This window comes from Rhodococcus sp. IEGM 1381 (assembly GCF_030056795.1).
GTDB lineage: Bacteria > Actinomycetota > Actinomycetes > Mycobacteriales > Mycobacteriaceae > Rhodococcoides.
On sequence record NZ_JASHKQ010000003.1, the window covers coordinates 229588 to 287258 of the forward strand.

At 63.4% G+C, this 57671-nt stretch carries 50 protein-coding genes and 2 tRNA genes (2 of these 52 only partly in view); 26 read left to right on the forward strand and 26 right to left on the reverse strand.

Annotation, left to right across the window (positions count from 1 at the left end):
• The 3 genes in view from QM797_RS13105 to QM797_RS13115 are tightly spaced (at most 9 nt apart) and all read left to right on the forward strand, a layout consistent with a single transcriptional unit that may run on beyond the window.
• On the forward strand, positions 1-304 hold the 3' end of the coding sequence (locus QM797_RS13105) for an alpha/beta hydrolase (RefSeq protein ID WP_283276041.1). The gene continues 668 nt to the left of window position 1, outside the view; 304 of the gene's 972 nt are visible here — the last part of the coding sequence; the start codon falls outside the window, past its left edge; it ends in the stop codon at positions 302-304.
• Between the two features lie 9 nt (positions 305-313).
• Positions 314-1363 (forward strand): helix-turn-helix domain-containing protein, encoded by a 1050-nt coding sequence (locus QM797_RS13110; protein ID WP_283276042.1) that lies wholly within the window; start codon positions 314-316, stop codon positions 1361-1363.
• 7 nt (positions 1364-1370) lie between these two features.
• Positions 1371-1859, forward strand: a complete 489-nt coding sequence (locus QM797_RS13115; RefSeq protein ID WP_283276043.1) for an SRPBCC family protein — start codon at positions 1371-1373, stop codon at positions 1857-1859.
• A 1-nt stretch (position 1860) separates the two neighbouring features.
• Here the strand turns inward: QM797_RS13115 and QM797_RS13120 are convergent, their stop codons facing one another.
• A complete protein-coding gene (locus tag QM797_RS13120) occupies positions 1861-2142 on the reverse strand; it encodes a DUF7218 family protein (protein WP_283276044.1) in 282 nt (93 codons plus the stop codon).
• 410 nt (positions 2143-2552) lie between these two features.
• On the opposite strand from QM797_RS13120, the gene QM797_RS13125 reads away from it, so the two are divergent.
• A complete protein-coding gene (locus tag QM797_RS13125; protein WP_283276045.1) occupies positions 2553-3260 on the forward strand; it encodes an enoyl-CoA hydratase-related protein in 708 nt (235 codons plus the stop codon).
• Positions 3261-3267: 7 nt separating this feature from the next.
• Here the strand turns inward: QM797_RS13125 and QM797_RS13130 are convergent, their stop codons facing one another.
• The 4 genes from QM797_RS13130 to QM797_RS13145 all read right to left on the reverse strand — a co-directional run bounded on the left by QM797_RS13130 (position 3268) and on the right by QM797_RS13145 (position 6479).
• Positions 3268-4296, reverse strand: coding sequence for an LLM class flavin-dependent oxidoreductase (locus tag QM797_RS13130; protein WP_283276046.1), 1029 nt, complete (start codon positions 4294-4296; stop codon positions 3268-3270).
• Positions 4297-4379: 83 nt separating this feature from the next.
• Complete coding sequence (locus QM797_RS13135; protein ID WP_283276047.1) at positions 4380-4589, reverse strand: hypothetical protein; 210 nt, start codon at positions 4587-4589, stop codon at positions 4380-4382.
• A 315-nt stretch (positions 4590-4904) separates the two neighbouring features.
• Positions 4905-6086: an alpha/beta fold hydrolase gene (locus QM797_RS13140; RefSeq protein ID WP_283276048.1), complete on the reverse strand. Its 1182-nt coding sequence runs from the start codon at positions 6084-6086 to the stop codon at positions 4905-4907.
• A 60-nt stretch (positions 6087-6146) separates the two neighbouring features.
• Positions 6147-6479: a putative quinol monooxygenase gene (locus tag QM797_RS13145; RefSeq protein WP_283276049.1), complete on the reverse strand. Its 333-nt coding sequence runs from the start codon at positions 6477-6479 to the stop codon at positions 6147-6149.
• Positions 6480-6597: 118 nt separating this feature from the next.
• On the opposite strand from QM797_RS13145, the gene QM797_RS13150 reads away from it, so the two are divergent.
• The 3 genes from QM797_RS13150 to QM797_RS13160 all read left to right on the forward strand — a co-directional run bounded on the left by QM797_RS13150 (position 6598) and on the right by QM797_RS13160 (position 9341).
• Positions 6598-7074: a hypothetical protein gene (locus QM797_RS13150; RefSeq protein WP_283276050.1), complete on the forward strand. Its 477-nt coding sequence runs from the start codon at positions 6598-6600 to the stop codon at positions 7072-7074.
• Positions 7075-7122: 48 nt separating this feature from the next.
• Positions 7123-8184 (forward strand): ABC-2 membrane transporter-related protein, encoded by a 1062-nt coding sequence (locus tag QM797_RS13155; protein ID WP_502942337.1) that lies wholly within the window; start codon positions 7123-7125, stop codon positions 8182-8184.
• 77 nt (positions 8185-8261) lie between these two features.
• A complete protein-coding gene (locus tag QM797_RS13160) occupies positions 8262-9341 on the forward strand; it encodes a hypothetical protein (protein ID WP_283276052.1) in 1080 nt (359 codons plus the stop codon).
• Positions 9342-9468: 127 nt separating this feature from the next.
• Here the strand turns inward: QM797_RS13160 and QM797_RS13165 are convergent, their stop codons facing one another.
• From QM797_RS13165 to QM797_RS13175, 3 genes are all read right to left on the reverse strand, one after another.
• Positions 9469-9951 carry a GNAT family N-acetyltransferase gene (locus tag QM797_RS13165; protein WP_283276053.1) on the reverse strand — a complete coding sequence of 161 codons (483 nt, stop codon included), beginning with the start codon at positions 9949-9951 and terminating at the stop codon, positions 9469-9471.
• A gap of 37 nt (positions 9952-9988) precedes the next feature.
• The gene (locus QM797_RS13170; RefSeq protein ID WP_283276055.1) at positions 9989-10762 is read right to left on the reverse strand and encodes a DUF6226 family protein; all 774 of its coding nucleotides are present in this window, start codon (positions 10760-10762) and stop codon (positions 9989-9991) included.
• A 68-nt stretch (positions 10763-10830) separates the two neighbouring features.
• The gene (locus tag QM797_RS13175; RefSeq protein ID WP_283276056.1) at positions 10831-11010 is read right to left on the reverse strand and encodes a hypothetical protein; all 180 of its coding nucleotides are present in this window, start codon (positions 11008-11010) and stop codon (positions 10831-10833) included.
• Positions 11011-11089: 79 nt separating this feature from the next.
• On the opposite strand from QM797_RS13175, the gene QM797_RS13180 reads away from it, so the two are divergent.
• On the forward strand, positions 11090-11569 hold the full coding sequence (locus QM797_RS13180) for a hypothetical protein (protein WP_283276057.1): 480 nt from the start codon (positions 11090-11092) through the stop codon (positions 11567-11569).
• 691 nt (positions 11570-12260) lie between these two features.
• Here QM797_RS13180 and QM797_RS13185 read toward each other — a convergent pair.
• Positions 12261-13256 carry a helix-turn-helix transcriptional regulator gene (locus QM797_RS13185; RefSeq protein WP_283276058.1) on the reverse strand — a complete coding sequence of 332 codons (996 nt, stop codon included), beginning with the start codon at positions 13254-13256 and terminating at the stop codon, positions 12261-12263.
• 104 nt (positions 13257-13360) lie between these two features.
• Here QM797_RS13185 and QM797_RS13190 point away from each other — a divergent pair, with 104 nt between their 5' ends.
• From QM797_RS13190 to QM797_RS13215, 6 genes are all read left to right on the forward strand, one after another.
• Positions 13361-13819, forward strand: a complete 459-nt coding sequence (locus tag QM797_RS13190; protein WP_283276060.1) for a VOC family protein — start codon at positions 13361-13363, stop codon at positions 13817-13819.
• Positions 13820-14876: 1057 nt separating this feature from the next.
• Complete coding sequence (locus QM797_RS13195) at positions 14877-15437, forward strand: hypothetical protein (protein WP_283276061.1); 561 nt, start codon at positions 14877-14879, stop codon at positions 15435-15437.
• Between the two features lie 561 nt (positions 15438-15998).
• Entirely contained in the window at positions 15999-17678 is a 1680-nt protein-coding gene (locus QM797_RS13200) for a KAP family P-loop NTPase fold protein (RefSeq protein WP_283276062.1), read from the forward strand.
• A 299-nt stretch (positions 17679-17977) separates the two neighbouring features.
• The gene (locus QM797_RS13205) at positions 17978-18469 is read left to right on the forward strand and encodes a hypothetical protein (RefSeq protein ID WP_283276063.1); all 492 of its coding nucleotides are present in this window, start codon (positions 17978-17980) and stop codon (positions 18467-18469) included.
• 17 nt (positions 18470-18486) lie between these two features.
• Complete coding sequence (locus QM797_RS13210) at positions 18487-19740, forward strand: queuosine biosynthesis protein queC (protein ID WP_283276064.1); 1254 nt, start codon at positions 18487-18489, stop codon at positions 19738-19740.
• The gene (locus tag QM797_RS13215) at positions 19727-20497 is read left to right on the forward strand and encodes a TatD family hydrolase (protein ID WP_283276065.1); all 771 of its coding nucleotides are present in this window, start codon (positions 19727-19729) and stop codon (positions 20495-20497) included. Before QM797_RS13210 ends, QM797_RS13215 begins: the two co-directional genes overlap by 14 nt.
• A gap of 361 nt (positions 20498-20858) precedes the next feature.
• On the opposite strand, the gene QM797_RS13220 is transcribed toward QM797_RS13215, so the two are convergent.
• On the reverse strand, positions 20859-23342 hold the full coding sequence (locus QM797_RS13220) for a hypothetical protein (protein WP_283276066.1): 2484 nt from the start codon (positions 23340-23342) through the stop codon (positions 20859-20861).
• Between the two features lie 393 nt (positions 23343-23735).
• Here QM797_RS13220 and QM797_RS26350 point away from each other — a divergent pair, with 393 nt between their 5' ends.
• Positions 23736-24491, forward strand: a complete 756-nt coding sequence (locus tag QM797_RS26350) for an HNH endonuclease (protein ID WP_502942338.1) — start codon at positions 23736-23738, stop codon at positions 24489-24491.
• A gap of 141 nt (positions 24492-24632) precedes the next feature.
• Complete coding sequence (locus QM797_RS13225; RefSeq protein WP_283276067.1) at positions 24633-24845, forward strand: hypothetical protein; 213 nt, start codon at positions 24633-24635, stop codon at positions 24843-24845.
• 644 nt (positions 24846-25489) lie between these two features.
• Here QM797_RS13225 and QM797_RS13230 read toward each other — a convergent pair.
• Together QM797_RS13230 and QM797_RS13235 are read right to left on the reverse strand one after the other, a co-directional pair.
• Positions 25490-25563: transfer RNA gene (locus QM797_RS13230), tRNA-Lys, on the reverse strand.
• 92 nt (positions 25564-25655) lie between these two features.
• Positions 25656-25877 (reverse strand): DUF3618 domain-containing protein, encoded by a 222-nt coding sequence (locus tag QM797_RS13235; protein ID WP_032375974.1) that lies wholly within the window; start codon positions 25875-25877, stop codon positions 25656-25658.
• Between the two features lie 77 nt (positions 25878-25954).
• Here QM797_RS13235 and bcp point away from each other — a divergent pair, with 77 nt between their 5' ends.
• The gene (gene bcp / locus QM797_RS13240) at positions 25955-26428 is read left to right on the forward strand and encodes a thioredoxin-dependent thiol peroxidase (RefSeq protein ID WP_283276068.1); all 474 of its coding nucleotides are present in this window, start codon (positions 25955-25957) and stop codon (positions 26426-26428) included.
• Here the strand turns inward: bcp and QM797_RS13245 are convergent.
• Complete coding sequence (locus QM797_RS13245; RefSeq protein WP_283276070.1) at positions 26417-27781, reverse strand: dipeptidase; 1365 nt, start codon at positions 27779-27781, stop codon at positions 26417-26419. The genes bcp and QM797_RS13245 overlap by 12 nt on opposite strands.
• Positions 27782-27855: 74 nt before the next feature.
• The gene (locus QM797_RS13250; RefSeq protein ID WP_283276071.1) at positions 27856-29172 is read right to left on the reverse strand and encodes a hypothetical protein; all 1317 of its coding nucleotides are present in this window, start codon (positions 29170-29172) and stop codon (positions 27856-27858) included.
• A gap of 349 nt (positions 29173-29521) precedes the next feature.
• Here QM797_RS13250 and QM797_RS13255 point away from each other — a divergent pair, with 349 nt between their 5' ends.
• Complete coding sequence (locus tag QM797_RS13255; protein WP_371833974.1) at positions 29522-30160, forward strand: TetR/AcrR family transcriptional regulator; 639 nt, start codon at positions 29522-29524, stop codon at positions 30158-30160.
• Positions 30161-30235: 75 nt separating this feature from the next.
• Here the strand turns inward: QM797_RS13255 and acpS are convergent, their stop codons facing one another.
• Both acpS and QM797_RS13265 read right to left on the reverse strand, forming a co-directional pair.
• Positions 30236-30628: a holo-ACP synthase AcpS gene (acpS, locus tag QM797_RS13260; protein WP_032375969.1), complete on the reverse strand. Its 393-nt coding sequence runs from the start codon at positions 30626-30628 to the stop codon at positions 30236-30238.
• Positions 30628-39924 carry a type I polyketide synthase gene (locus tag QM797_RS13265; RefSeq protein ID WP_283276073.1) on the reverse strand — a complete coding sequence of 3099 codons (9297 nt, stop codon included), beginning with the start codon at positions 39922-39924 and terminating at the stop codon, positions 30628-30630. The genes acpS and QM797_RS13265 overlap by 1 nt, the downstream gene beginning before the upstream one ends.
• Positions 39925-40360: 436 nt before the next feature.
• Here QM797_RS13265 and QM797_RS13270 point away from each other — a divergent pair, with 436 nt between their 5' ends.
• Entirely contained in the window at positions 40361-41092 is a 732-nt protein-coding gene (locus QM797_RS13270) for a DUF8548 family protein (RefSeq protein WP_283276074.1), read from the forward strand.
• Here the strand turns inward: QM797_RS13270 and QM797_RS13275 are convergent.
• Positions 41059-41847, reverse strand: a complete 789-nt coding sequence (locus QM797_RS13275; RefSeq protein WP_283276075.1) for a TetR/AcrR family transcriptional regulator — start codon at positions 41845-41847, stop codon at positions 41059-41061. The genes QM797_RS13270 and QM797_RS13275 overlap by 34 nt on opposite strands.
• Before the next feature lie 83 nt (positions 41848-41930).
• Between QM797_RS13275 and QM797_RS13280 the strand changes: the two genes are divergently transcribed.
• From QM797_RS13280 to QM797_RS13290, 3 genes are all read left to right on the forward strand, one after another.
• Positions 41931-42012 (forward strand) — tRNA-Leu (locus QM797_RS13280).
• A 190-nt stretch (positions 42013-42202) separates the two neighbouring features.
• Complete coding sequence (locus QM797_RS13285) at positions 42203-42604, forward strand: transcriptional regulator (protein WP_283276076.1); 402 nt, start codon at positions 42203-42205, stop codon at positions 42602-42604.
• A complete protein-coding gene (locus QM797_RS13290; protein ID WP_283276077.1) occupies positions 42601-42954 on the forward strand; it encodes a DUF3817 domain-containing protein in 354 nt (117 codons plus the stop codon). The genes QM797_RS13285 and QM797_RS13290 overlap by 4 nt, the downstream gene beginning before the upstream one ends.
• A gap of 2 nt (positions 42955-42956) precedes the next feature.
• Here QM797_RS13290 and QM797_RS13295 read toward each other — a convergent pair whose 3' ends face one another.
• The 8 genes from QM797_RS13295 to clpS form a co-directional block, all read right to left on the reverse strand.
• Positions 42957-43766, reverse strand: coding sequence for an esterase/lipase family protein (locus tag QM797_RS13295; protein WP_283276078.1), 810 nt, complete (start codon positions 43764-43766; stop codon positions 42957-42959).
• A gap of 3 nt (positions 43767-43769) precedes the next feature.
• Positions 43770-44384: an RdgB/HAM1 family non-canonical purine NTP pyrophosphatase gene (gene rdgB / locus QM797_RS13300; protein ID WP_283276079.1), complete on the reverse strand. Its 615-nt coding sequence runs from the start codon at positions 44382-44384 to the stop codon at positions 43770-43772.
• Complete coding sequence (gene rph / locus QM797_RS13305) at positions 44377-45162, reverse strand: ribonuclease PH (RefSeq protein WP_032375961.1); 786 nt, start codon at positions 45160-45162, stop codon at positions 44377-44379. Before rph ends, rdgB begins: the two co-directional genes overlap by 8 nt.
• A gap of 21 nt (positions 45163-45183) precedes the next feature.
• On the reverse strand, positions 45184-45942 hold the full coding sequence (locus QM797_RS13310; protein WP_283276080.1) for a cyclic nucleotide-degrading phosphodiesterase: 759 nt from the start codon (positions 45940-45942) through the stop codon (positions 45184-45186).
• A gap of 106 nt (positions 45943-46048) precedes the next feature.
• Positions 46049-46636 (reverse strand): rhomboid family intramembrane serine protease, encoded by a 588-nt coding sequence (locus tag QM797_RS13315; protein ID WP_502942339.1) that lies wholly within the window; start codon positions 46634-46636, stop codon positions 46049-46051.
• Between the two features lie 107 nt (positions 46637-46743).
• Positions 46744-47829 (reverse strand): P1 family peptidase, encoded by a 1086-nt coding sequence (locus QM797_RS13320; protein WP_283276082.1) that lies wholly within the window; start codon positions 47827-47829, stop codon positions 46744-46746.
• A gap of 9 nt (positions 47830-47838) precedes the next feature.
• On the reverse strand, positions 47839-48408 hold the full coding sequence (gene aosR, locus QM797_RS13325) for an oxidative stress transcriptional regulator AosR (protein ID WP_283276083.1): 570 nt from the start codon (positions 48406-48408) through the stop codon (positions 47839-47841).
• Between the two features lie 40 nt (positions 48409-48448).
• The gene (clpS, locus tag QM797_RS13330) at positions 48449-48808 is read right to left on the reverse strand and encodes an ATP-dependent Clp protease adapter ClpS (RefSeq protein WP_170944785.1); all 360 of its coding nucleotides are present in this window, start codon (positions 48806-48808) and stop codon (positions 48449-48451) included.
• A 150-nt stretch (positions 48809-48958) separates the two neighbouring features.
• Between clpS and QM797_RS13335 the strand changes: the two genes are divergently transcribed.
• Positions 48959-50215 (forward strand): nicotinate phosphoribosyltransferase, encoded by a 1257-nt coding sequence (locus QM797_RS13335; protein ID WP_283276112.1) that lies wholly within the window; start codon positions 48959-48961, stop codon positions 50213-50215.
• A gap of 50 nt (positions 50216-50265) precedes the next feature.
• Positions 50266-52314 (forward strand): ATP-dependent DNA helicase, encoded by a 2049-nt coding sequence (locus tag QM797_RS13340; RefSeq protein WP_283276084.1) that lies wholly within the window; start codon positions 50266-50268, stop codon positions 52312-52314.
• A gap of 11 nt (positions 52315-52325) precedes the next feature.
• On the opposite strand, the gene glgP is transcribed toward QM797_RS13340, so the two are convergent.
• Positions 52326-54848, reverse strand: a complete 2523-nt coding sequence (gene glgP / locus QM797_RS13345; RefSeq protein WP_283276085.1) for an alpha-glucan family phosphorylase — start codon at positions 54846-54848, stop codon at positions 52326-52328.
• 204 nt (positions 54849-55052) lie between these two features.
• Between glgP and QM797_RS13350 the strand changes: the two genes are divergently transcribed.
• A complete protein-coding gene (locus QM797_RS13350; RefSeq protein WP_283276086.1) occupies positions 55053-57059 on the forward strand; it encodes an alpha-1,4-glucan--maltose-1-phosphate maltosyltransferase in 2007 nt (668 codons plus the stop codon).
• An 11-nt stretch (positions 57060-57070) separates the two neighbouring features.
• Positions 57071-57671, forward strand: the 5' end (the start) of a protein-coding gene (glgB, locus tag QM797_RS13355) for a 1,4-alpha-glucan branching protein GlgB (RefSeq protein ID WP_283276087.1). It continues 1601 nt past the right edge of the window; 601 of the gene's 2202 nt are visible here — the first part of the coding sequence; its start codon is at positions 57071-57073; the stop codon falls past the right edge of the window.

Genomic DNA, 57671 nt, shown 5'->3' on the forward strand with positions numbered 1-57671 from the left:
CGAGTCCTACAGCGGACCGGACGACCCGAACGTCTCGATCTACGCCGCCCCGGCTCGCGCCACCGATCTGGCCGGTCTTCCTGCGACGTATGTCGCGACGATGGAGCTCGATCCGCTTCGTGACGAGGGCATCGACTACGCGGTGCGGTTGCTGCGGGCGGGTGTGAGCGTCGAATTGCATTCGTTCCCCGGCACATTTCACGGCTCCGCGCTGCTGGCAACCGCGGAGGTGAGCAAGCGCGGGCATGCGGAGGCGTTGGACGCCCTGCGTAGGGGCTTGCGCCTTCGTGTACCCGCCTCGTAGCGTCGGTTCATGCAAGGACTGATGTACCGGCTCGCGGAGCTCGATGCCGACTCCGCGGGCCTGGTGCGCGTCATCGATTACTTCGATGCCCTGATCAGGCACGGCGCGGATACCTCGGCGATGCTGCGCGCCAGCGCGGCGTTGGCCGACTGCGTCGTGGGAATCGACGTCGTCGGCGCGTCCGGCGGACACCGCCAGCATGCGCGGTGCGATCCGAAGGGCCGCTGGCTGACTCAGGCTGCGGGTCAGCGGTCGGCAAACAAGGACGTCGTCGTCGACGACGTCGTGATGGGCTCGGTGTGGATCGAGCGCGCAGGTCCCGCGCTCGCTCTCGACGAGATGCTCGTAGATCGAATGGCCCTGACCGCAGCCATCATTCTGGTGCCCCGGCACAGTCCGTCCGCCGCCGAACACACCCGAGCGATGTTGTTTCCGATGGACGACATCGCACTGCTGAGTTCGCTGACCGCGTTGCACATCGAGCCGACCACACGCCTACGGGTTGCCATCTGTACTGCCGACTCACCACCGACAACGCACGCGCCGACGGCCGGCCGATCGGCACCGGTCACTGTCGACAACCATGTGCTGTATCTCCTGCCGGGCGAACCGTCAGCTCCGTGGGTCGGTTCCGGCCGCGTGGGCGTCTCGTTGCCCTTGCCGGCGTCTGCCATCCACCGACATCTCGGAAATGCTCGGTTCGCACTGGCGCAGGCAAGCGAGTCCGAGCCCGTTGTGATTGCCGACCGACTCGGCGCACTGAATCTGCTGGAGGCGGGAAATGCCCTGGCAGCCAGCGATATACCCGATCTCGTACGCGTAGCCGAACTTCGCACGACCACTCATGGGATCGAGCTCATCAGCACTCTCCGCACCTATCTGGGTTCGGGTAGTTTGCGCGCGACAGCCGACCGGATGCATCTACACCACAGCAGCGTCGCGCATCGACTGGCCAAAATATCGGAGGCGGTCGGCTATCCAGTCGATTCCATCGAGCACCGTGCCCGCGCAACAGCAATGATGATGGTGCTCGACGGAAGTGGTGTGGGAGACGCATAATCACTCGATGGCACCGACACCCGTGAGCACATTGCGGAGCACCGACAGCGGCTTTGCCCTCGAATTGACCAGAACCATCTCAGCACCACGCGAGGACGTGTGGGCACGCCTCACCGAATCGTCCCGGACGGCGTTGTGGTTCGGTCCGTGGGAGCGCATCTCGAACAACACTATTCGCGTCACGATGGCATTCGAGGAGGGTGCGCCTGCGTCGGACATGATCATCGACGCGTGTGAGCCGCCGAGCCTCCTGGCAGTGCGGATGACCGGCGAGGGCCAATGGCCGCTCGAGGTCCGCCTGACCGAGAGAGGCTCTGCGACCGTTCTCGTGCTGGTGCACAGCTGCGAAAGCACGGACGGGCTGGGAGACATCGGACCGGGATGGGAGTACTACCTGGATATGTTCGTCGCGGCCGGAGACGGCACCCCACCGCCGACTTTCGACTCCTACTACCCAGCGCAGCAGGGGTACTACTCAACGCTGCGCCCGCAGTGAATCAGTGGTGTCGGAGCGCGTCGATGAGCTCCTCCTTGTTCAATTTCGAGTAACCCTCAAGGCCCAGTTCTTTGGCTCTGTCGGTCAATTCGTCCACGGTCCAGTCATCGTAGGGTCCGGACTTCCCGCCCTTCTCACCGATCTGCTCCCTGCCTTCCTTCGCGGCTGCGTTCGAGATGCGAGCAGCCTTCTCCTTCGAGTTGCCTTCTTCTCGAAGCTTCTCGTACAGGCCCTGATCCTTCAGTTGCGGCTGGTCCTCGGTTTCGTTTTTCTTCGCGGGCATCGGAAACTTCCTCTCGCTGGACTGGATCGACTATCAGGTGCGCTACCCGGTCTGCACGACGACAAACCCATCTCCGCGAGTAGCAGGAGTGGTGAGCGTCGGTTCCGCTCCCACCCACCGCGACCGGTGCGCTTTATTGTTCTCGGCGGCAGTGGTCATCTCACCGGACTTCCTGACCGGGCAGATCGGTCGTAACGCGGCCACGGGCGACTACTTCTCCCTCGGATGGCTTGCCCCTTCGCCTGGGTACGGTGGCAGGCGCAGTCGGCTCCTCCGTGGCGAATCGCGAGGATATTCTCGGTGCCACCTACGGCCACCACGAACTGATTCGTCGAGAGTCGGCTACCAAGTCCTCGTAGCAACCCTCGGCGTTGTGAGTGAGAACAACCAGATGTGGGTACGTTCGGCAAATGCCATTTCTCGAACGCGTTGCCGATGTATTCGTGCTGGACCTCGGAAGCCGAGGTGTCGACGACACCGAAAACCGCATCAGTCCGTCTTGGGTTGCCGAGATCAACACCTTGCTCGACGAGGTCCAGGCCAGTTCCGGTGCTGCTGCGCTCGTCACCACAGCGACAGGCAAGTACTTCTCCACCGGAGTGGACCTGTCGTGGGGTGCCGAGAACCTCGACCAGATAAACCGCTTCATCGGCACCGTGCAGGAGATGTTGGTGCGCTTTCTGACGCTTCCCATGCAGACAGTCGCGGCCATGCAGGGGCACACATTCGGCGGTGCCGCATTTTTCGTGATGGCGCACGACTACCGAATCATGCGATCCGATCGCGGCTTCCTCTGCTTCCCCGGCGTCAACATCGGCGCGACCTACAGCCCGGGAACCGTCGACATGGTGCGAGCGAGGCTGGCACCGCATGCTTTCCACGAGGCACTCACCACCGGGCGCCGCTACGGCGGAGGCGACGCCATGGCACTGGGACTGGTCGATGCCGTATCGGCCGCGGATTCACTACTCGACGACGCCATCGCGCGCGCCGGCGAACTGGCCGGAACGCGAGGCGACGTTCTGGGCGAGATAAAGCGAACGATGTACGCCAACGAGATTCGGTCTCTGCTCAACCCGGTTGCCGGCGTAGACGAGATGGAATGGGCCTCGAAATAGGTACGCCCTATTTTCCTGTCACGAGGGGCGCGACCTCGGTGCCGAGCAATTCGATGCCGCGGAGCAGATCGCTGTGCGAAAGCCGTGGATTGGTCATCTGAAGCGACAGTCGATCCACACCGCCCAGTTGCTTCCCGACTCGCAGAATCTTGTCTGCCACCGTCTTCGGATCGCCCATGAAGAACGCACCGTTCGGACCGGAGGTGGCGTCGAACTGCTGCCTGCTCGGCCGGGCGAATCCACGCTCCCTAGAAATCTTGGTGAACATCTCGTTCCAGCCGGGGTAGATGGTGTCGGCTGCGGCCGTAGTGGTCTCGGCGACGAAGCCGAACACGTGCAGACCCACCTTCAGCTGCTCGGGCGGGTGGCCTGCTTGGGCTCCGGCGCGCCGATACAGGTCGACGAGCGGAGCGAACTGGCGCGGTTCGCCGCCGATGATGGCGATCATCAGCGGGAGTCCCAGAAGTCCTGCTCGAGCGAAAGATTCGGGCGTGCCGCCGACACCGACCCAGATCGGCAACGGGTCCTGCAGTGGGCGCGGATAGATCCCCTGACGGTTGAGCGCAGGGCGGTGACGACCCGACCAGGTGACCTCCACGTTGTCGCGGATCTGCAGCAAGAGGTCCAGCTTTTCGGCGAAGAGCGAGTCGTAATCGGCCAGATCCAGGCCGAACAGAGGGAAAGATTCGGTGAAGGAACCGCGACCCACGACCAGGTCGATCCGTCCCTTCGAGATCAGGTCGAGGGTGGCGAACTCTTGGAACACCCGCACTGGATCGTCGGCACTGAGCACCTTGACGGCGCTACCGAGCCTGATGTTCTCGGTTCGTGCAGCCGCGGCGGCCAGGATGATCGACGGGGCCGAGTCGTAGTACTCACTGCGGTGATGCTCGCCGATGCCGAACGAGTAGAGCCCTACCTGATCGGCGAGTGCGATCTCCTCGAGCAGGTGACTCATCCGCTCCTCTGGAGCGATCACCCGACCGTCGGTCGGATCGGTCACGGAAGAGACGAAACTGTCTACGCCCAGATGCACGGTGGGACCTTTCGATTCGGGATGGTCGACTCCATCAGCATCGGTGAAACTTCAATTATTCCGGGTGAGACGAGCAGGGGCTTCTATTCTCCCCAGCGTTTCAACTCGTCCCCCGCGAAGTACATCTGTTGACCTCCGCCGAAGCGAACCAACAGTTGATGCTTCTCCTCGTAGAACCAGATCACGGTTCCGTAGACACCACTCATGGGCCCACTCAGCGGTGTGACACCGTCGCCTATCCCGAATCCGTCCATTCCTGCACCGTACCGATCGAGGGTGCCGAAATCGGACACCCAACGAACACTCGCCGCTGGGCTTATTGCCGTCCGCGTTTGCGTGCGCGCCGTTCATCCAGCTTTCGCTTGCCGTAGCCCCATGTGATGCGACCGAGACCCTCGAAGAGTCGGCTGGACAGACTCCTGCGGCCGCTCATACCGTGGCCTCGTTTCCAGTGGTGATCATGTTGTGTCGGTCCCTTTCTCGAAAGCAGCACGTCTATCCGGTACGCCATGTACCTGGTAGCTGCGCCGAGTAAGTCGAACCGAGAACGAGCAAGCACACATCGACTGCGTGTGATCTACATCACCGACTACGTGCTGGGTATCGAATTATGCCTGCGCGACAAGTCGATCGATCCACCCGATCACCTCGGGGTAGGCAACGGCATTGGCGGCCGGATGGTCGAATGCCGGGACCAGATCGGTTCCGAAGTCCAACTCACGCACAGTGATATCCGTGGCACCAGCGGCACGCCAGCGCTGTGCCAGGAGCCGGCTCTGCTCGATTCCTACGGAGCGGTCGTTGATGCCCTGCACGATCATCACGGGCAGGTCGGGTGCGGTGAACCCGATGGTGTTCGCCGCGGTCAGTGGCCCCAACACCGGCCCCGTCATCAGTGCGCTCAGCGTCGCGCCGTCGGCAGTCAAGTCCTCGGACCGCAATGATCCGTACGCGAGCGCGTCGGTGTTGCAGAAATCCAGTGCCGCATCCAGAGCCACCCGACCGCGTTCGTTGAAGAGGGCACGGATCTCGTCGGCGCGGTCGGGATGCGCTCCGATCAGGCCATCGATCGAGTACAGCATTGTTGCGGCCCACTCGGTTCCATCCTGGCCTTCGACACGCAGCACAGGATCGGTCGGTGCGGCACCGACGAAAGCACCGACCACGGACAGGTCGGGCGCGTAGGTGGAGGCGAGTTCTGCGGCGGCGGCCGAGGCAACGCCGCCCGCCGAGTATCCGTAGAGCACGACGGGCGCGTCGGTCTCACGTGCCGCGGCCCGGGCCGAGTCCAACAGGGCACGGGCGCTGGCGACCCGGCCCAGAAACTCATAGTCGCCAGGGGTTCCGAGCCCTTGGTAGTCCGTTGTGACCACCTGGTATCCCTGCGCCAACAACGGCAGCAGCGCCGGCATCGTCGTGGTCAGTCCCAGCTCGGACGAACCCGAGCAGCGGTCGGCGATCCCGTAACTGCCCGGCGCATAAGCGATCACAGGCCTGGGCCCGGGCCCCGACCACGCACGGGTGGGTGTGATCAGAAGCCCCGACACCGCCACCGCACGATCACGAGGGTCCGCTGATCGGTACAGAATGCGCTCGGTGTGCGACCCCAGTAGGTCGAGCTGCGGCACAGGCTCTCGACGCACGATGGCCCCGGGCTCGAAGGCCTCGAGGTCGGCGACGGGAGCACCGTAGAAATCGGCACTACCTGGTGCCGCCGAGACGGGTGCGGCCCACAGAACGAGGGACCCGACAAAGACGGAGAGCGCAAAGGTGACGGAAAGGAGTCTCATCTCGCGAGCAAGTATGCGGTCCCGAGTAATGATCCGCATTCGCTGTTCGCCGTTTTTCCGCTACTTCCCCGGCTTGATCCATGTCGGGACAAGGGTGCGTACCTGTGGTGCGCCGGCCAACAGCGGTGCCACTTCACGTTCGTACGCCCGATAGGCGGGATGCTGGAGAAATGTGACCGCATCCTCGGCGGTGCGGTAGTGCTGAAACGCAAAGATGCGATCGGGATCGTCGGAATCGAGACAGTAGTAGTAAGCGAGATGCCCGGGATTGTGGAGCACGGCCGGTGCCATGTGCTTTTCCCACAGGACTCGGACGGCGTCGCGTTGGTTCGGCAAGGTCGTGTGCGAGACGACGACGGTGACGCCGGAGCCAGCCTCGGGTTCGGTCGACATGGTGGTTCCTTTCGGCTGACGCATGCGATGCCCGCGATCATGCACCATGGGTCGGACATTCGACGGTGGTGCGTTGGTACCAGGAGCCGGATTTGTCCGGCCTGTAGTGTCGCCGATCATGATCAAGAGAGCTGTGGCGAGATTGGCGGTCGTCGCGGGTGCGGCCATCGCGTCGACGATCTGCGTTCCGGCGCTTGCACATGCGCACCACGCAGAATTGACGCCTCTCCCGGTGGCTTACTCACTGGGAGAGAACTTCTCGGTACCGTGCAGTGGACAATTGACAGGAACCGTCCACACACCGCACGACGGGCCGGGGCAGGTGACGGTGTCCGTATCGTGGCTGCCCTTCTTCACCGGCCAGTGTCACAACGCAATATTCGTGAACTACTGGCCGGCCGCCGAAGAGAACGGGCAGGGAAGCGGCAATCGATTGATTCTGTTGCCCTTCACTTCTCGGGCGTTCGAGCCGCTGACAGGAGACATCACCTTTCCGATGCCATCGGGTGGGGGTTCGATGACTGTCGCACCCAACGCGGTCAGCACGACATACCTCGATCCGTTGGCAAACACGGTGCGGTTCGCCGTTGCGTGACATACGCGCATCGGAGTCGACGCTCGCGATTCGGTGGTTACGGCCGTGATGTGGTCTACATGGCGACTGAACCGGACAGCTCTGCTGATCTCACTGAGCGCCATCGCGATCCTCATCACGGCAACCTTGACGGCAGGGTTGTACGTTCCACGCTATCCGCAAATATCGTGGTCGTTCTCGAGAATGTGTTCTCGATGGAACGATGTCGGGCCGTGCAGACCGGAGACCGCACTGACCTTGTCGACACTGTGCGCACTGCTTCTACCGTTGCTGCTCGGGATGTTCGTCGGAATCCCCGCATTCGCCCGTGAAGTGGACGCACGTAACCATGTATTGGCACTGACCCAGTCCACCAGTCGAATCCAGTGGTACCTCGCGCCCGTCATTGTTGTCTTCCTACCCATCTCGGCGGCCATGACGTGTCTCGGCTTGGCACTGCATTGGGCCACGGGCCTGTCTCGAAATTCCTCGAGCGCCCTATACGGACCGTCCGTCAGTTTCTCGTGGTTCGACTTCCCTCACTTCGAAACGGCCGGCGTCGTTCTGGGTGCTTACACGTTGCTGATGCTGCTCGTCGGCAGCACCTTGGTGCTGATGTTCCGCAGCGGAGTCATGTCCATACTCGCCACCCTCTTCATCTTTCTCTTCATCGTTCCGGTGGCGTTCACGTGGATCGCACGCGAGCACTACGGATCGCCCACCGTCGAAAGTGAGCCGATCAACGGCTTGTATCGCGAATCGGAATATCCCCCGAACCCCTACTACACCACCGATGGAACGTGGGTCGTTCACGCCGGGTATGTCGACAGCAGCGGGGCGGGTGTCAGACCTCGAACAGATCGTTGCCATCAGCCGTACCCGGACGACTACTGGGATCCACGTGCCTGGGAGACGGACGAAGAGCGTTCGGAGCGCACTCGACTCGAAACCCTGGATCGCGCGGCACGATTCGACGACTGTCTACGCGACCAAGGCGTCGACCGCTTCGACATCCGCTACTACACCGAGGACAAATTCTGGCGTTTCCAAGCCATCGAAACCGGCCTCATGCTCACATTCGCCCTCGTTGCAGGTGGGGTGGGAATGTGGAGGGCCCGGCGACTCACCTGAGAACCACTGTCGAACGCTAGAGCCGGAAATGGACTTGCGCAGCACATGACAATTGTCTGCAAGAGTTCTCGACGAGCGTGAAAACCACCGACCTCGACGCGGAGGTAGGCGTAGAAAGATCGGACACGACATTGGACTACGCGACGCTTGTTCTGGCGTCCCCGCGGGGACGCTTTTTCTGCGCGAATCTCGGGTACCTGTGCAGCGCGGACGAACGCGCTGCGAATCCGTACCGTCCGTACACACTCGCGGACGCCGTCGAAGTGCTGCAGGGTGTCGATGTTGCTGCGCTCGCCGAGCTATCGGAATCGGAGGTTCTCGACCCTTTGGGATTTGCAACGGACTGGGCACGCTACTGGCAGCCGCCCGACGAGGAAGATATCTGGTTGGCCACACCGCAAGCTGTTGCGGCACTGCGACCGATAGCGTCTGCGATGTGGGCATCCGCTGCCACTCAGTGGTGGTCCGACGGGGTCGATACCAGCTGCCAGCGCATGGTGGCGCATCCATACAGTGCCGATGAGTTCCCCGAATCGGCCCTTCCCTACAGAAGCGAAAGTGCCGGGCTCGACCTGTGGCGTGCCCACGTCCTCGAAGATGAAGAGCGCTATCGCGCGTGGCGAATCGAGCGCCCGGACAATCGAATAGGCGGAGAATGGTGGTCAATTCCCTCGCCGAGCTCAGCTCTGGAGACCACCCGCGCGCGTGAGCGCCTGGGGGCGTTGGAGTTACTGTTGGAGGAGGATTCGTCCGGCTGCGGTGAAGCACGCGTGTGGCCGGTGACCGTCCGAGGCAACCCTCGTGTGTACGAGATCAGGACCCCCGCCGACTGGGCTCGCCTGGTCGATACGTACCCGTTGGCGGTGCCGGAGTCCAAGCGTTCGGATTGGTTCGAGACAACGGGTGAATATCGCGACTGGTTCATTCCCGATTGGGTGGCGGTGGCCAACGACTTCGACGCCGTACACCTCACCATGCTCGGCTACCTGACGACACCAGGAATCGTAATACCGCTGACCCACAACAGGGGTGCGACGGTATTGGCCGGTTGGAATCCGGACACGACGTGGTGGTTGAACACTGATTGCGTCTATGCCGAAGACGAACCTGTTCTATGGCGACGGGACGACGAACACTGGACCACAGCACCGAGTTGAAGTGGGCGACTTTCATTGCTGGGTGTGCCCAGTCATGCCCACGATCACTACTCGGATATCGGGCCGCGTCTCCGCTTCGTCGCTACACCGCCAGTGCCACGTCGTCGAACCGGCATCGGAACGCCGATCACCGGCGCTTTGGAACGGCTTCAGTGAGTTGGTTCGAGTGCGGATCCACTCGGTAGATTCGCTCGACCGGTCTACGACCGTCTGTCATGATCCAGTCTGCCGGACGCGTGTCGACCAGCGTCCAGCCGGTGCGTTCGTACAGTTCGATCGCCTTGCTGGAGCGCTCGATGACGTCGAGCATCGACGCACCTCCAATTCGCGCCTGCCGCAACAGCGAATCTCCGACGAGCGAGCCCCGGTATCCCGGTCGCACGAAGAGTCGGGACACCCAGAGGACACCGGACTTGTCGACGATGACGACGTGTCCGACGATGCAATTCTCATGCTCGGCAACCCACGCGGCCGCCATGTTCTCGGGCGTCAACCAGCCAGCCGGATCTGGTGGCCAACGATGCGGATAGTCGTCGGATTCGTGGACCTCGCTCAGCGCCTCGACACACCGCGGCAAGTAAACTGCATTCCTCGGTCGTACGAGCGCCATCGATCGAGTGTCCCGCAACGACATTCGTCGACGCTGATCAGGTCTCGGACACCAGCGATCGCGCACTCCAGTTCTGCGGCCATGGTGCAGCGGTGAATGACGTGGACCGGTCGAGGTTTTGGACGGTTCCGCTCTGACAGTGGAACGATGTGCGGCACGAATAGTGCTCGAACGAAGCAGCCACGGCGAGTGATCCGTCGACGACGGAAAGGATCCACGTGTCGATTTCTTCGATCAATGCTGCGGATCCGCTGTCGCATCCGTCGCATGCGCAGTCCGGAATAGACGCCAGGCTGACCGCTGGGTCGCCGGCGGCTATCGAGATGTTGACAGGGTGCTCTGTCGTGGACGGTTGGTGCGTGGTCAATACCAATGGAACGGCGCCGTCAGCTAGCGGTGCGAGCACCACATCCGCTCCCCCGCACTCGAGCGGGCGAAGTGCCCAGTCCAAGTCGGAAGTAACGGTGGCCCAACCCCGTTCGAGTAGCACCGACACCCATGCCTGCGCACGGATCGCGACGAGCAAGAACCTGCTCGGATCGGGGCAGCGTCCGAATTCCGACTCGTCCACGTACGTGCCATCCGCGTGCGGGTTCGGCCAAACGCCAGAGTCCCCACCTTCGGCCACAAACTCAGCGTCCACTTCTGCGAGCAAAACGCAAATTTCGGGCGAGAGTAACGACGAGTTCTCTCCCCAACCGGATTCGATCACACCATGGATGTCGTCGTTGTATCGGACCCACCAGGGCTCTTCGAGTTCTGAGGCCACTCGACTCCCATTCGTTTCGAAGAGATGAGCGCAGACATGCATCCCGGAGGTACCGGAATACGGGATCTTTCTGGGTAGAAACTATCGTCCGGGGAAGGCACGTGAGGACGTTACGACACCGAATTCATCGTGATCTCCCAGTAGGTACCACCCCCGAAGATGTAGACGATCCTCGCGAACATCACGCTCAGCGGTTCAGTGTCCGGATCGGCCCGCGCACGATGATACGAACGGCGCAATTCGGTGAGCTTGATCGCATCCCACGCCAGTCCCCGACTCGACTCGGACAACCGCTGATCGAAAAAACCCCTGTGCCAGTGCGTCGTCCGATCGTCCTGACAGCCCGTTGGGGTATAAAATGCGAAAGCCATGGACGACGCATTGACCGAGATCGGGATGAGTGCACACGACGCACGCTTCCACATGCTCCTCAACTCGTCGGTGTGTGGGTTCATGGTGATCTTTCTTGTTGTCAACCGGACGTGGACATGGGTTCCCACCTGGATGCTTGTTTTCTTCGTCGTCGTCATCGCGGGTTCGCTGTGGCAGGTGTTCAGGGCGCCGTTCGAGAGAACAGCGGTCTACCCGGACCGGTTGGAAACCCGTCGTCGAAGCGGAGTGGTTGCAGTACTTGCCCGCGAGGAAATCGAGTCGTTCCGCACCAAGGGAGGCGGGGATGATGGGCCGTCCATTACGGCGGTCGGGGTCGACGGGAAAAAGACGAAACTGTTGGGCACAGATCGCGTGAAAACCACCGGGTGGGCGAACATGTTCCGCAGTCGCAGACGCGATGCTCAGGACCTCGAGATCCAATTGGAGAACTGGAAGCTGTACGGCAGCTGGGAGTAGCGAACCCGGCAGTCCTTTCCCCAGGCGGGCACGGTTCGGCATCGGCGTGGTCGACGGCGGCGGTGATCGCCGCGCTGGGCACGCCGACTACGTCCCCAACCCCACGTCCGGGACGGTCTCGGTCATCGCCACCGCGACCAACGCCGTCGAATCAACAGTGTCTGCCGGGAAGAACCCCGTTCTGACAACAGTGCTCGATGGCACCGTCTACGTGACCAACGCAGGACCGGGCACTGTGTCTGCGGTCGATTCCGCCACCGACACTGCCACCGCCTACGTCATCAACGGTGACGACGCCTCGGTCAGCATGCTGACCACTGCCGCGCAGCCATCCATTGGGATCATGTGCACACCGTCAATCAGGTTTGACGGTTTTCGGCGCGTAGGGTCAGACGGGAGATGGCTGTTCGAATTGCCCAGACAAATTTCATGTCGACGCACATCGCCGAGAGCCGCGGCTGTTCGATGCCAGTCCGACACGCTTGTCACTAGACGCTCACTGAAACCATCACCGATTGTCGCCGGATGCGACGCACCCCCAAGGTCGCCCAACAGTGTAGTGCGCTTTGCAACTGCGGACATCGAGGCTGTGGATTTTCGTAGTCGACGAGCGAAACATACCCGATCGAGGAATGCATGCGGCTGGTTGAACCGATGCACCCACGACAGGGCTTCCCGTTCGACCTCGGCCCTAGCCGGTTAGCTTGTCGCCTCGTGCCGTTGCCCGGTTACGCGAGGCGAGTTGTGCGAATGCTCGGGTCAGTTCCGGTGGGCCGACGACCTCGATGTCGGTGTCGAAACGGTTGAGGGCTGCGGCAAGAGCGACCCAGGACCACGAGCCGACTTCAAGGCTGCATCGTCCGGAACCGAGGTCCTCGACGATTCCGTCGCCCGCGAATGGGAGGACGTAGCTGGCGGGGCGGCCGAGGATGACTTTCCCGGTGCAGGGCCACTGATTGGTGCGTTCGGAGCCTTTGAAGCGGGCGGAGACGAACTCGGATACGTCGCCACCGGGTACTTCGCGAGGGGCGAATCTCGGTCCAGTGGGAATGCGGGGTGTGATGCGGTGGGCGCTGAAGATGCGCCAGTCATCGTGCTCGAGGTCCCAGGCAACGAGGTACCAGCGGCCGTGCGAGATCACCACGTGGTGTGGTTCGACCCGAAGCGGTAGTGCGGCGCCGGACGCGGCATCGGGGCGTCGTCCGGCGTAGTCGAACCGCAGCACCTCCGAGGCTCGCGCTGCCGTCGACAGCGCGATGAGTACCTCGGGAGAAACCGACGCGGGTGCTCCTTCTCCGGGGTGGCTCGAGATTGTCGTGAACTCGAGTGCGTTCAGGCGATGTCGCAGTCGGGATGGCATGACCTGCCGCACGGTGGTCAGCGCTCGGAGGGCGGCTTCTTCGATGCCGACGCCGGTCACGGTCGCTACCTGCAGGGAGACGGCAAGTGCGACTGCCTGGTCGTCGTCGAACAACAGCGGGGGCAATTCGCTGCCGGCATCGAGCCGGTAGCCGCCATCGGCGCCCATCGTCGCCTGGATGCTGTAGCCCATCTCGCGAAGACGGTCGACATCGCGGCGCACCGTGCGGTGACTGATGTTCAGCCGCTCGGCGAGCACAGAGCCCGGCCAGTCGCGTCGAGTCTGCAGGAGCGACAGCAGATTCAACAGTCGGGAGGTCGTTGTCATTTCCCCAGATTACGCCTGGATATAGGACAGAAGCTGCCCTATACGGCTGTGAGGATCGATGTTGTCGGGGAAACACCCCGCCGCCGTTCTCACCAGGAGCAGAAATGACCATTCAGACCACCACCCACCTCAACTTCCGTGGCGACGCCCGAGCAGCACTGGAGTTCTACCAGTCCGTGTTCGGCGGGCACGCCGTGATCAACACTTACTCGGACTTCGGTATGCCGGCCGATCTACCCGGTGCCGACAAGGTCGTCTTCGGTCTCGTAGCCGCGGAGAACGGCTTCCGGGTGATGGGTTACGACATCCCTGGCCACACCGAGGGCTCGATCGCCGGCGGTGGCTCGACCCGCCGTGAGAACGGCACCACAGTTACCGACCAAGCCCTGTTCGTCTCGATCGGTTCCGACACCCTCGAAGAGCTCACGGGCTATTGGGAGGCACTGGCCGTCGACGCCGTCGTCATCGAGCCGCTGGCTGCCTCTGCATGGAGCGCTGGATTCGGGATGCTCACCGACCGATTCGGCGTCACCTGGAGCATCAACGTCACCCCGGCCCAGTAGTAACCCACCCGATGCGGCGCGGACGTCGGGCACGCCCGCGCCGCATCACGATGGGTTGCGGTGCGCCGGCCGGGCAATCTGAATCGCTCAGCCCGTGGCGGTTACGCCGTCACGCCCAAACGCGCCTGTGAATCGGCAAGACCTGCTCGAACTTCACCGCCGATCAGCGGGCCCGAACCTAGGCATCAGCGGCTCAAAGTGATGAGTAGACCTAACACCCCAAGGCAAAAAGATGACCCCCTGACCTGCATTTCTGCTGGTCAAGGGGTCATTTTGTGCGCCATCAGGGATTCGAACCCCGGACCCGCTGTACGAGAGATAACAATTCAAGTGGATGCACCCGCGTCCACCATTGGCCCGCTGAGCTGGGTGTTCGGCGAATCGAGTGACCATCGGCGTCCGCGTGAATCCACCCGGGTGCGCCGCAAAGTGATGAGTAAACGATGACCTCAGTCGACCCGCTCCCGGTCCAACTGAGTCCCGCATGGTCCGTCATCGTCTAAACGGACCGCCGTGGACTTTCGACTCCACCTCATTTGAAAGTGATGACCTGAAGACACAAACCATCCGCCGGTTAAGAACGTCTCGATTATGTCCAATATCGACGACTTTCCGCCACCCCGCTCCCCAGCTATTCCGGACACCACATTGGGTCCGGCCGCTGCAACGGACACCGCGAGCGCTATTCGATTCGCAAAGCCCCGCGGGACCCAGGCGGTGCTGCTCTCTGGACGATCTGGGTACGTCATTACTGATCGACCTCGATTCTGCTGCGCTCACAACGCAAATACCATCACACGCATCCGACCCTCTGAACCCCGTGGATAGCGCCAAGGTAGCTACGACTATGCGGAGCTGTACGCGGGGACACAGCCTCGGATGGGAGAAACGAACCCGACAAAGTTGCACCTTGTCCGGACGACACGGCAGACCGGGCGCTATGCGGCACGACCGCGACGGGATGAGAGAACATCAGCTTATGACGGACGATACATATCGAGTTCACCGAAAGTTGCTCAACGAGGCAGACGCGAATCGGGTTGGAAAGTGGGCCTCCTTGTGGGCGGATCTGATCCACGTCGACATGGTCCTGCTCGCGAGGGTTGAAATCTCCGATATCGCGGCCAATGCGTTTCACCGCCGCGCTCTGTGGGAGTCCGCGATCGTCAGTTACGGCCGTATGGCTGTCAGCGACAGACGCCGCAAGCTTGACCATGATGACCTGTTACGCGAGGCCCGCGGCGCACGGGGCGTCGAGTTCAACGACATTCTGATGAACTGGCGAAATAGTCACGTCGCGCATCGGCTGTCTCAAGACATTGAGTCAGTCACCGTGTTTGCGGACTATCTCCACGATGCGCCTGACGTCCTCGATTCAATCGGAGTCTCGGTGTCCGCTGCCGGTGGTCCGTCAAACGACTCCCCGATGGTGGTCGAGTTCACCGAACACGTCAAGGCCCTGCGAGACACGCTGTGGAGCTCATACCTGGCCCCACCGGCCGAACTGATCGCAACTCGCGGACCGCAAGGGGTCATGAACCCGGCCGTAGACGAACCGGCTGATCGAATGACACTTCACTTAACGCTGTGGTCTCGGGTGAACGGCACAGGAATGTGAAAATGGAGTCAACCAAATTTGCGTCATGCAACGAGATAGGACTCGAAACACATGGTGGTACAAGCAATTACTGTTTATGTTTCACAGCCAACCTAAATAATGTTGCTCTCCGGAGTATGCAGACATCGGGGAACGGCAGCAGAAGGCGCGAACCCACCGACCAAGGGTACGGCAGCTTTCGTCGCGCTACATGGGTCCGACGGATCCAACGTCCAGGTCTGTTCGTTCGAGTTGAGCCGCCGAGGACTGAGCTTGTTAAGCGGCACAGTCAGCGGGCAAGACACAGTTACCGGTTAACAGAACGGCGGTCGGTGGCTAATCGATCGGCCCTACGGCGAGGTGTTCCACTTGCGGAAATTCTTTTTTTGCAGGGGCTTAGTCCAAGCAACTGATCGAGAACCTCCGCACAGACAACGCTTCGTCCTGTTTCGGCGTCAGTAAAAATGCGAGGCGGTACGTTCTTCATGCGCGCGAATGTTGTCCGGAACTGTAGACAGAGGTGAGAGAACGATGCCTGCTGAGAAGCTCCGCCTGTGGGACGACAACCCGACCGACGTCGACATGCTGGGTTTCGGGCATGTCGTAGAATCGGTAGTTTCCGCAGCGTCATCCCCGGATCTGGACCCTGTCACGGTCGCCTTGCAGTCGTCGTGGGGTGGTGGGAAGTCGTCGGCCCTCAAACTCATCGCCAAGCAGTTGGAAGACCAAAACGACTTCGTTGTGGTTCGGTGCGATCCGTGGGAGTACGACGACCTGCCCAAGGCTGAGGTCCGAGCCTTGCTCATCTCACAGGTACTACAAAAATTGACAACGAAAAAGGGCTTTGTTGGCGACACTAAGCGGCTGCTGAAAAGGATCCAATGGGTCAAAGCTGGTGCGACGCTTACCAACATGGTCCTCGCGCGCGCCCTCGACGCGAAGGATTTGATCGAAGCATTCTCTCCCGGCGCCGACGAACCCACCTCTATGGCGGGCTTTCGAGACGAATTCGAGGCCTTGATGAGAGACGCCACCGGGATACGCAAGGTCATGGTTCTGGTCGATGATCTCGACCGCTGCAGTCCCGACTCCGTCGTGGCTATTCTTGAGGCAATCAAAGTGTTCCTGTCCGTGCCCAAGATGGCCTTCGTTCTCGCGGCCGAAGAAGCCCTGATTCGTTTCGCGATCGAGCGCAGCACCAACTCGGGAGCCCGAAACACCTACTCGGACAGATACCTCGAAAAGATTGTGCAGCTACCCATACGGTTGCCCACGTTGTCGCGCGACGACGCAGAAACTTACATCGCATTGCTCCTTGCACATCGACGTGACGAGGATCCTGCACGTACCCAGGCACTGGTTGACCATGTATCGCAGCGCCGATCAGAAGGGAAGAAGCCTTACCTCAGCGGACCTTACGAAGATCATGTCCAAAAGCCACATCCGGAAGACCTGGCGCTCGCAGCACAGATCGCCCGCGTCCTGAGCATCGACACCTGGAGTAGTCCACGAGCCATCAAGCGCTTCCTCAACGCATGGGGTGTCAGAGTCTCGATCGCCGGTGACCGCGGGGCGTCCCTCGATCTGGGAGTGATGCTCAAGCTGTACCTACTCGAGGATCGTTTCCCCACTTCTTTTGCAATGCTGGTCGAGACGCCGCCGGAGCAGCGTGGATCGCTGCTAGATGATTGGGAGGCCTGGGGTAGATCCGAACTAAATGATTCGACATATACGAGACCGGAGGGAGTCGACGACGAAACAAGAGCGTGGGCGTCGGCCGATCCGCGGCTGGCGTCGGTGGCGGGAAGAATCGACGCCTACCTCACTGTCGCAGCCACGTTCACATCCGCCAGTGCTGGCGAGGGGCTATCCACCGATGCCCTGGCCTTGATGGACGACCTGCTCGCCATATCGGACACCGCGCGACGTACGGCGCTAGAAGATGTCGGCGTGCTACCCGTCGAGGAACGCAATGCCGTCATAGTCCGGCTAATACAACGCGCAGGCGCGGTCGATACGAACATTGCTGTCTCGTCCGCCGCTGAGCTCGCCAAAAGCGACCCCGGCCTGGCTGCAGTCTTTCATCGCGCCGTCAAGGAACATGCCTTGCGGCTGCTGACCCCGTCGGCAGTCGTCGACATTGCCAGCGTTCCCGGCGCAAGGGACACTCTCGCACTACTAATCAACGATGCGAACATCGAAGACGACGTACGGAACCTCGCAGGTGAAGAACTACGCAGCCTCGACAACGGCCAGAGCTGATGGGGACCCAGCTCGCGTACGGGGGCAGTGGTTCCGCGCCGTGGGACAGCGCTGCAGACGATGCGGTTGGAGTCGACGCCGGCGCAGCCAGCTTGGGTGCTGCCGCTGTTGATTCGCTCATCGACAATGTCGCCAGCGCTATCATGGCGCACGAGTCGCGGCCGATTCCGGGGGCGTCTACGACGTACACACCCTCCTCGGTACGTCCGTCCCCGTACGTTCCAGGCGGGTCGAGCGTTCGAAGCCGCACTGCCAAATTCGTCAGCACGCCGCGCTCAGGACGCAGCGCACGCCAATCGGTGGCGCGAGGGTCGGCAGCGGTCGCCGCTGGCGCGGCTTACTCTCGCAGCGACCGCGCCGCGCTCGCCGAGCTGGGACTGGATCTGGACCGTCTGCGCGCACTGACCGCACGGGAACGACAGCAGACGATCCTCGACGAAATCCTCGGCGCTCCCGGCCATCCCGACGACGAAGCATTACGTCGAGCCGCTCACGAAACACTGAAGGCACAAGCAGAAGACCCCGCCATGACTCAAGACGCCCAAATCGACTTTCTTCTGGCCTCTTACGTCTATCAACAGGCGCTGGTCGAGCTCACATCGCAAACCGCGCGCCGGGAGCTGAGCCGAGACGCCGTCAGACGGTTCGAGGAACGAATTAAACCCGTCATCTTCAAGAAAGCAAAGGGAATGGCCTCAGGCAATAGTCGATTTCTTTCACCAGCACTCTTCATCGAAAAAGCAACAGGTCTCGTAGAAACGATATTCAGAGTGATGAGGACAACCCGTTGATCGATACTGTAGAAGTGATGGCCGCCGATGACACTCCAACTCGGTCCGACGCGACTGCGCTTCGAGTTCCCACCCTCACCCACCCATCAGATACCGTTACCACCGATCTTGAATGGACGTTCTCCGCTCTCGGCAACGTAACCGCCCCTGCACGAGACCTCGCCAGGATCGCGGTCGCTGCCTATCTCGCCGACCGCACGATAGCGCGGTCGTCAGCCTACTTCTCCCGGCGAATGGAGGTGATCGTGCACCTGGATGACCCCGATCGCTTTCTCAGCCCTACCGGTCAGCAGCTCGTCAACCTGCTCAGCTGGCTGACCGGTGACGCGTGGACACTCACGCCCGTTTCCAACCAGTCGACCGCCACACCCCCCTCCGAAGTCGCCGAAATCCGCGACGAAGTAATGCTGCTGTCAGGCGGTCTCGATTCTTTCTGCGGGACAGTGGCATCATTCGACGGACAGTCTTCTCGTCTCCATCTCGGACACCGGGACCACAGCCGTGCAATCGTGCACGCACAAGATGAACTCAATACCGCCCTGAGGCAATGGGATCCGACTTTCGCATGGAAACGGGTGCGAATTGCACCGAAAACCACCCGAGAAAACTCGACTCGTACTCGATCGCTGATGTTCATGACTCTCGCGACCGCCGCTGCCACCGCAATCAGCGCATCACGGGTCACCGTCCCCGAGAACGGCTTCACCAGCCTGAACCCGCCTATGCTGCCCAGTAGGGGCGGGGCACTGTCCACTAAGTCCACGCACCCGTGGACGTTCCAACAGGCAAATGGCATTCTCCAGGACCTGACGATCCCGGTCACACTGGTCAATCCCTACGCCATGTCCACAAAGAGCGCTATGCTCCGCGCCGCCGTCGACAACCGCGGCGATAAAGTGCTAGCTCTGGCCTCACAAACCATTTCGTGTAGCAAACTCGACGGTGGCCTGGGATACGAAGGTGGCAGTCCGAATGTCAACTGCGGCCTATGTATTGCATGCCTGGTCAGAAAAGGAGCGTTCCTCGGAGCCGGTCTCCCCGACGCGACTGATTACCTACTGGATCGCATCACCCCTGCTGCTCGCGCCAAACTCATCGACGCTCGGCACGCGGACATTTGGGCTGTCCGGACGTGGGCTATGCGTGACCCCGTCGTTGATGATTTGATCGTTTCCGCACCGTGGCCACCCGGCACCGACTACGACGCGATGCTTGCCATGGTCAACGCAGGACGAATCGAACTGATGGAAGCACTCGATGCATCACTCTGACCTTCCCCCACTTGACGTACACGCTCACATCGCAGCCGATGTGAGCACTAAACAACTCGACCAACTGAACGACGCTGTCGTCTTCGCCATGACACGCTCGGTAAACGAAGCCCGATATACACTCCGCCCCCATGCTGCAACCAGTAAACGCGTCGTGTGGGCTCTCGGCTCGCACCCCGGCGTTCCACGCACGATCGAACAGTTCGACGGTGACGCCTTCGAACTATCAATCGCAGACTTCGCGATTATCGGAGAAATCGGACTCGATCGACGCGGCGACCCCAACGCGCAGAACGCCATGTTCGGGCGCATCCTCGCCGCCGCATCCGGCCAGCCGGTCCTGCTCAGCGTGCATAGCACCGGACGGTGCGCTGCAGTGCTCGATGAAATAGAGCGCGCACCGCATCCAGGGATCATTCTGCACTGGTTCAACGGCACAGCACGGGACATTGCACGAGCAATCGACCTGGACTGCTACTTCTCGGTCAACGCAGCAATGAACCACGCTCATCTGCAACAGATCCCGAAAGATCGAGTGTTAACAGAAACCGACTTCCCGGCCTCGCGCTCCCGAACCAGAGCGACCCGCCCTGGTGACACGAACGCCATCGAAGACATACTCAGCGAGCAATACAACGCCGACGCCCGACTTCTCGTGTGGCGCAACCTCCACACAATCGCCCATCGAACCGGCGCAGAAGAGAAACTGCCCCTGCTGGTACGCGATCTTATTGCAGGATCAGTAATCGCCGAATGAATGTACGTTAAAGTGGCAGGGTAGCAACGTCGTCACCAGGACTGGTGTGCCTAAATTTTATTCAGAGCTAACGGTGGCAAACTGTCTGAGGGCGGTATCAACGTCTTCGGCCCAGAAGTGGACTCCGACTCGTACTGTGTCCGCGCTCTTCAACAGATGGACTTGCAAAGTTCCCGATAATGTTCGGTTCGGTTTCAGACTATTCAGCGGCAATGGCAATGGCTGTGACCGAATGCTGTGGCCTGACTATTGGGGACCTGGCACCATCGACGGTCGACGCTGACGACGATCGATGTGCGATAGTGGGTCTGCCGACCGGTTCCGACCCATAAGTGCGCAGACACAAGGTTGGAGTATCTGACTAATCGATGTACCTATCAGATGCACCAGCGGTCCCCAAACCCACTATTTCCCGGATACGCGGGCGCCGCGAATTCCTCCAGTTATGCTGTTCCACGGCCACATTGATCGCCTCGATGCTTGACGGTTTCCACGAATTCTTCGTAGTAGCAAGCACAATCTCGTCGGCACCGAAAATCTCGGAAAGCAATGCCCTCTTCTTGGCTGCTTTCTTCTGATTTGAGCCCGAGTCCAGTTCGTCGGTTGACTTCGCCTCAGCAACGACGACACTGCCATCCACGTACGCCAGCAGATCCGCTTCCGCAACTTTCTTGCCCGACAAGTCAGACACCTCAAGCTCTGAACAGTCGACGTAGTGATTGCGATGATTAACCGTTGACCGAAGGTAGGCGGCGAGAAGGAGAGGTACGTCGCCATTCTGACTCATGAGAGAGGTTGCGACAGGATGCAGATCATAAAACCAGTGCGGCTCGTCATGGGGCTGTTTCCATCGAGCAACCGAAAGCTGACTCGCATGCCCGCACCGGAGACAAGTGTTCGTTTGTTGCAACCTTCCGATCGACACGAAGTCTAGAGTTCCGCACATCACGCAGTCCAACAAGAGCCCTCTGGTTAGGATCGTTTCAGCGAGGAGTAGATCGCATTGCTCTCGGGCCGCCTCAACAGACAATTTGGAAAGATTTACAATTCCGTCAAAATTTAGGTACACCGTGTCGCGAATTACGCAGCCTTCGCCGCCAGGAAACTGCTCGTGCGTGGTCTTTGCGCGGGGGACATAGCTGCGCAAGACTGATAGCAAGTCACTGGAAACGACGTCAAGCAATCTCGACCTCGAACCCAGCATCGCCTCAAGCACGTCACCATGTCTACCAGCAGGGGATAAAGATGCTTTAAAACCGCTCTGAGCTGCCATTGCCCGAGCCCACTTCTGCATACCGGGCTTACTAATTCTCGGTTTTGCCAGCCGTTGATCTGCGGCTGAGCCAGCTGGTACGAAACCGTAAGCAAGTGACTCGTAGGACAACCCGTCGCGCGCTACGCGAATCCAAGTGTCGTGTGGATTTTCGTCCCGATGCAAGAGCACGTCACTCGGCATGTATCTGGCCGGCGGAATCGGCGTATCAGCCACATCCAAGTTGATCTGCACAGATAAATCAGAAACAAGCTGTAGGCGATCGTCCTGAACAATGGGAAGCGGCGGTGTGGCCGCGATCGTGGTTGTCCCGTGAATATCGCGAATAACAGGCATCACGGTGGTCGAGCTGAATTGCTCGTGCACTCCGAGGTGGCGCATTCCATAGCGGTCAAACTCAAGAATTTTATCGAGCCCTACCACGGGGAGGATTTTCCATGGAAGCCCATCTGCTGCATCCGACAACGAGAAACTAGACGAAACGCGCAGTACTTCATCCCGAAAGTCAGCAACTTCTTCAATATCGTACGAGATGGAGGTCACCATCGCCCCTCGTCCGCTACTACTGAGGGGCGGCGTGATGGAATCTCTCAGCAAACGGAGTATAAGGTCATGGTCACCGCCGTCGAGCATCGATTTCGGGATCCATTTTCCGCCTCCATACAATCTGTCCCAAATCATTGCTAAAGCGAAATCAGACGGGGAATCGCCGACAACGCAGAGGTTTCGGATACGACGGCTCGAACCACGACCGACAGTTTTGAGCCCAGTTGAAGTGGCGTCCCACGCGCTCGGTAGGCCATTCGCAATTCCGCGCCCCGGGTCAAGAGCAGCGTCTGGAACCACAGATGGGTGCCTGCCCTCTGCACGAAAGAGCCACCGCAAGATCGCGGTTCTCTCCTTTTCACCAAGCGGTGACAGTCCCTTCTTCGGCGTCTCTAGTTGACCAAGACGCATTGCGACCGCAACTCCAAGATCACCCTCCAAGAACGGCGACGCGGCCATGGGCATGGGGTCTGACGGCCTACGTACTTCATTCATCGAGGTTAATGCGCTCGACCGACTACTCAAGACGGAAGATTCTATGGTCGGTAAAACACGTTCGCGCTCATGCCAGGGTCGTTCGTGGCTGGACTCGCTCCCGCTCGACATCCTGTACGAGGAGCACTGGTCTACAAGCCAGTCGCGAGTTTCCGAGAGAATCGCATCGTCAACAATCTCTACTCGAAGGTCCCCCGCCAGCCGTGACCGGTCCTCGGCCTCGACGATGCCCTGTTCGTCGAGTATTCGTGCAATTGTCCCTGGCGTCAGGTTGTCGACGTCCCCGACGGTATAACCAGACACCACTACATAGTCAGGGTCGTAAGCAACGAGGGCATCACGAAGTCGCCCGTCAAGCGGGCCGGCGACGGCAGGCACCAGGACGAATCCGGCACCGCCCCACGTGTTATTAGCAGAACGCATCGCCATCCGGGCGAAGTACTCCCAGTCCGACTCACTTCGAAAAATGACGGCCACACGAGGTGCTCTCAATCCCATTGTGACCGTTGCATATTCGATATTTGACGACACGCTCCGCAACCTCCCTCTCAGGCGGCCATCGAGATTCCGCCGACGAACAGTAAAGATACTGGTTGGGGCGGTCCGAACCTAAATCCAAGGGCAACACGTTGTGGCCGCGTCCATTCATGGTCGTCTTTAAATTTCCCATCAGCTCTCCGACGACCACGGGGCCGGCTACCTGGACCTGCGCGGCCGGACTGTGCTAAACACCTCCCACGGCCGTGTACGAAGCCCGGGCCGTCTCCAACGACCCAGCACCCTGACCGGACCCCGATTCGACCATCTCCGGCTGATGGCCATTGGACCCACTGTTCCGAAGTGACGACTTAGCAGTAATGAGCGACCAGGAGAGAAATGACGATCAAGGCCCGTGATCGAAAGTTACTGTGGGGACGCTCGGGCATGTTGTGTGCCTTGTGTAAGAGGCCGTTGAGCCGGCGGTCAGCCTCGAACCGCGACCACGATGTTCTTATCGGCGAAGAAGCCCATATCGTGGGGCAAGGAGCGCGTGGGCCACGAGCGGGGTCAATACGTGAATCCGAGATCGACGGATACGACAACCTGATCCTGCTCTGCGCCAATGACCACACCATGATCGACAAGCACACCGGGTCCTATCCGACCGAACGCCTCTTGCAGATCAAGTCTGCACACGAGACGTGGGTGACTGAACGGCTCGACAGAAGAGAAGGTGCCTCGGCTCGAACGGAACCAATACGGCTCCGAGCGGTCAAACCCGGGCACCCCATTCCCCTGCCGCGCTTGGAGTCCGGCCGAGAAGCTTGGAACGTTGTCGTCGGATCCATGTCCTATCGATTCGAGTCACCTGAAGAGGGACCGGCTTCGGTGTTAGCTTGCGACACAGCAGACGAATTTCTACAAGAAATGAGCGATTGTGGTGAAATAAGCGAACACATCGTCGACGCTGGACGGCGTGCGATTCGCGACGCGGAGAGATCACTCGCATCTAGCCTATCCAGGCTCAAAGAACAGGGACTCTGTGCATTCGGAGCGCAACGTTCGATGCTTCTGTCCGGCGGAGGGGAACTACCGAGTGCATGGCGTGAAGCAATTGTCATTGTGCGTCTCGCATCTGAAGTCGCAGACGTGGACCCACTGATCGCAGTCGTCGCCGACGAAATATTCCGTCCAGTCTAAACCTGCAGTCGCGAGCCGATATCGGAATCATGACACCGGCGGCTGCCCAATTGATCCGACACCTTGAAGTAAGTGCCACGCATCTGATTGATGCTGGACTATCTTCGGCGGCAAGGGTCGAGCTCCCCACGAAGAAAACCGATGCCGACTTCCTACCTCACCGCCACTCTCCGCGACACGGTCGGCGAACCGGAGGAGTTGCTCTACGGTGGCCGCAAGATGCACCGCCACCTGCGCAGGAATGGCCAGCACGCGGCTGCCCGCACATTCGACCGCCTCATGGGCGACGAAGGAAGGTCCAGCGCCGTCCAAGGCAAACGGCACCGCACCACGATCCACGGCGGCAAGAACTAACTCCAAACGAGCCCTGACCTGCGCACTGACCCAGGACGTCGGCGGCTACCGCGCTGCTCAATCTACGACGCCCAGTGCCTGGTGTCGGTTCTCGCGGCAACACCTGTCGACATGTAGCTCGTCGAGCCGTCGTCCGAGCGGTGCAGCCAACGTTTCCACGTGATGACTGCGGACCGGACAAAACCGTCGAACTCGCCACGATCCTCGAACTCCCCGAGGTGGGCACCACCGAGCACCAGGTCCGTCTCGACACCGCAGGAATTGCCTGTTTCTTCTCATGCTCGGCCGTCGTTTGAATGCCGATACTGCTCAAGCAACTGCCGCGGAATGCCCGCGGATACTGGCCGCGTTCGGTTGCAGAAGCTCAAAAAGATGAGTAAGTGATGACTGGAGCATCCACAGACGTCCATCAGCTACCCGGCGGTGCGAATCCGGCACACAACTCGCAGGTCAGCGGCATAGCAGCCGGAACCTGACTCCCAGTATTTGCGATTAAGAGTCAAGTCTCCGAAACGCCCTCCGGCACTTGCGAACCCGCAGGTCACAGAATTGTCCATTCTTGCCAAGCTAGCGGTCGCCTAGTCGTACCTAGACAACGAAAAGTGCCCCTGACCAGCGAATATGCTGCTCAGGGGCACTTCTTGTGCGCCATCAGGGATTCGAACCCCGGACCCGCTGATTAAGAGTCAGCTGCTCTAACCAACTGAGCTAATGGCGCCGATCCGCACCGCGTGTTCTCTGCGGTGCGGGAGAAACATTAACAGCAGATGCCGCCAGATGTGAAATCGGCTGGTCGGAGCACCTGCTGCGTCAGTTGAAGATCCTGCGAACCACGAGAACTGCCACCACTGCGCCCACTCCGAGGAGGGTGAACTTCACTGCCGGCTCGTTGAGCTTGGCCACGACGGACTGCTTGGTGTTGGCGACGATGTTCTTGGGGCTGGCACGGACGCTCAGCTCGTCCAGGGTGCTGGCGAGCTGATTGCGAGCGGCCTCGATCTCGCGCTCGATTCGGTCGGTGTCCTTGGCCACGTGTCCTCCAACTTGTTGCAAATAGTCTCGGTCGCAGTCGAGCCTAGAGCACGACGATATTTCGATAGTCTCGTGCGGTGACCGAATACAGCAAGCTCGAGCCGGGCGACACCGCTCCGGCGTTCACCCTGCCCGATGCCGACGGCAAAGACGTCTCTCTCGCCGACTACGCAGGCAAGAAGGTGATCGTGTACTTCTACCCCGCCGCGAGCACCCCGGGCTGCACCAAGCAGGCCTGCGACTTCCGCGACAGCCTCGCCGAGTTGAACGGCGAAGGCCTCGAGGTCATCGGCATCTCCCCCGACAAGCCCGCCAAGCTCGCGAAGTTCCGCGACAAGGAAGAGCTGACGTTCCCGCTGCTCTCCGACGAGGAGAAGACGACGCTGCAGGCGTGGGGCGCATTCGGGGAGAAGAAGAACTACGGCAAGGTTTACGAGGGCGTCATTCGCTCCACGTTCCTCGTGGACGAGGCCGGCAAGATCGAGGTGGCGCAGTACAACGTTCGCGCCACCGGCCACGTCGCCAAACTCCGCCGCGATCTAGCCGTCTGACCCGGCGAGCCGCTGCAGGAACAACGCTTCGGCGACGGCCATCTTCTCGATCTCCGTCGGGTCCACGCTCTCGTTGGGAGCGTGGATCCGGCACCGAGGTTCCTCGACGCCCATCAGCACGATCTCGGCGTCCGGCAGCACCTGAGCCAACGCGTTGCACAGCGGAATGGACCCGCCCTGCCCGGCGGTCCCCATCGGATGCCCGAATGCCTCTTCCAGCGCCTCGGACAGTGCCGCGTAGCCCGGTCCGTCGGTCCTGGCCCGGAAGGGCGATCCGACAGCCTCACGCTCGACGGTGACGCGCGCATTCCACGGCGTTCGCGCCTGAAGATGAGCCACCAGAGCATCCTGAGCCGTCCGGGGATCCATTCCCGGCGGCACGCGCAGATTGAGCCGCGCGGACGCACGCGGTGAGATCGCCGCCGCAGACCCCACGACGGGCGGGCAGTCGATCCCCAGAATGGTCAGAGCGGGCCGCGCCCACACTGCATCGGCCACAGTGCCCGAGCCAGCCAGCCCGACGCCGTCGAGCACCCCGGCATCGGAGCGGAACTGCTCAGTCTCGTACGCGACTCCGTCCCACGTCTGCACTCCGTCGAGACCGTCGACCACGGTGTCGCCCTGCTCGTTGCGCAGCGTGGAAAGCACCTGCACCAACGCGGCGAGAGCATCGGGAGCTGGACCGCCGTACATGCCGGAATGAACCTCTCCTGCAAGTGTTTCCACGTGTACCACCACGTTGGCTATACCGCGAAGCGTGGTCGTCACCGTCGGCAGGCCCACTCGCGCGTTCCCGGTGTCGCCGATGACGACCACGTCGGCGGCGAACAGTTCCGGTCGCTGCTCCACGAGCGCTTCGAGCCCTCCCGTGCCCGTCTCTTCCGAACCCTCACAGACGATCCGAACGCCGACGCCGATCGACTCCCCCAGCGCCCGCAGCGCCAACAGGTGCATGATCACGTTGCCCTTGCAGTCGGCCGATCCTCGCCCGTACCACCGACCGTCTCGTTCGGTCAGCTCGAAAGGTTCACTGTCCCAGAGATTCTGCTCTCCCGGAGGCTGAACGTCGTAGTGCGAGTAGAGCAGAACGGTCGGCGCTCCCGCGGGTGCCGGACGCGAGCCGACAACGGCCAGTGAGCCGTCGACCGTCTCGATCAGCTGGACGTCCGGAACACCCGCATCCAGGAAAGCCTGTTGCACCCAGTGCGCCGCACCGATGCATTCCTCGACCGGAAACTGCCGGGGATCGTGTACCGACGTGAACCGAACCAGCTCTGCCAACTCCGCTTTCGCTCGGGGCATCGCTGCTTCGATGTGAGATCGAACGTCCACGGGTGGTGCGTCGGCAGGCATGAGTCCTCCAAACGAGAAAATGACAGACGGGCTCTCGCCAGTCTGTCATCACTCGTAACGCGGAGCGCCCGCTGTCAGCCCCCGGCCAACTCCTGGTGAATCCACTCACCGGTTTGCTGCCAGTGTCGATCCCACGCTTCTTGCTCCAGTTGCTCCTGAGACTTTCCCGGCTCCGGCACAACCGACGGAACGGTGAACTGCGGAGGGTCGACCTTCGTCGGAGCGGGAGCCGGCTGCGGAGCGACCACGGCCGGCGGCGCATCCTGCGTGGCCCACGCGCCCGTTGTCGGTGTGGCAACGGTTGCCGAATCCTCGGGCGGAGGAATCGTCTCGGGTGGCGGCGCAATGGCAGGTGCCGGTGCGGCCAGGGCAGCCGGGTCGGTCGTCGTCATCGGGTCCACGTAACGGGTTGCCCCGGCCAGATCGGCACCGGCATCACGCTGGGCGGCGCTCTGCTCCGCGGTCGATTCCGAGTCACCCGGCAACGTCGCAGCAACCGCGACACCTGCCGACAGCACGCCCGCCAGCAGGACGGCCGCGAAAACGAGCTTGCGACCGGATCTCCCGGCCTGTAATGGCTTCGAGTCGGCAACCGTCGGCACTGCGGACGCAGAAACAGCGGTCACGAGTAGTGGCGTCGCGACGGTGTTCTGAGCGTCGGCCTCTTCGGGTTCGGCAGCCTGCTCCGGCTCCGAATCGGCGGACAACGGCTCCACCGGCGCTGCGACTGCCTCTTCCACTGGGGCGGGCCCGTCCGCGAGCGCCAGTAGCGCAGCCCCTCGTGCGGCGATCTGATCGGCGTCTCCCACTCGCACCACGGGAACGCCGAGTCCGAGAGCCAGGATGTCCACGAGGTCGCGATTGCTCGACGAGTCGCCGAACAGGGCCACGAACTCGGGCTTCTTCCCGGAGTGATCCACTACGTCCCACGCCAGCGGAATGGTGCTGCCGATGCGTTCAGGCGACATCGAATCCAGCTCGGCGGTTCTTGTGGGAGTGAACGATGCCTCTGCTGCGTCCGCAAGAGAGATGGAGACGCCTGCCTCACCCATGTAATACAGGAGCACCGTCTTCGCGTCGGCGAGTTCATTCGATTGACCCAGCCAGGTCAGGAACGACTCGGTCGCCGAACACAGCGTCACGGGTTCGTCGCCGAGAGCACCGCTGAATTCAGCGCGTTCCGCCTCGGATCGATAGACCACGCCTATTGCGTCGACGTCGGTATCGAGGGTCGCGGCCTCGGCGCGCATGGTCGCGATCGCTTCGGTCAGTACGGTGGCCGCGTCGGGGTGCAGTGGCGTCGTCCGATCGGCGAGTACCTCGCCTGAGGTCGGCTCGACCAGAATTGTCTGCATCGAGCCAGATTCGATCGCTATACCAATGGTTGCCATTGCAGTCTCCCTGTGCTCAGGGTGGAGGCACCCGACCATGAACGTCATCCAGCGGATCCGAACGACGATCACCCTGCACGGAAATTGATTCTGTTCCCTGAACCATACCTGTTGACGGTTAAATTGGTCCAGATCAGTCTTGGAGTTTGTCACATGAGTAGCAACCGGCCGTTGTCGCCGACCCCAGGTTCGTTCGAGACTCTCGGCCGCCGACCCGCAGGTAACGGACCAGGTGTGGCTACCGGGCACGTCCGCCGGATAGCCTGACCGGGTGGAATCCTCTGCTCGTGCTCAGTCCTCGCGCCGTCTCGACGCCGCGCTCGAGTCGACGGCACAGACGCAGGAACTGATGCCGCGCCGCCGACCCACCCAGGAACGCAGTCAACGCAAATTCGACGCCCTGCTGCAGGCCTCGCGTGAGTTGCTCAGCGACGTGGGGTTCGAGTCGTTCACCTGCGAGGAAGTTGCTTCGCGCGCCGAACTGCCGATCGGCACGCTGTACCAGTTCTTCGCCAACAAGTACGTCATCGTCTGCGAGCTCAATCGCCAGGACCTCGTCGGAGTACAACAGGAGCTCGCCGAATTCGACGGCGAGGTCCCGTCGCTGGACTGGGTGCGGTTCCTCAACAACTTCGTCGACCACATGGCGGGCATGTGGATGACCGACCCATCGCGCCGTGAGGTGTGGCTTGCCATGCAGTCGACGCCGTCGACTCGTGCGACCGGAGTCATCCACGAGCGAGAGTTCGCCGATCAGGTCTCGCGCATGCTCGGGCCGTTGACTCCGCGCACACCGCGTCACCGTCGCAACCTCATGGCTCAGGTGCTGGTGCACATCGTCTACTCGATGCTGAATTTCTCGGTGCAGGACGGCCAGAGCCACGAGGACGCCGTAGCCGAACTCAAGCGAATCATGATGGCGTATCTGCTCGTCGCGGAGAAAGAGAGCAGGCGCTCCGGCGGATCGACCGTCGACAGCGATTCCTGAGTCGGCCGAGACCGCACGAAAGAAGGCCCGCCCGATCTCGTGGATCGGACGGGCCTTACTCGTTTCAGGACGGACTCACTCCTCCAGGATCGCCACTGCGGCAGCGATATCGCCGTCGTGTGTCAGCGACAGGTGAATCTTGACCGTCGGCAGGAACTCCTGCGCGATGCCGTGCAGCTTGATGGACGGACGGCCCCACGCATCGTTGACGACCTCGATCAACGGGTACGGGTTGTCACCGATCTGCGGCGGACGCGCGAATCGTGAAGTCGCCCATGCCTTCAGAACTGCTTCCTTGGCGGCCCACCGAGCTGCGTAATGGCGGGTCGGATCGGAACTCTTCGTCGCTGCATGTCGACGCTCACCCGCGGTGAAGCTGTCGCGAATCATCGTCGTGCCGACCTTTTCCATCTGCTCGGCGAAGTCGGACACCGTCACCAGGTCGAAACCCACTCCCAGAATCGCCATCAGATGGCACCCGGCAGACCGGAAGAGTAGACATCGTCCTCGCCGAGGCGAGCGGACTCGTTGAGCAACACGTTTGCCTCCAGTTCGCGTGACGCCTTGGCCGGCGTCCCGTCATGTCCCAGCCGTCGATCGTCGGGCCGCTCGTACAGGGAGTCGCCTCCCACCATCGCGGAGATAAGCCTGCGCTGTCCGGCGATGCGACGCTCGTTCGCCTTGGCTACGTACTCGGCGCGCCGATCTGCCGGAACGGCCTCGATGAACGCCTGCGGGTGCACCAGCGCGATGAGTCCGGACACGTGCCCGAAGCCGAGCGAGGTGAGCAGACCCGCCTTGAGCGGAACCGAGTCGCCGAAGCGCAGCGGCTCCCGTGCCCACACCAGATGCTCGAATCCGGTCATCTTGTCGTCGACGCAGTCGAGGCTGCGGTTCGGCGGGATGACGCCGTTGGCCAGCACCTGGCACAGGCCGATCAACTGCCAGGCAGCCGCTCCACCCTTCGAGTGTCCGGTGAGGCTCTTCTGCGAGACGACGAACAGCGGAGCGCCGTCCGAGCGGCCGATGGCCTTGGCGAGGCGGGTGTGCAGTTCCGCCTCGTTCGGGTCGTTGGCTGCGGTGGACGTGTCGTGCTTCGAGATCACGGCCACGTCGTCTGCGCTGACGCCGAGTGCGTTGAGCGAGAGCGCAAGTGCCGAATCCTTGCCGCCGCGACCGGCACTGAGTGCGCCGAGTCCCGGAGCCGGGATGGAGGTGTGCACTCCGTCGCCGTACGACTGTGCGTAGGCCACCACTCCGAGAACCGGCAGGCCCATCTCGAGTGCCAGATCGCCGCGGGCGAGCAGAATCGTTCCGCCGCCGTGCGATTCGACGAATCCGCCGCGCCTGCGATCGTTGGCCCGGGAGAAGCGTCGATCGCTGATTCCCTTGGCGGACATCGCCGCCGAGTCCGCGGTGGCCGACATGTCGCCGAAGCCGATGATGCCTTCGGTGCTCAGGTCGTCGAATCCGCCGGCGACCACCAGCTGAGCCTTGCCCAGCTTGATCTTGTCGACGCCTTCCTCGACCGAAACTGCCGCGGTGGCACAGGCGGCAACGGGGTGAACCATCGCGCCGTAGCTACCGATGTACGACTGAACCACGTGCGCGGCAACGACGTTCGGCAGAGCCTCCTGCAGGATGTCGTTCGCACGAGCATCACCGAGCAGGGTGTCGATGTACAGCGAGCGCATGGACTCCATGCCGCCCATGCCGGTGCCCTGCGTGTTGGCGACCAGCGTCGGGTGCACCCAGCGCATCAGTTCCGACGGGTTGAAGCCCGAGGAGATGAACGCGTCGACCGTGGTGACGATGTTCCACAGTGCAACTCGGTCGACCGAGCTGACCATGTCGGGCGAGATGCCCCACTTGGTGGGATCGAATCCGGTCGGAATCTGTCCACCCACGGTGCGGGTGAGCTTCATCTTGCGCGGAACGCGAATCTCGGTGCCCGCCTTGCGGGTGACCTGCCAGTCGCTCGAATCCGGGACCGGCGTGATCAGCGTGTGCTCGGGATCCGCTGCCGCGAACGACCGGGCATCGATCTCGGTTCCGACCACGAACGTGAGGTCGTTGTCGAGGAAGATCGAGGTCATCAGCGGAGCGGTGTTGCCGACCATCGCGCCGTCGTCGCCGTAGGTGCGGATACCGCACTTCTCGACCACGATGTCGTGGTACTTGTCGGCGATATCCTCCTCGGGCACCAGGTCACCGGACTCGATGTCGTACCAACCCGGCTTGGGATCGTTCTCCCAGGCGATCAGGCCGGTGTTCCATGCGAGTTCGAGCACGCCTGCGGCAGAGAGCTGCTCGTCGACCTCCATCTCGAACCGGGTACGCGCCGAACCGTACGGTCCGAGCTCACCTGCACCGACGATGACGATCAGGTCCTTCGGATCGACGTCCAGTGTCGGCCACGCCGGAGCGGTGGTCGACGTCGACAGCCGCGGCGGTGCAGGCAGTGCCGCGATCACCGAGTTGTCCACTGCCTCTTCGGTCTTCTCGGCCGCGGCCGCAGCTGCATCCCGAGCAAGCTCGACGAGGTTGAGCTTGGTGTTGGCCAAGCCGCCCGTGAGATCGGCGACGATCGGCTCCTGCGCAGCCTGACGGCGAGCGGCAGGTGTGCAGAGTTCGAGCAGCTCGGTCGCCATTTCCTCGGTCGACCAGGTGCGCACACCCTCGGCCTCGACGGCCTCGACGATGGGATCGTTGCCACCCATCAGGCCGGTGCCGCGCACCCACCCGATGTGAGCATGGGCGATGGACACCCGCTCGGCCCAGTTCTTCTCCGAGCCCCACTTGGCGACAACCGCATCGAGTGCAGCCTTCGATTCGCCGTAAGCACCGTCGCCACCGAACATTCCGCGGTTCGGCGATCCCGGAAGCACCACGTGCAGGTGGGTGTCGATGTCGGTGTCGTAGCCGACCTTCGCCAGTCCGGTGATCAGACGCTCGACCGACCAGAGCAGCACGCGCATTTCCATCTCGGCGCGAGCACCGGCGTCGGACATCTCGCCCATGACCCGGGGTGCGGCGAACGGGAACAGCATCGTCGGTGTCGTGGCGGCCTTGACCAGAGTCTTTGCGCCACCGGCAGTGTCGATGAAGTCGCTGCCGATCCACTCGATGAGAGCATCGACGTCGGTGTACGACGCGATGTTGGCCGGAACCACCCACAGCGACGCTCCGCTGCGTGCGTTGTCGCGGTAGAGCGAGCGGTAGAAGCCGAGCCGCTCGTCATCGAGCCTGGAAGTGGTGACGAAGACCGTCGCTCCCCCGGCCAGCAGCTTGGCGGTCACCGCTGCTGCGATGGATCCCTTGCTGCCACCGGTGACGACCGCGACCTCGTCGGCCCACTGGCCCTTGTCCTCGGATGCGACCGCGATGTCCGCGATGCGTCCGAAAGTCTCGGCGAGCACGGTCTTGTTCTCGTAGTCGGCCTTGGCCTTCCACCACTGTGCTTGAGCTGCAACGGCATTGCCGGCACCGGCGAAGGACTCGACCGCGACATCGCCTGCGGTACCGAGCCACAACCGGGCCAGATCCTCACGGGCAGTTGCCCACCGGTCGTCGATCAGCACAGCGCGCTTGGCGTCGAACGCGGGAGCGACCAGGCGAGGCCAGTCCGATCCGAGTTCGGCCGAAACAAGCTCGACCAGAGCGGCATCGGGATCCTCGGCCAGCAGTGCATTGGGAGCTTCCGCCAGCCCGAGCTGTTCGAGCACCAGCCGAGCTGCAGAGGCGAGAACGCCGTCGCGACCGGTGATGTGCTCGGTGAACTCACCCAGAGCAGCAGCGTCGACGGTTCCGCCGGCTCCACCTCCTGCTTGCGGCATCGACACTGCGACGCCGCGACGTGCGGCCACTGCTGCTACTGCCGAATCGATGACGTTGTCGACAGCAGTGCCGTCGGCGAGTGCGCCGTCGGCCAGGCCGCCGAGCGCACCGCCGCGGACCGAGGCACCGTCACGGGTACCGAGTGCGACCTCGGCAGTGACGTGATGCGCCCAGCCGTCGCCCAGTTCCCAGGTCTTCTTGACGCGATCGGCGATCGAGGCCGGGCGTCGTCCCGAAGGACCGAAGACCTTGCGAAGGTGATCGTTGATGGAGTCGCTGAGCACCGGCCCGAAGGGCTTGTAAGTGCGGGCCAGCTTGTTCACCGTGCCGGAAAGTGCGCCCATGTCAGCGTCGGCGGCACCGTCGATGGCACCGAGCGAGAGCTCGGAACCGAGGTCGACGAGCAGCTGGTTACGACGCGAGGACACACCGTCGCACAGTGCCTCGATGGTGTCGGCGGGCCCGATCTGATCGAGCTGCAGTTTGGTCCACAGGCCGATCAGGATCTTGGTCGCATCGGCGGCTACGAACGCGATGTCGTCGGGGCGCGGTCCGCCCGACGGTGCAGCGGCCGGAGCGGGTGCTGCAGCCGGAGCAGCCGCAGCTACAGGAGCAGCGGTCTCGGGAGCGGGAGTTGCCTCGTCCTCGTCGGCCGGAGCCGGATCGGTGTCGGTGCCGTAGACGATCGCGGCTTCACGTTCGAGGTTGAGCACCTCGACCGGGTGACCGAAGCGGCCGGGCAGCTTGAGGGTCTGCGAGGCGAGGTTGGCCACGGTCGGCGTTGCACCGAGACCGATCTCGACGAAGCGCTCGACGCCCATGCCACCGTCGGACTCGTCCGCGAACAGCAGGTCCTGCGTCTCGATCCACCGAACCGGGCTGGCGAACTGCCATGCCAGCAGCTCGGTCAGGATCACGCGGCACAGATCACTCGGCCGTGCGGCCCACGAATCGAAGTCCGCGAGAACGGTGTTCAGCGGCTCGGACGGCACCAAATCGGCGATCTCCTGCGCGAATTCGCGCTTCAGCGAGAACGGCTTGGGCACCAGGTTCGGGATGTAGCGCCCCACCAGGATCGCCGGATCCAGCTGCTCGGGCAGCAAGGTCTGCAGGCGGTTGCGGAAGTCGTCGACTCCGCCGCGCAGCACGGTCGAGTGGAACGGCACGTCGATGCCCGGAACCATGATGTAAGCGGCCTTGCCACCGAATTCTGCCCGGCGAACCGCGATCTTCTTCTCGAGCTCGCCGAGGCCGGCGACCGTGCCTGCAATGGCGTACTGCGAACCGCGCAGGTTGAGGTTGACGATCTCGAGGAACTCACCGGACTCTGCTGCGACACCGGCGACGAAGCCCTGCACGTCCTCGTCGGCGAGGCCGATCTGAGACGGACGAATGGCTGCCATGCGGTAGTCGCTTCGGCCGTTCTCGTCACGAGGAACGAGTGCGTGCATGGCCGAGCCACGCTGGAAGACGACCTCGAGGACGGCTTCGAGCGGAAGCACACCGGCGACGGCGGCGAGTGCGTTGTACTCACCCACCGAGTGGCCGGCGAGGATGGAGTTCTCCACGAACGCACCGGATTCACGCAGCTCGGCAACCTGTGCGACACCGAGAACGGCCATCGCAACCTGGGTGAACTGCGTCAGGTGCAGCACACCGTCGGGATGCTTGTGCGTGACGCCGCGCGCCTTGAGAGTTGTCGGGTTGTCGCGCACCACAGCGAGAATCGAGAATCCGAGCGCGCTGCGGGTGTGCTTGTCGGCACGCTCCCACACTTCACGTGCGGCCTTCGACCGAGCCCGTGCGTCCAGTCCCATACCCGGGCGCTGGATGCCCTGGCCGGGGAAGGCGTAGACGGTCTTCGGCGCAGCGGTGCGAGCAGTGGCGACCATGACGAGTTCGCCTGCGACACGGCAGGACACCTCGACGAGCTCTGCACCCTGGTCGAATCCGGTGCGGTCGACGCGAACGTCGATCTCGGCTCCGGGGCGAACCATGCCGAGGAAGCGTGCAGTCCATGCGGTGAGACGACGCGGCGGAGTCTTGGTGTCCGCGTGATCGACTGCGGTGACCGTCTGCTGGGCAGCCGCCGAGAGCCACATGCCGTGCACGATCGGGCTGCCGAGTCCGGCGAGCAATGCTGCGGCGTCCGAGGTGTGAATCGGGTTGTGGTCACCCGAGACCTGAGCGAACGCGGCCATGTTGCGCGGGGCCACGATGGTGGCCAGACGGCGACGACGACGCGGGGTGTCCTTGGCGTCGGCGCTGAGCGATCCGCCGGCGCGAGCCGGATCGGACAGCTCACCCTTGCCGGTGCGTCCACGAATAGCGAAGCGCTCCACAAGGGTTGCGACGGAGGGAGCATCGAGACCCTCGCCGAGCATGGCACCGATCTCGACGGTGACCTCGACGACGCGACCGAGGTCGGTGTCGAGCACCTCTCCTGCCGCAGCCTTGACCACGAGAATCGAAGTGTCGGTGGGCAATTCACCGACCAGGTTGACGCTGTGATCGAGGTGCACCAGGTCGAGCATGCCCTCGATGACGTCGATGCCCTCAGCGTTGCGAGTGGCACCGAGGACGGCGAAGACTGCGGGCCAGCAGGCACCGACCAGAACGTCAGGAACGGCCTTGCCGCTGACGGTCAGTGTATCGGGCAGTCCGGAACCGGTGACGCCGGCGTGGTCGGCGATCAGATCGGGGATCCACGCGATGTTCAGCCGCGCGACGCCGCCCTTGACGGCCGGAAGCTCCTGGCCGGCAGCAACTCCGAGCAGTGCCGACATGGCCTGCTGGGCATCCTGCGCGGTGACGACGGGAGCGCCACCGTCGATCGTGGACGCGGGCACCGTCAGACGGATGCGTACTTCCTTGCCCGGAGCGAGAGGAACCAGCAGCTCCACATGCTCGGCATCGAGCACGGTCAGCGAAGAGCCGGTCTGCGGATGCGAGGCAACAGAATCGGAATCGACGGTCCACTCGGCCGGACCACCCAAGCGTGCAACGGGGTTCTGCGTCATCCGCGAAGCCCAGGTGACGTCGGGAGCTGCCAGCACGATGCCCAGCAGTCCGGGCGCGATCTCGGCGTGGCGACGGCTGGCGATGGCCGCCGGCTCGACACCCTCGGCGAGAAGCTGGTCCGCAGTGGCCTTCTCGAACCGGTTCAGCAGTTCGCCGACCGGCTCGTCCACGCGGGTGATGCCGGCGACGGCAACGGTTCCGGGGATGATGCAGACCTGATCGGCGGAGTAGCGAGGATCGTGTGCCTGCCACAGCGAGTCACTGCGCCACCAGCGGCGCACGTCACCGTCGACGACGGGGACGAAGTTGACCGGCTTGCCGGGCATCCGGCACAGCGAGGTGAAGAAGGTGATGTCGGCCGGGTGCAGCACCACGTCGGCGGCGTCGGGGAACTGTGCGATCAGCGACTTCAGTGCTGCGCGCGGACGTTCGAGAACCTCGGCGTCCGAGAACAGGGTGGGGATGGGTCCGCGATCGACCGGGTGCAGACGTGCCTCGGCGCGCTGCAGCATCTCCAGGAAGCGGGTGCGCCAGGTGATGTCGAGCCATACCGATTCACGTGCCTCGGTCACGGCATCGGTGAACTCACCGCCGCAATCGAAGTCGCTGCGCGAGTCGGTACCGATGGCCAGATCCAGGTAGCGGGCGAGCCACTGCTGGTAGGTCATCTCGGCGACGTCACCGAAGAACGGCTTTGCGGTTCCGTCGAGTGCAGCGATGATCTCGTCGCGGCGCTCGGCCACGGCGTCGGCGTTGCCGGCGACCTCGTCGAGCAGTCGACCGCAACGCGATGCCGCGTTGTCGATTTCGTGAATGTCGGCACCCAGCTGGCTACGGCCCGAAGCCATTCCGCCGTTGGCGGTTCCGGCACCGACCCAGTCAGGGGTTCCCGGTGTATCGACGAGAAGCTGCTTGACCTCGGGTGCCGTGGTGGCTTCGAGGGTGGCCATGGCAGCCGTGCCGACGAGGATTCCGTCGAGCGGCATCTTGGGGTAGCCGTAGACGGCCGACCAGGTGCCGGTGAGGTATTCCGCTGCGCGCTCGGGGGTTCCGATACCGCCGCCGACACAGATGACGAGGTTGGGCCGCGACCGCAGCTCTGCGTAGGTGGTCAACAGCAGGTCGTCGAGGTCCTCCCACGAGTGGTGCCCGCCTGCGCGGCCACCTTCGATGTGGACGTTGACCTGGTAGGACGGCACCTCGTTGGCGATGCGGATGACGGCACGAATCTGCGCGACGGTGCCGGGCTTGAACGAGACGTAGCTGATGCCCGCCTCGGACAGCTCTTCGATGAGAGCGACTGCCTCGTCGAGCTCGGGGATGCCTGCTGTGACGACGACGCCGTCGATGGCGGCACCTGCTGCGCGAGCGCGCTGCACGATGCGGCGACCGCCGAGCTGCAGCTTCCACAGGTAGGGATCGAGGAACAGCGAGTTGAACTGGATGGCCCGGCCGGGCTCGAGCAGCGTGGAGAGCTCCGCGACGCGATCGGTGAAGATGTCCTCGGTGACCTGGCCGCCACCGGCGAGCTCGGCCCAGTGGCCTGCATTGGCAGCTGCGGCAACGATCTTCGCGTCGACCGTCGTCGGCGTCATGCCGGCGAGGAGGATCGGCGAACGTCCGGTCATCTTGGTGAAGGAGGTCTCGACCACGATGCGGCCGTCGGGCAATGTGACCGGCTTGGGCGCAAAGGCAGACCATGCGGGCTGCACCTCGGGTGCAGCTCCCGGAGTGAGCAGATTGCGGTGGCCCCCGCGTGAGGACGCGGCGATGATGCCGACGCCCTGTCCTCGCAGTGCCGGAGTGGTCATGCGGGTGAGCAGGTCGCCCGGACCGAGGTCGAGGATCCAATCGGCACCGGCGTCGACAACGCCGTCGATGGCGTCGACCCAGTCCACGGAGTCGACCAGGATCTTCTGCGCGAGGCCGCGAGCGAGCTCGACGTCGAGTCCACAGCGCTGTGCCCAGGCGCTGACGAGTTCGACAGCGTCCTCGAGAGCGGGGTGATGGAAGCCGATCTCGACCGGAAGCTGCTCGAAGACCGGAGCGAACACGGCACCGCCACGCTTCTTGGCGTCGCGCTCACGGTCTTCCTCGGCAGCGATCTGCTCGCACTTCTCCTGAACGCGAGCCAGCTGGGCCGGCGGTCCCGAGAGTACGACGCGACGGCGACCGTTGCGGATGGCGAGTGCAGCGGAACGCTCCGGCGCTCCGACGATCTCGAGGTCGGCGATGATGGCCTGCAGGCGTTCGGGCTCGACGTTGGCGACCGACACCATCGGCGCACGGTCACCGGCTCCGATGATTCCGCGGCGGCGGCCGACGAGACCCGCTGCGGCACCCACGAGCTGAGCGATCGCGAGGAAGTTCGCATCCTGCGCACCGTCCGCAGCGACGGACTCGGCAGCGATGAGTCCCTGCGAGTGTCCGACCACCTTGACGGGAGGGGTCTGGGAGGGATCGAGTCCCTGCAGCTTCAGCGCACGCAGCGCTGCGACCTGGGTGAGGAACACTCCGGGAAGCGAGACTGCGGCAGAGGTCAGTGCGGCCTCGGACGGTCCGTACGAGCCGACGGTGTCGTCGTCGGCGAGATCCTGCTCGAGCATCCAGCCGATGGGGTCGAACCCCACGGAGCGGACGACCAGTAGCTCGTCGGAGACGGGCGCGAGTACGGCTGCAGCCTCGTTGACGAGATCGGTGAGTTCGGGCTCGAGTGCGGAATCGCGGGCCAGCTCTTCGAGGGAGCTGAGCCACGGTGCACCCTGACCACCGAATGCCAAAGCATAGGGCTCGCCCGCGGCGAAACGATCTGCCAGAGTCCGAGAGCCGCCATTGCTTCTAGGGGATTTGCCTGCGTTGCCCCGCGTGCCGCGTCCGTGTGATGGTGTGCTCTCGTTGATCGTCAAGGCTGAAGATTCCTCTCGTGGGCGCCTCGGGGGTCGGGGCGCTCGCTGTGATGGCTGCCCGAGTGCGTCGTGGGCTTTCGCGGCAGAAGCAGTGAGCCGGTCGTCGTCGACAGGTCTCTCCGCGCTGCTCAAGATTGACACAAAATCATGAGGAAATCCTCAGGTTTGCTCGGACGTCCGAGTGCTACCAGCGAGTACGCCCCTTCGAGCGGCATTACTTTTTGTTTACCCAACTCGTCGGTAACCCACATTCACGCTGGCGAGAGGATCGCCTCGGTGCGCAGAACATGAGGAAACCCTCGTATTTTTCGTTATCTTTTCGTGATGTGATCTCGAGCACGGACAAGCTCTGGCCAGCCCTGTCGGTGGGGTCCTCTAACTTCGACACTCGAACCACTCCTCGCGAGGGTGGTCGACAGAATTCGGGGGGGAATTCATGTATTCATCGGTAACAGACATCTGCACGCCGAACGAACTCGACGCAGTATTGCTGCACATCGAATCGGTTGCGTCACAATCACGTTCGCCGCACTGGACACCCGGATGGCGCGGCGAGAGCGAGGTCGCGTTGCTCGATGCACTTTTCTCCGCCCGAGCCCCGTACGGCGGACCGACCAGCGGGGTCCGCGCAGTGATCGCGCGATGGCGATCGCATCGTGGCGATAACCGACTCGACGACTTGACAACCCTCGCAGAACTGACCTCGGATCCGGATGCGCTCGTCGAGATTCTGTCCAACCGTCAGTTCGTTCCGGGCAACAGTCGAACCAAGGCGGCAGCTGCAGCCGTGGCGGCACAAGCGTTGATCTCGGTGGGGTTGAGCTGCTCGGCCGATTTCGAGCAGCACACGAGAGAACAATTCGATGCGTTCCGCGCGATCCCTGGCCTCGGCGAGACCACCTGGGAGTGCATGCTCATGCATCTCGGGGTGCGCACCGACAAGGCGACCGCACATCGGAACTCGTTCGTCGCCGACGCACTCGAGCCCCTCCACCAGAACCTCGCCGCTGGAATCGCCGAGGACCGCTCCCCCGTGATCCTCATAGCGGCAGCGAACGCACTCGGCACCGACCTCGCCTCGCTCGAGCATGCAGTGTGGCGATACCAGCACAAATCACGCAGGGCGAAACGGCGTCACTCCGAAGCGGAACTGCGGTCGGCAGGCTGACAGCGAGACATCAGCGCCTCCACACCGTCGAGAATGCACTCCAACCCGAACCGGTAGGCGTGCACCGGGTCGCTGGCGGCGTCGTACGACGCCGCCGCGGCCGTTCCGACCCGAGACGACACCGGAAAACGTTCACGGTCCATCACCCGTTCGAGGATCGGAGCAGTAGCCGACCACCACTGGGCGTCGGTCATTCCCGACTGCTCCTTCACCCGCGCGACTCCGGCGAGGGCACGCGCTGTACCGGAGACGTGCGTGAGTACGAGCGTGAGCACGGAGTCGATCTCGATGTCGGTCAACCCGGTCTCTACCAAGGGGCGTAGTTCGGCCTCGTACTTGTGATTGGTGTGCGGACCCAACACCGGCCGCGCCCCCTCTGTCTCCAGTAGCCACGAATGCCGTTGATACAGAGACCAATTGCGCTCGGCGACGAACCGCAGCGCAGGGCGCCACCCACCGGCAACAGAGGACGGCTCGTCGACATGCGAGTAGAGGCCGGCGAGGGATCGGTCGATCATCAGATCCGCCAACTCCTCTCGCCCCGGAACGTGGGTGTAGAGCGACATTGCGCCGACCCCGAGATGCTCGGCCACATTGCGCATCGACACGTACTCGAGGCCGTGCGCGTCCGCCAGCTCGATGGCGGCGTCGACGATCGCGTCCACGCTCAGCCCTGTTCGGCTCGGCTTCGCCCCCACTCGCCACAGCAACTCTAGGATGCGTGCTGGGTCGAACGAGTTCTCCTTCTTCACCACCGGGCGAGCCTAATCGGAGGTCGGCCTGGCTCGAAGAACCGCGTCGCGGGTGCCGGCGGACCGGTAGTAGACTTCACCGGCACGCGCGAGTGGCGGAATTGGCAGACGCGCTGGATTTAGGTTCCAGTGTCTCAGGACGTGGGGGTTCAAGTCCCCCCTCGCGCACAACGGTCGTTCGGCCCGGCTTTCTCGAGACTCCCAGATTTGCAAGATCCGACATGTGAAGAGCACCTCGCGGCAGCGCGGGCGAGTCGACGTCGATCGTAGGAAGACCCAGGCCGATCATGGTGAGAATCACCGCGGGCGCGCACCACGCGACTACCTCCGGTAGTAGCTCCTCCGGTACCGTCGAAGCGTGACCACCTCCCGCCCGAACCGTCGACCTGCGTTGATCGCGCTGGTCGTGGTGGCAGCGGCGGTCTGTCTCGGCCTCGGCTGGTGGCAGTGGGAACGCTTCGAGTCTGTCGGTGGCAACGGCCAGAACCTGGGGTACGCGTTTCAGTGGCCCTTGTTCGCCGCGTTCGTTGTGTACGCCTACCGCAAGTTCGTCCGTCTCGAGGACGAGGATCCGGACGAAGTGGCAGCCGCGCGACCCGACGGTCCCACCGAGGTGCCCCTCGACCTGCTTCCCCAACGTCATGCCCCGGCGGCTGACATGAGCGATCTCGACGATCCCGAGGCCCGGCAACTACTCGAATACAACAGCTACCTCGCGGAGCTGAACGAATCCCGCGGGACCGACAGGAGCACCACGTGAGTTCGGCACCGGAGAAGTCGCAGGCATCTGCGAACAAGACTCAGAAGATCGCATCCGCGTTGCTGCGTTACCGCGTTCTGGCCTACGTGACCGGAGTCTGGCTGTTGGTTCTAGTGGCAGAAATGATCGCCAAGTACATCCTGAAGATCGAGAACCTCCCGACGTGGATCCCTGTCGTGCACGGATGGGTCTACATCGTCTACCTCGTGCTGACAGTCGATCTCGCGATCAAGGTGCGGTGGCCTGCCGCCCGGACCATAGGAACACTGCTCGCAGGAACCGTCCCGTTCCTGTCGTTCTACATCGAGCACAAGCGCACCAAGCAGGTAAAAGCCGACTTCGCCGTCTGACGTCAGCAGCTGATCGGCAGCGCGTTCTCCGGATCCAGTGCGTTCTGCACCAACCGCTGGGCGAGCGGATCGTAGGAGATCCCTGTGTGCTCGACGACGTTGGCCGGGCATACGTCCTGCAACACCACGTTGGTGTTTCCTGCACCGGTCAGTAGCGACGCGGTGTACGGAACGACGATCTGGTCGTAGCGGGTGACGATCGTCGTGTACTTGATCCCCGTAACGGTGTCGCTCCCCTCGTTCAGTCTCTGCAGCACGTCGTCCTGCACGGGCGGGCCCGCAGTCGGATAGTTCGGCGGCGACAACGCGACAATCCGTGCCACCGTGCGATCCCCACCGAGGAAGCGCGTGTAGTAGCGAGGCACCGTGCCCCCCTTCGAGTGGCCAACGATCGACACCTTCTCGGCTCCTGTTGCCGCGAGGACGGAATCGACGAACGTCGACAGTTCCGCAGCGCTCTCGGGGATGGACTCGAGCGCTCCGAGCGCCGGTACAGGCCCGGTGTTGCCGTAGTCGATCGCGAACACGCAGTACCCGGCCTCGGCCAACTTCGGCGACAAGGACGCCCAGTTGTCGTACGAGTTCTCCAGGAAACCGTGCACCAGCACCACCGGTTCCGGGTGCTGCGCACTGGGGACGCACGTGTAATCGTTCGAGCCCGGAGGCGTCACGCCCGGGTGCGCGATCGAATATGCGAAAGCCTCGGCGAACGAGCCTGCCGTAGGTGTGGCCGAGGCCGGGATACCCGTCAGAAACGCCGTGGCGGCGGCGAGCGCAATCGACGTACGCCCCAGCACTGCGCGCGTCCGCACGAGCTACCGCCCCGTCAGTTCTTCGAGCGCGGGAACAAGTTTGCGTAGTGCGCGGCCACGATGGGAGGCCGCGTCCTTCTCGTCCGGGCTCAGCTGCGCTGCACTGCGGCCGTCGCCCTCGGGAACGAAGATCGGGTCATAGCCGAAACCGTTCTCTCCCATGGGCTCTCGCCCCACCACGCCCCGCCATTCCCCGCGGACCACGGTCTCGCTGCCGCCCGGCAGCACCAACGCGCATGCCGACACGAATGCCGCCCCGCGGCGCTCGTCGGGCATGTCCGTCAACTGCGCCAGCACCAGCGCGGTGTTGGCCTCGTCCTGCCCGTGAGTACCCGACCAGCGCGCCGACAGCACCCCGGGCATCGCGTTGAGTGCATCGATCTCGATTCCGGAATCGTCTGCAACACAAGGCAATCCGGTGGCCGCCGCTCCGTCGCGAGCCTTCGCGAGCGCATTCTCCTCGAAGGTCGCTCCGGTCTCGGGTGCCTCGGGAAAGGGAGGCACCTCGTCGAGACCGATCAACTCGATACCGACGAGGCCGGCAGCGTCGAGAACCCGCCGCAGTTCACGCAGCTTCTTCGCGTTGCGACTCGCGACCAGGAGCTTGGTGTCAGGCACCGAATTTCTTCTTCGATCCCGCGGCGGCCGGCTCGGGCAGATCGCCCGGGTACGGCAACGCCAGAGCTTCCTTCTGAACCTCGAACAACTTCTCGATGCCGACGAACGCGGAGTCGAGCAACTTGTCGAGTGTGGTGCGTGGGAAGGTCGCGCCTTCTCCGGTTCCCTGGATCTCCACCAGGGTGCCGGTGTCGGTGGCGACCACGTTCATGTCGACCTCGGCGCGCGAATCCTCTTCGTACGGCAGATCGAGACGCACCCGTCCGTCGACGACGCCGACGCTGACCGCGGCAATCATGCACGAAATCGGCTGCGGATCGGCCAGGCGTCCCGCTGCCCGCAGGTAGGTGACGGCGTCGTTGAGCGCTACGAACGCTCCGGTGACGGCAGCAGTTCGGGTGCCGCCGTCCGCCTGGAGTACATCGCAGTCGAGTGCGATGGTGTTCTCGCCGATGGCGGCCAGATCGATGCAAGCACGCAGCGAACGTCCGACCAAGCGAGAGATTTCCTGGGTGCGCCCGCCGACCTTGCCCTTGACGGACTCGCGGCCGTTGCGGGTATGCGTCGCGGCCGGAAGCATCGCGTATTCGGCGGTGAGCCAACCGAGGCCGGATCCCTTTCGCCAACGCGGCACGCCCTCCTCGACGCTGGCCGTGCACATCACCCTGGTGTTGCCGAACTCGACCAGCACCGACCCTGCCGGATGGCTGGTGAATCCACGGGTGATCTTGATGTTGCGGAGCTCGTCGTCCGCCCTGCCGTCTTCTCGTCTGGACACGACTCGAAGCCTAGCGCGTCCTCAGACGGTGAATACGTCCCCCGGAAGAACGGCATGCACCGGTCCACTGAACTCCGCTTTGGCCTCGGCAATGACGTCCTCGCGAGACGTCCACGGCGGAATGTGGGTGAGCAGCAATTCTCCGACCCCGGCCTCGCGAGCGATTCGGCCGGCCTCGGTTCCGGACAGATGCACGCCCTCGGGTCGCTCGGGACTGTCGGTCCACGATGCCTCGCACAGGAACACATCGGCTCCATGCGCCAGATCCCGCACCGCCTGACACATTCCCGTATCGCCGCTGTATGTGAAGGTGCGGCCCTGCCCGGTGGTGATCCGCATGCCGTACGACTCCGGCGGATGGAACACTTGCCGCGTCAGAATCGACAACTTGCCGAACTCCACGGTGCGGCCGTCCACCCAGCGTCGCAAGTCGATCGTGTCGGACATATCGTCGATCTGCCCACCGCACTCGGCCGAGGCAACACCGAGCCGAAACGCCGTGTCCTTTGGCCCGTACACGATCGCGCGACCCTCCGGCGGGTTCGGATGATAGCGACGCCACACCAGCAGACCTGGAACATCGAGGCAGTGATCGGCGTGCAGATGCGAGAGCAGAACACTCACATCCCCCGGGTCGGCGAAACGCTGCAACGCCCCGAGCACGCCGGGACCGAAGTCGAGAACGACCGGAGCGGTCTCCTCTTCTTCCAGCAAGTAGCCCGACGCGGGTGAATCGGGTCCGGACACGCTGCCCGAACATCCCAGGACGGTAATTCGCATGAAAGCCATGCTGCCACGCCGAGAGCATCACCAGAAACGTTCGGGCAGTATTCACAGCGCGAGTCGGCGAAATTCACCACCGAAGGCTGCTGTGTCCGCAGCTACCTCATGGTCGGAGAGTGGGCCGATCGAGAGCCTTCACGCGAGCGCGATCGGCGCGCGCATCGGCTGACAACAGTCGAGCCGCGATCACTCCGCCCACCGCACCGAACAGATGTCCCTGCCATGAGATGTTCGGATCACTCGGAAGCACGCCCCACAGGGCGCTGCCGTACAGCACGAACACCACCACACCGATCGCGAGTTGCCCCAGCTTGCGCGTGAAGAAGCCGCGCACCAACAGGTATGCGATGAACCCGAAGATCAGAATCGACGCACCGATCGTGTTCGTGTACGAGCCAGCGGTGAGCCAGGTACCGAAGCCGCCGACCACCCAGATGATCCCGGTGGCAGCCAGCCCACGCGCCAGTCCGGAGAGCAACACCAGAAACCCGAGCACGAGGATCGGGACGGTGTTCGCGATCAGATGCTGCCAATCGTCGTGCAGCACGGGTGCGAACAGAATGCCCCACAAACCCTCGACCGAGCGGGCCTGGATCCCGTTGCGTTCGAGCCTCGACCCGCTCGCGACATCGATGATCTCGATGATCCACAGCAGGGCGGTGAATGCTCCGACGAAGACGGCGGCTTGCATCCAGACCGGCCGCTCACGCTCGCCGGGAAGCTTGTCGATATCACTCATGATCGCCTCCAAACTCGGTTCCTCCACGGTACCGCTCGAGGACGGGTCGAGACCTGCCCTCAGGCGCGCGACGCGGCGAACGCCGACGGGAATATCTGACGGTAGGTAGGGATGCCGGCCACCGAGGTGGCGTCGAGCAGAGCACGCACGATGGCCCGCTCGACGACGATCGCCGCGGCTTCGGTGACCGCCGCCAGCACCGGCAGCTCCGCCGAGACCGCGGCCGGGACCGAGGACTCGGTAGTGACGGCTCTGGTGCCCGTGGACACGGCAAAGATCGTGTCGCCGTCGAGGGGCGAGTGCGCAGGCCGGATGGCCCGAGCAAGACCGTCGTGACCCGCGACGGCAATTCTCTTGCACGACGCCGACGACAGTGTCGCGTCGGTGGCAACCACACCGATCGTGGTGTTCAGGGCAGTGCCCTTGGGTTCGAGCGCCAGTGCGGTCCACAACTCGTCGACGTCGGGCTTGCGCATGCCGAACGCTGCGGGCCCGAGTGTGCCGGTGCCCCACAACGATCCGGTGCGGGGGTCGAACACCGCACCCACCGGATTGGCGACCATCAGCGCCGCGACCGTGACCCCGTCGGCCGGACCGCCCTCGATCACCGTGCTCGCGGTGCCCACGCCGCCCTTGAGTACTCCGGCTCGAGCACCGACTCCTGCCCCGACCGATCCCGTCGCGAATTCGGTCGCCGCTGCTGCCGACGCGAGATAGCCGAACTCCGCCGTCGGACGCGCCGTCCAATCACCGACCGGAAGATCGAAGATCACCGCGGCCGGCACGATCGGAACGACGTGATCGGGGCTGCCCATCGGAATGCCCTGACCGTGCTCTTCCAGCCATCGCATGACGCCGTCTGCGGCCGCGAGCCCGTATGCACTGCCCGCGGTCAGCAGGATCGCGTTGACGTGCTGCACGGAATGGCTCGGGTCGAGCAGATCGGTCTCGCGCGTTCCCGGCCCGCCGCCGCGGACGTCGACTGAGGCCGTCGCTCCGCCGAGCGCGCGCACCACGGTGGCACCGGTGGCCGAACCGGATCCCATCGTGGCGTCGTCGTCGAGTTCGTGATGGTGACCGACCAGAAGACCTGCCACGTCGGTCAGGGAGTCCCGTGGTCCGGGCTCGGAGAAGGCTGCGGTCACGCGCGCGTCCTAGGGAATGAGGACCTGTACGAGTGAATCCTGCATCCAGGTCAGCCAGTGGTACACATCGAGATGCGGAGCGCGAGGATCACCCTCGTCGAGGACATCCGGTGTGTCCGCACTGATCCCCAGCGTCGTGCCGAGCGCCAGCCTCACGTCGTTGAGGCCGGTCAACCATGCATCCGCTTGCTCCTGGGTCAGCACGATCTTGCCACCGGACTCGGGAAGCGTGGCCAGGATCATCGATCCGGCCGCCAATTTCTCGTCGATGATCTCGGGCTCGTGGAGGCCACGCAGAGCGCCGTTGAGGTCGGTCGGATCCTCCTCGTCGTGGCTGGGATCGGCGCGGTGGAAGTCCGGAAGCAGCCGTGCCAGCGCGGCATCGTCGGGCGGAGTGTTGTGGCCGGTACGCAGACCGGTCAGCGCGGCGAGCTCGTCGTTGGGTGCGTCGGCGGATCGGTCGCGCAGCAGTCCCAGTACCGAGCCGACGAGAGACCGAAGCACTGCCGCCTCACGCGCGTCGATCTCGGATTTGATCTTGACCCCGGACAGCGAATTCCGTCTCGTCCACGTGCGCACTGTTGCTGATGTCCTTCTCTGACGTAGAGGTGGTGAGCTACTACTTGTCCTGCTGCATCGTGGCCCACAGACCAGCCGCGTGCAGGCGTCGAACATCGTTTTCCATCGCGTCGCGCTCACCGCTCGACACGACGGCTTTGCCCTCGGAGTGCACCTGCATCATCAGCTCGGTGGCCTTGGCCTTGCTGTAACCGAAGAGCTTCTGGAACACGTAGGTCACGTAGTGCATCAGGTTGACCGGGTCGTCCCACACGATCGTCACCCATGGAGTGTCGTGTGACTCGTCGGCCGCAACGGCCTCGGTCTGGGCCGGAACCGCTTGCGGTGACGCGGCGACAACATCACCTGCCGAGACGCCGTCCACGGGCAGAAGCGTTCCATCCACCGTCAACCAAGGCATGTCCACAGGGTACGGCGTGTCGGGCCAGCGTCACACGCTCGCCCCTGCGCTCGTAGTGTAGGCGAGGTGAGCAACGACGCGACCACAGATCACGCGATTTTCACCGACGACGTCAGTACCGCGCTGCTGACCGATCAGTACGAGTACACGATGCTCTCGGCCGCTCTGTCCAGCGGTAACGCAGATCGTGTCTGCAGCTTCGAGGTCTTCGCGCGAAGGCTGCCGGCGGGCCGCCGGTACGGAGTTCTCGCGGGCACCGGCCGCGTGCTCGACGCCATCGCGCGCTTTCGTTTCGGCCCGGACGAGCTACGTATCGTGGCCGAATTTCTCGATGCCGACACCGTCGAATGGCTGCGCAACTACCGGTTCACCGGCGATATCGACGGCTATCGCGAGGGGGAGCTGTACTTTCCCGGTTCCCCTGTGCTGACCGTCCGAGGAACCTTCGCCGAGTGCGTCGTCCTCGAGACCCTGGTGCTGTCCATCCTCAATCACGACAGTGCGATCGCATCGGCGGCAGCACGGATGGTGGCGTCCGCGAAGTCCAGGCCGATCATCGAGATGGGATCGCGTCGCACCCACGAGGAAGCGGCCGTCGCCGCATCGCGGGCGGCGTACCTCGCCGGGTTCACCGCGACGTCCAATCTCGAAGCCGTCCGCCGGCACGGCGTTCCCGGCGCCGGCACGTCGGCTCATGCGTTCACCCTGCTGCACACCACCGTCGACGGCCCGGACGAAAGGTCCGCATTCGCGGCGCAGGTGCGAGCACTCGGCGTGAGCACCACTCTGCTCGTCGACACCTACGACATCACCCAGGGCGTCGCCAACGCCATCGAGGTGGCCGGGCCCGAACTCGGCGGGGTACGCATCGACTCCGGCGACCTCGGAGTACTCGCGCGGCAGGTTCGCGACCAGCTGGACGCTCTGGGTGCGCCGAAGACCAAGATCGTGGTCTCGGGCGACCTCGACGAGTACGCCATCGCCGCGCTGCGGGCCGAACCGGTCGACTCCTACGGCGTCGGCACGTCGCTGGTCACCGGTTCCGGTGCCCCGACGGCGGGCATGGTCTACAAGCTGGTCACGGTCGACGGCATCCCTGTCGCCAAGCGCAGCAGTCACAAGGAATCGCGCGGGGGCACCAAGGCCGCGGTGCGGACGGCACGCAGCACCGGCACCGCCGTCGAGGAGATCGTGCACCCGTTCGACGCTCCTCCGACCGTCGGCGACGATGTGACGGTGGAGACGTTGACCACGCCGTTGGTCCGCGGCGGCGAGCGCGTCACCGGCCTGCCGACGCTGGCCGACGGCCGTGAACTACTGGCTCGACGGTTGGTCAGCCTCCCGTGGGAGGGCCTGAAATTGTCTCAGGGCGAACCGGCGATACCCACCCGCTTCGTCGAAGGCTAGGGGCAGTGTCGATGCCGAACCCGGTGAGCAATCGGCAGTAGTCTTCTTCGGTGCCGCCCCAGACCGAGTTGCCAACCGTTCCCGCTCTACTGCAGGTCGCGGTGCACTCACTGGGCGGCAAGGAACGTAGCAATCAGCTGACGATGGCCTCGGCGGTGGCACACTCGATCGATACCGGTGAGCATCTCGCGGTGCAGGCCGGCACCGGTACCGGAAAGTCCCTCGCCTACCTGGTCCCCAGCATCAGGCACGCGGTCGAATCCGGCAAGACCGTCATCGTTTCCACGGCCACCATCGCGTTGCAGCGGCAGTTGGTCGACCGCGACCTGCCGCGCCTGTCCGACGCGCTGACCGAGGCACTGGGTCGGCGGCCGAAGTTCGCGATCCTCAAGGGCCGCAACAACTACTTGTGCATGAACAAGATCCACACCGGTGCCGCGCAGGAAGCACCCGATGCGGAACTGTTCGACCCGTTCGCGGTCTCGCGTATGGGCCGCGAGGTGGTACGGCTGACCAAGTGGTCGTCCGAGACCGAGACGGGCGACCGCGACGACGTGGTGCCCGGAGTCAGCGATCAGGCCTGGCGTCAGGTCAGCGTCACTGCGCGCGAATGCCTGGGCAAGTCCCGTTGCCCCGTCGGCGAGGACTGCTTCGCCGAGCGCGCCCGCACCGAGGCTGCCCAGGTCGACGTCGTGGTGACCAATCACGCCCTGCTCGCGATCGACGCGATCACCGGCATCCAGATCCTGCCCGAGCACGACGTCGTGGTCGTCGACGAGGCTCACGAACTGGTCGACCGAGTGACGGGCGTTGCAACAGAGGAACTTTCGGCGGCAACCGTCACCGCTGCCGCTCGCCGGAGTGCGAAGTTGATCGAAGAAGAGACGGTGGACCAACTCGAAGGTGCAGCCGAGAACTGGGCCGCGATTCTCGACGAGCTACCCCCGAGTCGCTGGCAATCTCTGCCCGACGGCGTCGGGCCGGCCCTCGCCTCCATTCGCGACGCCGCCTGGGCAGTACGCACCGCGATCGGCCCCAACAAGCAGGGCATGGCGGGCAGCGACCCCGAGGCCGCCGCGGCCCGCAGCGCCGCACTCGTCGCGGTCGACGAGGTGCACGACAGCGCCGTTCGAGTTCTCACGGCCTTCGACGAACCCGATCCGGCCAAACGCAGGGACGTCGTCTGGCACGCCGTCGACGATTTCCGCGGCAACGTCAAACGCACGGTCCGTATCGCCCCGCTCTCGGTCGGCGGTCTGTTGCGAGCGCGACTCTTCGCCGAGTCCACCGTGGTCCTGACGTCGGCAACCTTGACCGTCGGCGGGTCGTTCGACGGGTTGGCCGTCAACTGGGGTCTGCCTGCGGAGACGCCGTCTCGCAGCGACACCGCCATGGCCTCGGGAGTGGAACCGCCGTCCTATACCGGGTCGATCCGCTGGAACTCGCTCGACGTCGGGTCGCCGTTCGATCATGCCCGCGCCGGCATCATGTACATCGCCAAGCATCTTTCACCACCCGGACGCGACGGGCTCTCCAAGTCCTATCTCGACGAAATCGAGTCTCTGGTCAGCGCAGCCGGAGGACGGACACTCGGACTCTTCTCGTCGATGCGTGCAGCCAAGGCGGCCGCTGAGGAGATGCGCGAACGTCTCGACACGCCGATCCTGTGCCAGGGCGACGACTCCACCGGTGCACTGGTGCAGAAGTTCGCCGACGACGAGGCCACCTCGTTGTTCGGGACACTGTCGCTGTGGCAGGGAGTCGACGTGCCGGGCCCGTCGCTCAGTCTGGTGATTCTGGACCGTATTCCGTTCCCCCGGCCCGACGATCCACTACTCGTAGCCCGCCAACAGGCCGTCGAATCCCGGGGCGGCAACGGGTTTCTCGCCGTCGCCGCCAACCATGCCGCCCTGCTGCTCGCGCAGGGCGTAGGTCGACTGCTCCGCAGCGTGGACGACAAAGGTGTTGTCGCCGTTCTCGATTCACGTCTGGCCACTGCCCGCTACGGCGGTTACCTCCGAGCCTCGTTGCCTCCGTTCTGGGAGACCTCGGACCCGGAGGTGGTGCGCAAGGCGCTCACCCGTCTGGCAGGAAAATAGTTCTACTACCGCTACGGAGTCGATACCAAACCGAGCTCGGCATCCGAGGCCAGGCCGTCGTGATGCGGCAGCACCCGCACTGTGTATCCCACTGCGCCGCTGTGCGGCAGCGTGCTCTCGCCGGCATAGACGTGCTCGCCGCCCTCCGTACCCACATGGGTCATGGGCGTCGCCGCGATGTCGGTGAGGTTCTCCTCGTCATCGGCGCGACCGACCACCGCCTGCACCACGACGTCCGCCGCGTCCAAGCCGCCGAGGTCGACGTTCGCGCGCAGCGACAGTTCCGCACCGATCACCGGCGTGTCCGGTAACCCTTCGCTGTCGACGCGGGTGACTTTGACTGCACTCCAAGCCTGTTCGACGCGGCGACGGTACGACGCCACGTCCGTGGCACCGCGGTGACCGTCCGCCGACGCCGCGCGAGCGGACTCGGCAGCCGGCGCGTAGTAGCCGAGCGTGTAGTCCTGAACCATTCTCGACGCCAACACCTTCGGGCCCAGCTGCTCGAGGGTGTGCCGCACCATTTCGATCCATCGACTGGGCACGCCGTCCTCGCCGCGGTCGTAGAACTTGGGCAAAACAGCCTGTTCGAGCAGCTCGTACAGAGCAGCTGCTTCGAGATCGTCCCGTCGATTGTCGTCGGTGACACCATCGGCCGTCGGGATGGCCCAGCCGTTCTCGCCGTCGTACATCTCGTCCCACCAGCCGTCGCGGATCGAGAGGTTGAGGCCGCCGTTGAGTGCCGATTTCATGCCCGAGGTGCCGCACGCTTCGAGCGGTCGCAGCGGATTGTTCAGCCATACATCGCATCCCCAGTACAGGAAGCGCGCCATGGACATGTCGTAGTCGGGCAGGAACACGATGCGATGCCGCACGTCGGCTTGATCAGCGAACTTGACGATCTGCTGAATGAGCGCCTTTCCGCCGTCGTCGGCGGGATGCGATTTGCCTGCGACCACGAGTTGGACAGGTCGTTCCGGGTCCAGCAACATCGCCCGCAGTCGCTCGGGTTCGCGCAGCATCAGAGTCAGTCGCTTGTACGTCGGGACGCGACGAGCGAACCCGACGGTCAGCACGTTTGGGTCGAAAACATTTGCAGTCCAACTGATCTCGGCTTGCGTGGAACCGCGTTCGAGTGCCGATCGCCGCACTCGGCGGCGTACCTCGTCCACCAACTGCGCACGCAGGGAGTTACGTGTGGACCACACGCGCTCCGAGGACATCTCCCCCTCCTGTGCCCATTCCCGAGCAGACCACGTCGGGGCATGGACGCCGTTGGTGACCGATCCGATCGGCACCTCGGACGCATCGAATCCCGGCCACAGACCGTTGAACATCTCGCGGCTGACGATGCCGTGGAGTTTCGATACACCGTTGGCTCGTTGACCGAGTCGCAATCCCATGTGCGCCATGTTGAACACGGAGGCATCGCTCTCGCCGCCGAGGTCGAGAATTCGGTCCATCGGCAGCCCCGGCAGCAACGCGGAATCCGGGCCGCCATCCTCGCTGCCGAAATAGTGCCGAACGAGATCGGCAGGGAATCGGTCGATTCCTGCCGGGACCGGGGTGTGAGTGGTGAAGACGGTGCCTGCCCGCACGGCAGCCAGAGCCGAGTCGAAGTCGAGTGCGCCCGTGGTGACCAGCTCCCGGATGCGTTCGACACCGAGGAAGCCTGCATGGCCCTCGTTCATGTGGAACACCTCGGGGTCGGGCAGTCCGTGTGCGCGGGTGTAGGCCCGGATCGCTCGTACTCCGCCGATACCCGCAAGGATCTCCTGCTTGATGCGGTGATCCTGGTCGCCGCCGTACAACCGGTCGGTCACCCCGCGCAGCTCGGGGTCGTTGTCGGCAATGTCGGAGTCGAGCAACAACAGTGGGACGCGTCCCACCTGGGCGACCCACACACGCGCCCGCAGAACGCGAGATCCCGGCATCGACACGTGGATCAGCACCGGAGAATCGCCGTCGTCGGTGAGCAACCGCAGCGGCAGACCGTGCGGGTCGAGGGACGGATAGCGCTCGGCCTGCCACCCGTCGGCGGTCAGCGACTGCCGGAAGTACCCCGAGCGGTAGAGCAACCCGACGCCTATCAACGGCAGGCCCAGGTCCGAGGCTTCCTTGAGGTGGTCACCGGCCAAGATGCCGAGCCCGCCGGAATAGTTCGGCAGCACTTCGGTGACGCCGAACTCCATGGAGAAATACCCGATGCCCGACGGCAGAGCCCGCCCCTTCGACACCTCGTTCTGGTACCAGAGCGGGCGGGCGAGGTAGTCGTGCAGATCCGCCTCGACCGCGTCCAACTCGGCCAGAAATCTCTCGTCGGCCGCGAGTTCCTCCAGCCGCGCGGGTGCGACGGCTCCCAGTACGGCCACCGGATCGCGCTCGAGTTCGGTCCACAGCAGTGGATCGACGTGCTCGAACAGATCCTGGGTCGCCGAGTGCCACGACCACCTGAGGTTTGTCGAGAGCTCGGCGAGGGCATTCAAGCGGGCGGGTAGGTGGGCTCGGACGGTGAATCGGCGCAAAGCTTTCACAGAATCGAACCCTACCTACGGACACCTGTGTCGATGGGCGGCTCGGCGAAATTCGAGCTGCCGCGCTCTCCGCGGGCAGTATGCGTCGGCGCACGCGCCATCTGCGCTGCTGCATTACGGTTGACGAGTAGAAGCACACCAGTATCGGTTCGATCAGAGGTTGCGCCCGCGCAGCCATACCTCTAGCGAAGAATGGAGTGTGAAGTGACAGGTCGACTTGGTATCGACAATGTCCTTCCAGATACGACGACCGGAAAGTACCCCGCGAAAGCCGTGGTGGGCGAGACCTTTCCAGTCTCCGCCGACGTGTGGCGCGAGGGTCACGACGCGGTTGCCGCGACGCTGTCGGTGCGCGGACCAGGAGGCAAACTCGAACGCATCCCGATGACGCCGGGCCGCGAACCCGACACGTTCGACGCGGTCTTCGTCCCCTCTCGGCCGGGTTACTGGATCTGCCGCATCGAAGCGTGGAGTGATCCGATCGCCACTTGGCGGCACGCCGTGGAAGCCAAGCTCGGAGTGGGCCAGAGCGCGCACGAACTTGCGAACGATCTGGAGATCGGGGCGCGGCTGTTCCTGCGCGCCGCCACCGGTGTTCCTGCCGAGAGCAGGCAACTGCTGGCCGACGTCGCCGCCGCGCTGCGCGACACCGACCGCCCACTGCCTGCCCGAGTGTCCTCTGCGTTCGCGTCGTCGGTCGCCGAACTGCTGTTCGCGCACCCGCTGCGCGAGCTGGTGACCCGCTCGCGCGCGGTCAACATCTGGGTCGATCGCAATCTCGCTCTCAACGGTGCCTGGTACGAGTTCTTCCCTCGATCGACCGGCGGATGGAACGAGGATGGATCGCCGAGGCACGGCACATTCGCCACGTCGATCGAGCAGCTCCCCCGCGTCGCGCGGATGGGATTCGACATCGTCTATCTGCCGCCGATCCACCCGATCGGCACCATCAACCGCAAGGGTCCGAACAACTCGTTGACTCCGGGCCCCGAAGACGTCGGGTCGCCGTGGGCGATCGGATCCAAGGACGGCGGGCACGACGCCATCCATCCCGAATTGGGAACCGAGGACGACTTCCGTGCCTTCGTCGCTGCCTCGCAGGAGCACGGCCTCGAAGTGGCGCTCGATCTCGCCCTCCAGGCTGCTCCCGATCACCCTTGGGCAGCAACGCATTCCGAGTGGTTCACCGTGTTGCCGGACGGCACGATCGCGTACGCCGAGAACCCTCCGAAGAAGTATCAGGACATCTACCCCGTCAACTTCGACAACGACCGGCGCGGGATCTACGAAGAGGTACTACGCGTGGTCCGGTATTGGATCTCGCTGGGGGTCAAGGTCTTCCGAGTCGACAACCCGCACACCAAGCCACCGGACTTCTGGGAATGGCTCATCGCCGAGGTCAAGAAGACCGACCCGGACGTACTGTTCCTCGCCGAGGCCTTCACCCGTCCGGTTCGCATGTACGGGCTGGCGCAGCGCGGTTTCACTCAGTCGTACACCTACTTCACCTGGCGTACCGCCAAGTGGGAACTGACCGAGTTCGCCGAGGAACATGCCCGACGCGCCGACGATGCGCGGCCCAACCTGTTCGTCAACACCCCGGACATCCTGCACGAGAGCCTGCAGCACGGTGGGCCCGGAATGTTCGCTCTCCGGGCAGCTCTCGCGGCGACGATGGCCCCCACCTGGGGTGTCTACTCCGGTTACGAGCTGTTCGAGCATCAGGCCGTGCGTGAGGGCAGCGAGGAGTACCTGGACTCGGAGAAGTACCAGTTGCGGCCGCGTGATTTCGAGGGTGCGCTCGCCCGAGGCGAGTCGCTCGAGCCCTGGATCACCACGCTGAACGCGATTCGGCGTGCGCATCCGGCGCTGCAGCAGCTTCGCAACATCCACTTCCACACCATCGACAACGAAGCGCTGATCGGGTACTCGAAGTTCGACCCGCAGACCGGCGACTCCATTCTTGTGGTGATCAACCTCAACCCGTTCGGAGCCGAGGAAGGCACAATCCACCTGGATATGCCTGCCCTTGGCCACGACTGGCAGGACACCCTCACGATCAAGGACGAGGTGAGCGGCGTTCACTACGACTGGGGCCACACCAATTTCGTCCGACTCGAGCCCTGGACGTCGGTGGCGCACATCTTCACGCTCCCCCACATTCCCTACCCGGCACGAATCGAACTGGCCTACCGCGGCAACCGAAAGTGAGTGGATTCAACGTGACCAAGAATCCGACGACGCCCGAAGACACCGTCGCAGCCCCGTCCGACAACGATCTCGAGCTCATCGCTGCGGGTCGGCACTACAACCCGCATTCCGTTCTCGGTGCCCATCCGGTACCCGGCGGCACGGCCATCCGAGCACTCAAGCCCGACGCCGAGAAGGTCGTCGCCCGAGTCGGCGGTGTCGACCACGAGCTGACTCACGTCGCGCACGGACTCTTCTCGGCGCTGCTTCCGTTCGAGGACCTGATCGACTATCGGCTCGTCGTGACGTGGCCCGGCGGGCACGTCTCGGAATCCGCTGACGGATACCGGTTCCTACCCACTCTCGGTGAGCTCGATCTACACCTGTTCGGTGAGGGTCGGCACGAGCGGCTGTGGGACATCCTCGGCGCGCATCAGCAGTCGTATGCAACGCCGGACGGTCCAGTGGTCGGCACTTCGTTCGCAGTGTGGGCCCCCGCAGCGCAGGGCGTCACACTCGTAGGTGACTTCGACGGCTGGACCGGCCGCAGCTGGCCCATGCGGGTACTGGGCTCGACCGGTGTGTGGGAGCTGTTCGTGCCAGACATCGCACCGGGTGCGCTGTACAAGTTCC

What these genes read in the sequence shown, in the direction of transcription:
- QM797_RS13110 (WP_283276042.1), top strand. Translation starts at nt 314, where the DNA reads ATGCAAGGACTGATGTACCGGCTCGCGGAGCTCGATGCCGACTCCGCG.
- QM797_RS13115 (WP_283276043.1), top strand. Translation starts at nt 1,371, where the DNA reads ATGGCACCGACACCCGTGAGCACATTGCGGAGCACCGACAGCGGCTTT.
- QM797_RS13120 (WP_283276044.1), bottom strand. Translation starts at nt 2,142, where the DNA reads ATGCCCGCGAAGAAAAACGAAACCGAGGACCAGCCGCAACTGAAGGAT.
- QM797_RS13125 (WP_283276045.1), top strand. Translation starts at nt 2,553, where the DNA reads ATGCCATTTCTCGAACGCGTTGCCGATGTATTCGTGCTGGACCTCGGA.
- QM797_RS13140 (WP_283276048.1), bottom strand. Translation starts at nt 6,086, where the DNA reads ATGAGACTCCTTTCCGTCACCTTTGCGCTCTCCGTCTTTGTCGGGTCC.
- QM797_RS13145 (WP_283276049.1), bottom strand. Translation starts at nt 6,479, where the DNA reads ATGTCGACCGAACCCGAGGCTGGCTCCGGCGTCACCGTCGTCGTCTCG.
- QM797_RS13150 (WP_283276050.1), top strand. Translation starts at nt 6,598, where the DNA reads ATGATCAAGAGAGCTGTGGCGAGATTGGCGGTCGTCGCGGGTGCGGCC.
- QM797_RS13155 (WP_502942337.1), top strand. Translation starts at nt 7,123, where the DNA reads ATGTGGTCTACATGGCGACTGAACCGGACAGCTCTGCTGATCTCACTG.
- QM797_RS13165 (WP_283276053.1), bottom strand. Translation starts at nt 9,951, where the DNA reads ATGGCGCTCGTACGACCGAGGAATGCAGTTTACTTGCCGCGGTGTGTC.
- QM797_RS13170 (WP_283276055.1), bottom strand. Translation starts at nt 10,762, where the DNA reads ATGCATGTCTGCGCTCATCTCTTCGAAACGAATGGGAGTCGAGTGGCC.
- QM797_RS13180 (WP_283276057.1), top strand. Translation starts at nt 11,090, where the DNA reads ATGGACGACGCATTGACCGAGATCGGGATGAGTGCACACGACGCACGC.
- QM797_RS13185 (WP_283276058.1), bottom strand. Translation starts at nt 13,256, where the DNA reads ATGACAACGACCTCCCGACTGTTGAATCTGCTGTCGCTCCTGCAGACT.
- QM797_RS13190 (WP_283276060.1), top strand. Translation starts at nt 13,361, where the DNA reads ATGACCATTCAGACCACCACCCACCTCAACTTCCGTGGCGACGCCCGA.
- QM797_RS13200 (WP_283276062.1), top strand. Translation starts at nt 15,999, where the DNA reads ATGCTGGGTTTCGGGCATGTCGTAGAATCGGTAGTTTCCGCAGCGTCA.
- QM797_RS13210 (WP_283276064.1), top strand. Translation starts at nt 18,487, where the DNA reads ATGGCCGCCGATGACACTCCAACTCGGTCCGACGCGACTGCGCTTCGA.
- QM797_RS13215 (WP_283276065.1), top strand. Translation starts at nt 19,727, where the DNA reads ATGCATCACTCTGACCTTCCCCCACTTGACGTACACGCTCACATCGCA.
- QM797_RS26350 (WP_502942338.1), top strand. Translation starts at nt 23,736, where the DNA reads ATGTTGTGTGCCTTGTGTAAGAGGCCGTTGAGCCGGCGGTCAGCCTCG.
- QM797_RS13225 (WP_283276067.1), top strand. Translation starts at nt 24,633, where the DNA reads ATGCCGACTTCCTACCTCACCGCCACTCTCCGCGACACGGTCGGCGAA.
- QM797_RS13245 (WP_283276070.1), bottom strand. Translation starts at nt 27,781, where the DNA reads ATGCCTGCCGACGCACCACCCGTGGACGTTCGATCTCACATCGAAGCA.
- QM797_RS13250 (WP_283276071.1), bottom strand. Translation starts at nt 29,172, where the DNA reads ATGGCAACCATTGGTATAGCGATCGAATCTGGCTCGATGCAGACAATT.
- QM797_RS13255 (WP_371833974.1), top strand. Translation starts at nt 29,522, where the DNA reads ATGCCGCGCCGCCGACCCACCCAGGAACGCAGTCAACGCAAATTCGAC.
- acpS (WP_032375969.1), bottom strand. Translation starts at nt 30,628, where the DNA reads ATGGCGATTCTGGGAGTGGGTTTCGACCTGGTGACGGTGTCCGACTTC.
- QM797_RS13270 (WP_283276074.1), top strand. Translation starts at nt 40,361, where the DNA reads ATGTATTCATCGGTAACAGACATCTGCACGCCGAACGAACTCGACGCA.
- QM797_RS13310 (WP_283276080.1), bottom strand. Translation starts at nt 45,942, where the DNA reads ATGCGAATTACCGTCCTGGGATGTTCGGGCAGCGTGTCCGGACCCGAT.
- QM797_RS13315 (WP_502942339.1), bottom strand. Translation starts at nt 46,636, where the DNA reads ATGCAAGCCGCCGTCTTCGTCGGAGCATTCACCGCCCTGCTGTGGATC.
- clpS (WP_170944785.1), bottom strand. Translation starts at nt 48,808, where the DNA reads ATGCCTTGGTTGACGGTGGATGGAACGCTTCTGCCCGTGGACGGCGTC.
- QM797_RS13335 (WP_283276112.1), top strand. Translation starts at nt 48,959, where the DNA reads ATGCTCTCGGCCGCTCTGTCCAGCGGTAACGCAGATCGTGTCTGCAGC.